At 73.9% G+C, this 57,002-nt stretch carries 47 protein-coding genes and 1 tRNA gene (1 of these 48 running past the window's edge); 34 read left to right on the top strand and 14 right to left on the bottom strand.

What is annotated here, in order from left to right:
* A protein-coding gene (locus IF00_RS0130065) for a SulP family inorganic anion transporter (protein WP_037639338.1) crosses the window boundary here: on the bottom strand, positions 1 to 1,883 show its 5' portion. 472 nt of this gene lie to the left of the window's left edge; the window shows 1,883 of its 2,355 coding nt (coding positions 1-1,883); it begins with the start codon at positions 1,881 to 1,883; its stop codon lies beyond the left edge, outside the window.
* Between the two features lie 313 nt (positions 1,884 to 2,196).
* Here IF00_RS0130065 and IF00_RS0130060 point away from each other — a divergent pair, with 313 nt between their 5' ends.
* Entirely contained in the window at positions 2,197 to 3,528 is a 1,332-nt protein-coding gene (locus IF00_RS0130060) for a polysaccharide deacetylase family protein (RefSeq protein ID WP_051820681.1), read from the top strand.
* A 203-nt stretch (positions 3,529 to 3,731) separates the two neighbouring features.
* Here the strand turns inward: IF00_RS0130060 and IF00_RS0130055 are convergent, their stop codons facing one another.
* Positions 3,732 to 4,715 (bottom strand): ATP-binding protein, encoded by a 984-nt coding sequence (locus IF00_RS0130055; protein WP_030323448.1) that lies wholly within the window; start codon positions 4,713 to 4,715, stop codon positions 3,732 to 3,734.
* 102 nt (positions 4,716 to 4,817) lie between these two features.
* On the opposite strand from IF00_RS0130055, the gene IF00_RS0130050 reads away from it, so the two are divergent.
* On the top strand, positions 4,818 to 5,636 hold the full coding sequence (locus IF00_RS0130050) for a Fic family protein (RefSeq protein ID WP_030323445.1): 819 nt from the start codon (positions 4,818 to 4,820) through the stop codon (positions 5,634 to 5,636).
* A gap of 386 nt (positions 5,637 to 6,022) precedes the next feature.
* Here IF00_RS0130050 and IF00_RS0130045 read toward each other — a convergent pair whose 3' ends face one another.
* Entirely contained in the window at positions 6,023 to 6,889 is an 867-nt protein-coding gene (locus IF00_RS0130045; RefSeq protein WP_030323443.1) for an HAD family hydrolase, read from the bottom strand.
* 498 nt (positions 6,890 to 7,387) lie between these two features.
* Between IF00_RS0130045 and ssd the strand changes: the two genes are divergently transcribed.
* From ssd to IF00_RS44130, 7 genes are read left to right on the top strand one after another with little or no spacing between them, the layout of a single operon-like run.
* The gene (gene ssd / locus IF00_RS0130040) at positions 7,388 to 8,512 is read left to right on the top strand and encodes a septum site-determining protein Ssd (RefSeq protein WP_425338348.1); all 1,125 of its coding nucleotides are present in this window, start codon (positions 7,388 to 7,390) and stop codon (positions 8,510 to 8,512) included.
* Positions 8,509 to 9,675: a TadA family conjugal transfer-associated ATPase gene (locus IF00_RS0130035; protein WP_030323439.1), complete on the top strand. Its 1,167-nt coding sequence runs from the start codon at positions 8,509 to 8,511 to the stop codon at positions 9,673 to 9,675. Before ssd ends, IF00_RS0130035 begins: the two co-directional genes overlap by 4 nt.
* Entirely contained in the window at positions 9,672 to 10,562 is an 891-nt protein-coding gene (locus tag IF00_RS0130030; RefSeq protein ID WP_245234675.1) for a type II secretion system F family protein, read from the top strand. The genes IF00_RS0130035 and IF00_RS0130030 overlap by 4 nt, the downstream gene beginning before the upstream one ends.
* Positions 10,559 to 11,341: a type II secretion system F family protein gene (locus tag IF00_RS0130025; RefSeq protein WP_037639336.1), complete on the top strand. Its 783-nt coding sequence runs from the start codon at positions 10,559 to 10,561 to the stop codon at positions 11,339 to 11,341. Before IF00_RS0130030 ends, IF00_RS0130025 begins: the two co-directional genes overlap by 4 nt.
* A 41-nt stretch (positions 11,342 to 11,382) precedes the next feature.
* Positions 11,383 to 11,589 (top strand): DUF4244 domain-containing protein, encoded by a 207-nt coding sequence (locus IF00_RS0130020; protein ID WP_245234674.1) that lies wholly within the window; start codon positions 11,383 to 11,385, stop codon positions 11,587 to 11,589.
* Positions 11,576 to 11,962 (top strand): TadE family type IV pilus minor pilin, encoded by a 387-nt coding sequence (locus tag IF00_RS0130015; RefSeq protein WP_078944897.1) that lies wholly within the window; start codon positions 11,576 to 11,578, stop codon positions 11,960 to 11,962. The genes IF00_RS0130020 and IF00_RS0130015 overlap by 14 nt, the downstream gene beginning before the upstream one ends.
* The gene (locus IF00_RS44130) at positions 11,959 to 12,381 is read left to right on the top strand and encodes an Rv3654c family TadE-like protein (RefSeq protein ID WP_078944896.1); all 423 of its coding nucleotides are present in this window, start codon (positions 11,959 to 11,961) and stop codon (positions 12,379 to 12,381) included. The genes IF00_RS0130015 and IF00_RS44130 overlap by 4 nt, the downstream gene beginning before the upstream one ends.
* Here IF00_RS44130 and IF00_RS0130010 read toward each other — a convergent pair.
* Positions 12,275 to 14,800: a DEAD/DEAH box helicase gene (locus IF00_RS0130010; protein WP_078944895.1), complete on the bottom strand. Its 2,526-nt coding sequence runs from the start codon at positions 14,798 to 14,800 to the stop codon at positions 12,275 to 12,277. The genes IF00_RS44130 and IF00_RS0130010 overlap by 107 nt on opposite strands.
* A gap of 82 nt (positions 14,801 to 14,882) precedes the next feature.
* On the opposite strand from IF00_RS0130010, the gene IF00_RS0130005 reads away from it, so the two are divergent.
* From IF00_RS0130005 to IF00_RS0129940, 14 genes are all read left to right on the top strand, one after another.
* On the top strand, positions 14,883 to 15,236 hold the full coding sequence (locus tag IF00_RS0130005) for an STAS domain-containing protein (RefSeq protein ID WP_015034520.1): 354 nt from the start codon (positions 14,883 to 14,885) through the stop codon (positions 15,234 to 15,236).
* 15 nt (positions 15,237 to 15,251) lie between these two features.
* A complete protein-coding gene (locus IF00_RS0130000) occupies positions 15,252 to 15,710 on the top strand; it encodes an ATP-binding protein (protein ID WP_030323426.1) in 459 nt (152 codons plus the stop codon).
* A gap of 203 nt (positions 15,711 to 15,913) precedes the next feature.
* Positions 15,914 to 18,103 (top strand): sodium-translocating pyrophosphatase, encoded by a 2,190-nt coding sequence (locus tag IF00_RS0129995; RefSeq protein WP_030323422.1) that lies wholly within the window; start codon positions 15,914 to 15,916, stop codon positions 18,101 to 18,103.
* A gap of 209 nt (positions 18,104 to 18,312) precedes the next feature.
* Positions 18,313 to 18,978 carry a hypothetical protein gene (locus tag IF00_RS0129990; protein ID WP_037639332.1) on the top strand — a complete coding sequence of 222 codons (666 nt, stop codon included), beginning with the start codon at positions 18,313 to 18,315 and terminating at the stop codon, positions 18,976 to 18,978.
* A gap of 264 nt (positions 18,979 to 19,242) precedes the next feature.
* On the top strand, positions 19,243 to 20,748 hold the full coding sequence (locus tag IF00_RS0129985; RefSeq protein ID WP_037639330.1) for a DUF7059 domain-containing protein: 1,506 nt from the start codon (positions 19,243 to 19,245) through the stop codon (positions 20,746 to 20,748).
* Positions 20,745 to 21,749 carry an ArsR/SmtB family transcription factor gene (locus tag IF00_RS0129980; RefSeq protein ID WP_030323414.1) on the top strand — a complete coding sequence of 335 codons (1,005 nt, stop codon included), beginning with the start codon at positions 20,745 to 20,747 and terminating at the stop codon, positions 21,747 to 21,749. The genes IF00_RS0129985 and IF00_RS0129980 overlap by 4 nt, the downstream gene beginning before the upstream one ends.
* 198 nt (positions 21,750 to 21,947) lie before the next feature.
* A complete protein-coding gene (locus IF00_RS0129975; RefSeq protein ID WP_051820680.1) occupies positions 21,948 to 22,949 on the top strand; it encodes an ABC transporter ATP-binding protein in 1,002 nt (333 codons plus the stop codon).
* Positions 22,946 to 23,740 (top strand): ABC transporter permease, encoded by a 795-nt coding sequence (locus tag IF00_RS0129970; protein WP_030323409.1) that lies wholly within the window; start codon positions 22,946 to 22,948, stop codon positions 23,738 to 23,740. The genes IF00_RS0129975 and IF00_RS0129970 overlap by 4 nt, the downstream gene beginning before the upstream one ends.
* Before the next feature lie 44 nt (positions 23,741 to 23,784).
* Positions 23,785 to 24,576 (top strand): ABC transporter permease, encoded by a 792-nt coding sequence (locus tag IF00_RS0129965; protein ID WP_030323407.1) that lies wholly within the window; start codon positions 23,785 to 23,787, stop codon positions 24,574 to 24,576.
* Positions 24,577 to 24,762: 186 nt separating this feature from the next.
* Positions 24,763 to 24,960, top strand: coding sequence for a hypothetical protein (locus tag IF00_RS0129960; protein WP_030323406.1), 198 nt, complete (start codon positions 24,763 to 24,765; stop codon positions 24,958 to 24,960).
* A 237-nt stretch (positions 24,961 to 25,197) separates the two neighbouring features.
* The gene (topA, locus tag IF00_RS0129955) at positions 25,198 to 28,041 is read left to right on the top strand and encodes a type I DNA topoisomerase (RefSeq protein WP_030323404.1); all 2,844 of its coding nucleotides are present in this window, start codon (positions 25,198 to 25,200) and stop codon (positions 28,039 to 28,041) included.
* A 127-nt stretch (positions 28,042 to 28,168) separates the two neighbouring features.
* Positions 28,169 to 31,597: a dTMP kinase gene (gene tmk / locus IF00_RS0129950; protein WP_030323403.1), complete on the top strand. Its 3,429-nt coding sequence runs from the start codon at positions 28,169 to 28,171 to the stop codon at positions 31,595 to 31,597.
* Positions 31,598 to 31,693: 96 nt separating this feature from the next.
* Positions 31,694 to 32,566: an ABC transporter ATP-binding protein gene (locus IF00_RS0129945; RefSeq protein WP_051820678.1), complete on the top strand. Its 873-nt coding sequence runs from the start codon at positions 31,694 to 31,696 to the stop codon at positions 32,564 to 32,566.
* Positions 32,563 to 34,983 carry an FtsX-like permease family protein gene (locus IF00_RS0129940; RefSeq protein ID WP_030323400.1) on the top strand — a complete coding sequence of 807 codons (2,421 nt, stop codon included), beginning with the start codon at positions 32,563 to 32,565 and terminating at the stop codon, positions 34,981 to 34,983. Before IF00_RS0129945 ends, IF00_RS0129940 begins: the two co-directional genes overlap by 4 nt.
* A 1-nt stretch (position 34,984) precedes the next feature.
* On the opposite strand, the gene IF00_RS0129935 is transcribed toward IF00_RS0129940, so the two are convergent.
* Positions 34,985 to 35,629, bottom strand: a complete 645-nt coding sequence (locus tag IF00_RS0129935; protein ID WP_030323399.1) for a response regulator — start codon at positions 35,627 to 35,629, stop codon at positions 34,985 to 34,987.
* Positions 35,617 to 36,822, bottom strand: a complete 1,206-nt coding sequence (locus tag IF00_RS0129930; protein WP_030323398.1) for a sensor histidine kinase — start codon at positions 36,820 to 36,822, stop codon at positions 35,617 to 35,619. Before IF00_RS0129930 ends, IF00_RS0129935 begins: the two co-directional genes overlap by 13 nt.
* Before the next feature lie 177 nt (positions 36,823 to 36,999).
* Here IF00_RS0129930 and IF00_RS46235 point away from each other — a divergent pair, with 177 nt between their 5' ends.
* The 4 genes from IF00_RS46235 to IF00_RS0129910 all read left to right on the top strand — a co-directional run bounded on the left by IF00_RS46235 (position 37,000) and on the right by IF00_RS0129910 (position 40,332).
* Positions 37,000 to 37,173 carry a hypothetical protein gene (locus IF00_RS46235; RefSeq protein ID WP_167346890.1) on the top strand — a complete coding sequence of 58 codons (174 nt, stop codon included), beginning with the start codon at positions 37,000 to 37,002 and terminating at the stop codon, positions 37,171 to 37,173.
* Between the two features lie 82 nt (positions 37,174 to 37,255).
* Positions 37,256 to 38,458, top strand: a complete 1,203-nt coding sequence (locus IF00_RS0129920; RefSeq protein WP_030323397.1) for a DNA polymerase III subunit delta' — start codon at positions 37,256 to 37,258, stop codon at positions 38,456 to 38,458.
* Between the two features lie 164 nt (positions 38,459 to 38,622).
* Complete coding sequence (locus IF00_RS0129915) at positions 38,623 to 40,173, top strand: alpha/beta hydrolase (protein WP_030323395.1); 1,551 nt, start codon at positions 38,623 to 38,625, stop codon at positions 40,171 to 40,173.
* 85 nt (positions 40,174 to 40,258) lie between these two features.
* Positions 40,259 to 40,332: transfer RNA gene (locus tag IF00_RS0129910), tRNA-Thr, on the top strand.
* 157 nt (positions 40,333 to 40,489) lie between these two features.
* On the opposite strand, the gene IF00_RS0129905 is transcribed toward IF00_RS0129910, so the two are convergent.
* The gene (locus IF00_RS0129905; RefSeq protein WP_030323393.1) at positions 40,490 to 40,837 is read right to left on the bottom strand and encodes a hypothetical protein; all 348 of its coding nucleotides are present in this window, start codon (positions 40,835 to 40,837) and stop codon (positions 40,490 to 40,492) included.
* 372 nt (positions 40,838 to 41,209) lie between these two features.
* On the opposite strand from IF00_RS0129905, the gene IF00_RS0129900 reads away from it, so the two are divergent.
* On the top strand, positions 41,210 to 41,905 hold the full coding sequence (locus IF00_RS0129900) for a pyridoxamine 5'-phosphate oxidase family protein (protein ID WP_051820677.1): 696 nt from the start codon (positions 41,210 to 41,212) through the stop codon (positions 41,903 to 41,905).
* Positions 41,906 to 41,945: 40 nt separating this feature from the next.
* Here IF00_RS0129900 and IF00_RS0129895 read toward each other — a convergent pair whose 3' ends face one another.
* Complete coding sequence (locus IF00_RS0129895; RefSeq protein WP_030323390.1) at positions 41,946 to 42,812, bottom strand: sigma factor-like helix-turn-helix DNA-binding protein; 867 nt, start codon at positions 42,810 to 42,812, stop codon at positions 41,946 to 41,948.
* A gap of 30 nt (positions 42,813 to 42,842) precedes the next feature.
* Positions 42,843 to 43,223: a DUF6479 family protein gene (locus IF00_RS0129890; protein ID WP_030323388.1), complete on the bottom strand. Its 381-nt coding sequence runs from the start codon at positions 43,221 to 43,223 to the stop codon at positions 42,843 to 42,845.
* Positions 43,224 to 43,374: 151 nt separating this feature from the next.
* On the opposite strand from IF00_RS0129890, the gene IF00_RS0129885 reads away from it, so the two are divergent.
* Together IF00_RS0129885 and IF00_RS0129880 are read left to right on the top strand one after the other, a co-directional pair.
* Positions 43,375 to 43,884 carry a SigE family RNA polymerase sigma factor gene (locus tag IF00_RS0129885; protein ID WP_030323386.1) on the top strand — a complete coding sequence of 170 codons (510 nt, stop codon included), beginning with the start codon at positions 43,375 to 43,377 and terminating at the stop codon, positions 43,882 to 43,884.
* A gap of 81 nt (positions 43,885 to 43,965) precedes the next feature.
* Positions 43,966 to 45,315, top strand: a complete 1,350-nt coding sequence (locus tag IF00_RS0129880; RefSeq protein WP_030323384.1) for a hypothetical protein — start codon at positions 43,966 to 43,968, stop codon at positions 45,313 to 45,315.
* Between the two features lie 64 nt (positions 45,316 to 45,379).
* Here IF00_RS0129880 and IF00_RS0129875 read toward each other — a convergent pair whose 3' ends face one another.
* A complete protein-coding gene (locus tag IF00_RS0129875) occupies positions 45,380 to 47,071 on the bottom strand; it encodes a bifunctional 3'-5' exonuclease/DNA polymerase (protein WP_030323383.1) in 1,692 nt (563 codons plus the stop codon).
* A gap of 572 nt (positions 47,072 to 47,643) precedes the next feature.
* Entirely contained in the window at positions 47,644 to 48,888 is a 1,245-nt protein-coding gene (locus IF00_RS0129870) for a helix-turn-helix transcriptional regulator (RefSeq protein ID WP_030323379.1), read from the bottom strand.
* A gap of 141 nt (positions 48,889 to 49,029) precedes the next feature.
* On the opposite strand from IF00_RS0129870, the gene IF00_RS0129865 reads away from it, so the two are divergent.
* Both IF00_RS0129865 and IF00_RS0129860 read left to right on the top strand, forming a co-directional pair.
* Positions 49,030 to 49,971: an NADP-dependent oxidoreductase gene (locus IF00_RS0129865; RefSeq protein ID WP_030323377.1), complete on the top strand. Its 942-nt coding sequence runs from the start codon at positions 49,030 to 49,032 to the stop codon at positions 49,969 to 49,971.
* Positions 49,972 to 50,083: 112 nt separating this feature from the next.
* On the top strand, positions 50,084 to 50,668 hold the full coding sequence (locus IF00_RS0129860; RefSeq protein ID WP_030323375.1) for a GNAT family N-acetyltransferase: 585 nt from the start codon (positions 50,084 to 50,086) through the stop codon (positions 50,666 to 50,668).
* A gap of 566 nt (positions 50,669 to 51,234) precedes the next feature.
* Here IF00_RS0129860 and IF00_RS0129855 read toward each other — a convergent pair.
* The 3 genes from IF00_RS0129855 to IF00_RS0129845 form a co-directional block, all read right to left on the bottom strand.
* Positions 51,235 to 53,349 carry an FtsX-like permease family protein gene (locus tag IF00_RS0129855; RefSeq protein WP_030323373.1) on the bottom strand — a complete coding sequence of 705 codons (2,115 nt, stop codon included), beginning with the start codon at positions 53,347 to 53,349 and terminating at the stop codon, positions 51,235 to 51,237.
* Positions 53,343 to 54,221, bottom strand: coding sequence for an ABC transporter ATP-binding protein (locus IF00_RS0129850; protein WP_078944894.1), 879 nt, complete (start codon positions 54,219 to 54,221; stop codon positions 53,343 to 53,345). The genes IF00_RS0129855 and IF00_RS0129850 overlap by 7 nt, the downstream gene beginning before the upstream one ends.
* Positions 54,222 to 54,484: 263 nt before the next feature.
* The gene (locus IF00_RS0129845; protein WP_030323366.1) at positions 54,485 to 55,303 is read right to left on the bottom strand and encodes an NAD(P)H-binding protein; all 819 of its coding nucleotides are present in this window, start codon (positions 55,301 to 55,303) and stop codon (positions 54,485 to 54,487) included.
* Positions 55,304 to 55,386: 83 nt separating this feature from the next.
* On the opposite strand from IF00_RS0129845, the gene IF00_RS0129840 reads away from it, so the two are divergent.
* Both IF00_RS0129840 and IF00_RS0129835 read left to right on the top strand, forming a co-directional pair.
* On the top strand, positions 55,387 to 55,776 hold the full coding sequence (locus IF00_RS0129840; protein ID WP_030323364.1) for a winged helix-turn-helix transcriptional regulator: 390 nt from the start codon (positions 55,387 to 55,389) through the stop codon (positions 55,774 to 55,776).
* The gene (locus IF00_RS0129835; RefSeq protein ID WP_209439810.1) at positions 55,773 to 56,954 is read left to right on the top strand and encodes a DUF2786 domain-containing protein; all 1,182 of its coding nucleotides are present in this window, start codon (positions 55,773 to 55,775) and stop codon (positions 56,952 to 56,954) included. Before IF00_RS0129840 ends, IF00_RS0129835 begins: the two co-directional genes overlap by 4 nt.
* Positions 56,955 to 57,002 lie beyond the last annotated feature (48 nt).

The raw sequence follows: 57,002 nt of genomic DNA, 5'->3' as shown, positions 1-57,002 counted from the left end.
TCCTCGCCGGGCAGGGGCACGAGGTTCCCGACGTTCCGCACGGTGAACAGGTCACCGGGGCCGCTCGACGTGATCATGCTGGTGACGAGGCGGGAGTCGGCGCAGGTCAGGAAGAGCTGCGAGGGGGTCTGGCCCTCCCGGGCGAGCCGCGCGAGCTCGTCCCGGACCAGCGGGGCCGTGTTCCGCTGGAACTTGCCGATGCCGCTGGCCAGCTTCAGACCCGTCGTACGAGACGTCTCCACAGCCTCGTCGGGCCGCTCGTCCGGCTGCTCGCCGCACTGGTGGTTGTGCCACGGGGTCCAGGGCCGGCAGCAGGTGTGCGCGGCGGCGGCCGAGGCGGTGGGCTCGGCGATCCTCGCACCGGAGGGCCCGGTCGTCTCGACCGTCCCGCCGTGGGCGACGTGCCCCGCGGTCCAGTCGCTGAGCGCCTCGTAGGCGGCGTGGTCCATGAAGGAGCCGTCGAGCTCGACCACCACGTCGGAGCCGTGCGGCAGTTGGTGCAGGGCGCGGCTGAGCCGGGGCACGGCGAGGAAGGTCAGCTGACCCCGGACGTGCAGCAGCTGGCGCCCGTCCCGCTCCTCGCGGGTGATCCGGGTCCGGGCGAGCCGGTGCAGGGCGACCGCGATGGCCACGACGATGCCGAGTGCGACGCCCTCCAGGATGCCGATGAGGACGACGCCGGACAGCGTCACCGCGTAGACGACGACCTCGCGGTGCCGGGTGACGGTACGGATGTGGGTGATGCTGACCATCTGGATGCCGACCACCATGACCAGGGCGGCGAGCGCGGGCAGCGGGATCAGGTCGAGCACGGGCACGAGCAGCAGGGCCGCGAGCACGATCCACAGGCCGTGCAGCATCGTGGAGGCGCGGCTCACCGCGCCCGCCGAGACGTTGGCGACGCTGCGGACCGCGACGCCGGCGACGGGCAGGCCGCCGAGCGCCCCGGAGACCACGTTGGCGGCGCCCTGACCGGCGAGTTCGCGGTCGAGGGCGGAGCGCGGGACGCCTCGGCCGCCGTCCGGGCGGGCGGCGACCAGCTTGTCGACCGCGACGGCGGACAGCAGCGACTGCACGCTGGTGACCAGGGTGATCGTCAGGACTCCGGCCGCGATGCCGAGCACCGGGCCCTCGGGCAGCCCCGGCAGGGCGTGGCTGCTCCAGGAGGGCAGGTCGACGTGCGGGACGGCGAGCCCGGCGAACGCCGCGACCGCCGTCGCGCCGATCACCGCGACGAGCGCGGCCGGGACCTTGCGTACGAGCTTCCCTGCCCGGCCGGGCAGCCGGGGCCAGCACAGCAGCACGGCCACGGTGAGGGCGCTGATGCCGAGCGCCGCCGGGTGGATGTGCGCCAACTGGGCCGGCAGGCCGAGGACGTTGTCGAAGGCGGAGCTCTGCGGCGTACTGCCGAGCACGATGTGGAGCTGGGCGAGGGCGATGGTGACGCCGATGCCGGCGAGCATGCCGTGCACGATCGCGGGCGAGACGGCGAGTGCCGAGCGGGCCACCCGGAGGGCGGAGAGCCCGAGTTGGACGAGCCCGGCGAGCACGGTGATGGCGCAGGTGGTGCGCCAGCCGTACAGCTGGATGAGTTCGGCGGTCACCACGGTGAGGCCGGCGGCGGGGCCGCTCACCTGGAGCGGGGAGCCGCCGAACCGGCCGGCCACCAGACCGCCGACGGCGGCGGCGACCAGGCCGGACTGGAGCGGGGCTCCGGTGGCGAGCGCGATGCCGAGCGAGAGCGGCAGCGCGATCAGGAAGACGGCGACGGACGCCGACAGATCGGCGCCGGCGATGCGGAAGCGGCGCGGCGGCTCCGGCGGGCTGTGGGGCCGCTGGACGCGGGGTCGGTTCGTCGTGCGGGCAGGGGTGATGAGGGTCATTCCCGTCTCCTCCGGGGCGGCGCGGTCGCGGTTCGTGGGGGACGAACGTGGGGGCTCGCGGCCGTGGGTCACGGCGTGCAGCGGCGGGATGCATGGCGGCGGCAAGGCGGGATTCCCGCCGGGGCGAGGATCAACGCTCGGTAAATGGATCGTAATGGAGAGTAAAGTCTGCGGCATTATTTTCGGGGCAAACAGGGCAATGATTCACCGGTTCCGGTGAAGGGTGAACGGTTTTCCGCTTGTCGTTTCATCTCTCCGGCGGTCGCGGTGCGACGTTGACGCCGCTCGTACGGAACCGAGGAGAGGTGCGCGGATGACAGCCGCCGGGAGAAGGACCACTGCCCAGAGGAAGGCGCTCGCCGCCGCTGCCCTCGCCGTCGCCCTGATCGGTGGCCTCGCCGGCTGCTCGGGCTCCGACGGCACCGTCACGAAGAGCGCGCCGGGCGGTGCGGGCGCCAAGAAGGCACCGGCCGGCGCCCCGCCGAACGCGGTCCGCCTGATCGGCGACGGCTCCACCGCCTTCACCGGCGCCCAGCCCCACCAGCCCGTCTGGCAGCGTCTCAAGCCGGGCGAGACCCCGCCGCAGTTCGTCGTCTTCTCGTGGGACGGCGCCGGAGAGGACAGCCAGAAGCTCTTCTCCCACTTCCGCAAGGTCGGCAAGAAGTACGACGCCACCATGACGTACTTCCTCAGCGGCGTGTACCTGCTGCCCGAGGAGAAGCGGGAGCTCTACGACCCGCCGCAGCACAGCGCCGGGCGCTCCGACATCGGCTTCAACGACACCGAGGGCATCCGTGCCACCGTCCGCGAACTGCGCGGCGCCTGGCAGGAGGGCAACGAGATCGGCACCCACTTCAACGGGCACTTCTGCGGGGCCGAGGGTGGCGTCGGCACCTGGTCCGTCGAGGAGTGGAAGAGCGAGATCAGGCAGGCCAAGTCCTTCGTCAAGAACTGGAAGACCAACTCGGGGCTGCGCGCCGAGCAGCCCCTGCCCTTCGACTACGACAAGGAACTCGTCGGCGCCCGCACCCCCTGCCTCGAAGGCCGGACGAACTTCGTCCAGGCGGCGGCACAGCTGGGCTTCCGCTACGACACGAGCGGCGTCAACGATCACATCTGGCCCAAGAAGGACCTGGGCCTGTGGGACCTGTCGCTCCAGCTCGTGCCGGTCCCGGGCCGCGCATTCCAGACGCTGTCCATGGACTACAACTTCATGGTCAACCAGTCCCCGGGCACGACCCAGGGCAACCCGTCCCAGCGTGAGTACTGGGGCGACCAGATGCGGGACGGCCTGGTGCAGGCCTTCGAGCGCTCCTACCGCGGCAACCGCGCGCCGCTCATCATCGGCAACCACTTCGAGTCCTGGAACGGTGGCGTGTACATGCGGGCCATCGAGGAGACCATCGCCACGGTGTGCGTCCAGAAGGACGTGAAGTGCGTGTCCTTCCGGCAGCTCGCCGACTGGCTCGACGCCCAGGACCCCGACGTCATCGCGAAGATGCGCACCCTGAAGGTCGGCGAGGCCCCGCCGGCCGGCTGGAAGGCCTTCCTCGCCCCCCAGCCGGCGACGGCCCCGGCCGCTCCGGCGGCAGGCGCCAAGGCCCCGGCGGCCGGCCGCCCCGAGGGCGGGCGCCAAGCAGGCTGAACGGCGCCGAGGCTCTCGGCCGGTGCGGTCAGCCGAGCTGTGCGGCCATCGGCTCGCCGAGGACGAAGTCGGGGTCGACCTGCGCAGCCAGGTCGGCCCCCGGCCTCTCTTTTCTGCTTCCCTCGCGCCGCGCGGCGCCGGGGCGCCGCGCGGGCTTCGTGGCACTGCGCCGGACTCCGTCCGCCGTCGGGCCGCCGGCGCGGTCAGCCGAGCTGTGCGGCCATCGGCTCGCCGAGGACGAAGTCGGGGTCGACCTGCGCAGCAAGGTCGGCCCCCGTCTTGGCGTTGCCCCAGCTCTCGGCGTTGCGCAGGTGGAAATGGACCATCTGGCGCGTGTAGCGGTCCCAGTCGCGGTCGGCGTACGAGTCGTCCGCCGCGTCCTGGAGGGCCTGGAGCGACATGCGGTTCTCCGCCTCCAGGAGCTCGAAGCGGGGCGGGCGGCCCTTCTCCATCGCGCGGACCCAGTCCGAGTGGCCCACCGTCACGAGCAGGTCGTCGCCGACCTCCGCGCGCAGGAAGTCCAGGTCGTCCTTGCCCTGCACCTTGTTGCCGACGACCTTCAGCGCGACACCGAAGTCCCGCGCGTACTCCTTGTACTGGCGGTAGACCGAGACGCCCTTGCGGGTCGGCTCGGCGACCAGGAACGTCATGTCGAAGCGGGTGAAGAGGCCGGAGGCGAAGGAGTCCGAGCCGGCGGTCATGTCGACGACCACGTACTCGTCGGCGCCGTCGACCAGATGGTTCAGGCAGAGCTCCACCGCGCCGACCTTCGAGTGGTAGCAGGACACCCCGAGGTCCGACTCCGTGAAAGGACCGGTCGCCATCAGGCGGATCTCGCCGTCGTCGAGCGGCACCGTCCGAGCGCAGGCCTCGTAGACCGGGTTCTCCTCGCGGACCCGAAGCAGCCGGGAACCCTCCCCGGGCGGCGTCGTCTTGATCATCGTGTCGGCGGAGGCGATCCGCGGGTTGCTGCCCCGCAGGTACTCCTTGATCAGCGGCAGATGCGCGCCCATCGCGGGCAACGCGGCGGCGTCCGCGTCAGGCAGGCCGAGCGCGGCGCCCAGGTGCTGGTTGATGTCGGCGTCGACGGCTACGACCGGGGCTTCGTTGGCGGCGAGGTGGCGGATGAAGAGCGAGGACAGCGTGGTCTTGCCGCTGCCGCCCTTCCCCACGAAAGCGATCTTCATGTTCACCTAGGGTAGTGGTACGAACGCACCGCGTGGTCGGGATGCGTGAAGAAGACCACTCCATCGTGGGGCGGGCCGCCGGGGCGCGTAGCCTCCCTACTTATGAGTACGCATGCCTCTGACCCCTTGGCCGCCCTCGGCTCCCTGCCGGGCGTCGCCGACGCGGTGGACTCCGTACGCAAGGCCGTCGACCGGGTCTACGGCCACCGTGTGATGCGCCGCCGCAGCAACGAGATCTCGTCCGAGGCGGCCCTGCGCGGGGCACGCGGGTCGGCCGCCCTGTCCGGCGCCGACTGGGCCCTGGAAGAGGTCCGCCGCCGCACCGACTTCGGCTCCGACGCCGAGGCCCGCACGGTCGGCGCCGCGCTCCGGCTCGGCGCCGAGGCCGGGCAGCTGCTCTCCATCTGGCGCCAGTCGCCGCTGCGGGTTCTCGCCCGGCTCCACCTCGTCGCCGCGGGCGACCCGGGCGCATCGGTGGGCCGGCCGCGGCTGGACGGCGAGACGGTCGACGAACCGCTGGTCACGGCCCCGCTGCCGACGCCCGCCGAGGTCGGCGGACGACTCGACGGCCTGGCGGAGCTGATCGTCGCGGGAGGCGAGGCCCCCGCGCTCGTCACGGCCGCGGTGGTCCACGGCGAGCTGCTCGCACTGCGGCCCTTCACCTCGTACAACGGCCTGGTCGCACGGGCCGCAGAGCGGATCGCGCTGGTCGGCAGCGGCCTCGACCCCAAGGCCATCTGCCCGGCGGAGGTCGGTCACGCGGAGCAGGGACGGGCCGCGTACCTCGCCGCGTTCGAGGGGTATCTCTCGGGGACCCCGGAGGGCGTGGGCGGCTGGATCGCGCACTGCGGGCGCTCGGTCGAACTCGGTGTCCGCGAGTCGACGGCCGTGTGCGAGGCCCTCCAGCGCGGCGCGGCCTGAATCCCGCGCACCCGCGTCGCGGGTCGGACGGCCTGCGGCGCCGGCCCGAATCGCGGTCCTGGAACTAACGAATCCGGGCCCCTCGCGGGGCCCGGAACGGGTTGCGGCGGCACCAGTTCTGGTACCGCCGCTGGCACGTCTACCCAGTTACCATGCGTCCTCGAATATGTGCCCATCAGGCCGGGAACTTTGCCCGTGGCCTGGTGCGGCTGGCCCGTAATCGACGGGTCGACGTCGCGTGGGTGCTCGGTTTCTGTGCTAGGTCCGTGGGGCCTTCATGCTCAACAGGTGATCCTCTCGGATGTCCTCGGTCTCGCGGGCCTGATTCCTTTCTACTCCTGTCGGGGTAGAAGCGAAAGTGCTGGCTCCACTTCTCTGCTCATTGCTCAAATTCGGGCAAAGCCATCCGCGAGCCGGTGGGTGAGCGCGGCCTGCCGACGCCGGGCGGCGTACCAGACGAGTCCGGCCCCCACGGCCGCCGCGCCCACCGCCGCCGCGGCGACGAGCGTGGGGCGGGGCGGCATGCGGAATTCGGGCAGCCGCTGCTTGAGCCGCACCGGCTTCTCGAAGGCGAGAACAGGCCATTCCCGCGCCACGGCCTCACGGCGCAGCGCCCGGTCCGGATTGACCGCGTAGGGGTGGCCCACGGCCTCCAGCATGGGGATGTCGGTCGCGGAGTCGCTGTACGCGTAGCACCGCGAGAGGTCGTAGCCCTCGGACTTCGCGAGCTCCCGGACGGCCTCGGCCTTCGTCGGCCCGTAGGCGTAGTACTCCACCTCACCGGTGAAGCAGCCGTCCTCGCCGACCACCATCCGGGTGGCGACGACCCGGTCGGCGCCGAGCATCTCGCCGATCGGCTCGACGACCTCGGCGCCGGAGGTCGAGACGATCACGACATCGCGGCCGGCGGCGTGGTGCTCCTCGATGAGGGAGGCGGCCTCGTCGTAGATGATCGGGTCGATCAGGTCGTGAAGGGTCTCGGCGACGAGCTCCTTCACCTGGGCCACGTTCCAGCCTTTGCAGAGCGCGGAAAGATATTCACGCATCCGCTCCATCTGGTCGTGATCGGCCCCACCTGCCAGGAAGACGAACTGGATGTAGGCCGTCCGCAGGGCGGCGCGGCGGCTGATCAGTCCGCCCCGGTAGAAGGACTTGCTGAAGGTCAGCGTCGAGGACTTCGCAATGACCGTCTTGTCCAGGTCAAAGAAGGCGGCTGTGCGCGGCAAGGAGTGGTTTTCCACAAGCGAGAGCATAGGTGCCCGCCATTCGGCGTACGCTCGGGCGCGTGGGTTTGCCTGAGAAGGCTCTCGGGTACACCATGGAAGTCACGGATCGTTCGCGACCGTGCTAACCCGGTCCGGCTCCTCCCCCCCCGAGTCGGCCGGAGAGACGACCCCCGCTCTCCCCCCCGGCGGGGGTCGTCGCATGTCCGGAGCCGTTTCGGCGCTGTGGGACATCGTCCGCCTCCTTCCTTCCGGCCGTCGGCCGCGCATCGTCCGCGGCTCTGTCCGGCCCTCGATTCATCACTCACGGTAACCGGCAGGCTGCGTTCCGGACAGCCCCCGTAGGGGTGGCGGAGATATTCACAGGGCTTCGGATATCCCCAGTTTTTCGGCAAGATCCCCAGGATTTTCGGTTCGGCCCCACGGTGATTCCTGTCGCGAAGTTCGCGAACGGCAGGAATCACGAGAGGGGTGTGTGTCATGGAGGCATCCAGGACTTCCGGGGTCAGGGGCACGACGTGGACGTCCGTGCCGAGCGGGCCCGTCCGGACTCCGGTGCCGAGCGGTCCGGACGGGCCCGGCGCCCAAGAACAGCGCCGCACGGCGCCGTTGATCGTCACCGAGGACCTCGGGCTGCTCGACGACCTTCTGCGGCTGTGCGCCGCGGCCGGGGTCGAACCCGAGGTGCACCATCGCGTGCCGGAGCGGCGGGCGAGCTGGACCGACCCACCGCTCGTCCTGGTCGGCGACGACGCCGCGGAGCGGTGCCGGGGGGCGGTGCGCCGCCCGGGGACCGTCCTCGTCGGGCGCGACCGGGACGATTCGGAGGTGTGGCGGCTCGCCGTCGAGATCGGGGCCGAGTGCGTCCTGCGGCTGCCGGACGCCGAGGGCCTCCTCGTCGACCGCATCGCCGACGCCGCCGAGGGCATGGGCCGGCAGGCGACGACCGTCGGGGTCGTCGGCGGCCGAGGCGGCGCGGGTGCCTCGACCCTGGCCTGTGGGCTCGCGCTGGCCGCAGCGCGAGCCGGGCGCCGCACCCTGCTCCTCGACGGCGACCCCCTGGGCGGGGGACTCGACGTGTTGCTCGGCGGCGAGCGCGAGGAGGGCAGACGATGGCCCGACTTCGCGGCCTCGAAGGGGCGGCTCGCCGGCGGCGCCCTGGAGGAGTCCCTGCCGTCCGTGCGGGGCGTCCGGGTGCTCAGCTGGGGCAGGGAGCCGGCGGCGGCGCTGCCGGCCGAGGCCGTGCGGTCCGTGCTCGCGGCGGCCCGCCGCCGGGGCGGGGTCGTCGTGGTCGACCTGCCGCGCGCGGCCGACCCGGCGGCCGTCGAGGCACTGGCCCAGCTCGACCTCGGACTGCTCGTCGTGCCGGGCGAGTTGAGGGCCGTCGCGGCCGCGCACCGGGTGGCAACGACCCTCTCCACGGGCGTGCGCGACCTGCGGGCCGTGGTCCGCGGGCCGTACGCGGCGGGGCTCGACGAGCGATGGGTCGCCGACGCGCTGCGGCTGCCGCTCGCCGGTGAACTCCCTTACGACCCGGGGATCGTGGCCGACCAGGACGCGGGCGTCCCGCCGGGCGCCGAGCCCCGCGGCCCCCTCGGCCGGTTCTGCGACGCCTTCTGGGTGCGCGCCCTCGCCCCTGGTGGTGGGGCGTGACCGGGGGTGCGGGCGGCGGCGCGGGGCTGCTCGACGCGGTGCGGCAGCGCCTCGCGGCAAGCGGGTCCGAGCCCACCCCGGCGCGGGTCGCGGCGGCACTCAGGGCGCAGGGGCGGCTGCTCGGCGACGCGGAAGTGCTGGGTGCGGCAGATGAGTTGAGGTGCAAGCTGATCGGCACCGGACCGCTCGAACCGCTGCTCGCCGACCCGGCCGTCACCGATGTCCTGGTCTCGGCACCCGACCGGGTGTGGGTGGACCGGGGCTCCGGCCTGGAGCGGGCCCCGGTGTCCTTCACCGACGCCGCCGCCGTGCGCAGGCTCGCGCAGCGGCTCGCGGCGGTGGCCGGACGCAGGCTCGACGACGCCAGGCCCTGGGTGGACGCGCGACTGCCCGACGGCACCCGGATGCACGCGGTGCTGCCACCGGTGGCGGTCGGCTCGACCTGTCTGTCGCTCCGGGTGGTCCGCCCGCGCGCCTTCACCCTGGAGGAGCTGGCGGCGGCGGGCACGGTGCCGCCGGGCGGCGCCCCCATCCTGCGCGCGCTCATCGACGCCCGGGTGTCGTACCTGGTCAGCGGTGGCACGGGGACGGGGAAGACCACACTGCTCGCCTCCCTGCTCGGCCTGGTGGGGGAGCGGGAGCGGATCGTCCTCGCCGAGGACTCGGCGGAGCTGCGGCCCGACCATCCGCACGTGGTGCGTCTGGAGGCCCGGCCCGCGAACCAGGAGGGCGCCGGACTCGTGACCTTGCGGGACCTGGTCCGGCAGGCGCTGCGGATGCGGCCGGACCGGCTGGTGGTCGGCGAGGTCCGGGGCGGTGAGGCGGTCGATCTGCTCGCCGCTCTCAACACCGGGCACGAGGGCGGCTCGGGCACGGTCCACGCCAACACCGCGGCGGACGTGCCGGCGCGCCTCGAAGCCCTGGGGACGGCGGCCGGGCTCGACCGGGCCGCGCTGCACAGCCAGTTGGGGGCCGGTCTTTCGGTCGTGCTCCATCTGGCGCGGGCCCGGGACGGGCGGCGGCGGATCGCCGAGGCGCACGTCCTGGAGCGGGACCGGGACGGCCTGGTGCGGACGGTTCCCGCGCTGCGGTGGGGCGCTGCCGGATTCGTGCGGGAGCGGGGCTGGGAGCGGCTGAGTTCGCTGATCGGAGGGGGATCGTGAGCACGGCGGGGTTGTCCGTACGGGATGTGCTCCAGGCGGCGTCGGTGCTCTGCGTGGTCGTGGTGTTGTGGGAGGTGGTGGAGCGGAGGCGTGTGACGGGCCGGGCGCGGCTGGTGCTGGCCGGTGGGGTCGCCGGGCTCCCCGGGAACCTCGGTGGCCCTGCGGTGTGGTCGGCGGTGGCGGCGCGCTGGTGGGCCGTGCTGCGGGGGCGGCGGGCCTGGCTGTGCCTGCCGGCGGCGGGAGTCGTCGCGGCGCTCGGCGAGTCGCCGCTGCCGCTGGTGGCGGGGGTGGTCGCGGTGCCGGTCGTCGGGCGGCGACTGCGGGAGGCCGAGCACCGGAGGGAACGCGAGGCGCGGGCCGAGCGCGTGGTGGCCCTGTGCGGGGCCGTGGTGGGGGAGTTGAGGGCCGGTTGGCAGCCCGCGCAGGCCCTGTCCTTCGCGGCCCGCGAGACGGGCGCTCTCGGCGACGAGGAGGCGGCGGTGCTTGCGGCGGCCCGCTTCGGCGGGGACGTGCCGGAGGCCCTGCGGAGAGCCGCCGGGCAGGACGGCGCCGACGGACTCGCGGGGATGGCGGCGTGCTGGCAGGTGGCCGTGGACGGCGGCGCGGGCCTGGCCGCCGGGCTCGACCGGCTCGAAGCGGCCCTGCGGGACCACCGCGAGCAGCGGGAGCGGTTGCGCGCCGAACTCGCCGGGGCCTGGGCGACGGTGGCCGTCCTCGCGGTGCTGCCGCTCGCCGGTGTCGCTCTCGGCGCGGCTCTGGGCGCGGACCCGCTGCGGGTGCTGCTGCACACACCGGCGGGCCTGGCCTGCCTTGCCGTGGGCGGGGCTCTGGAGGCGGCCGGGCTGTGGTGGGCCGCGCGGATCGTCCGAGGAGGGGAGCGGGCGTGAGGGGGGCCGTGCAGGCGACCGCGGTGGCGGCCGTGGCCATCGTCTGGTGCGAGCAGGGGGTGCGTGAGCTGGTGTGCGGGCGGAGGGCGCGCGGGATGCGGCGGAGGCTGCGGGACCTGCTGCCGGCCCCCAGCCCGGCCGCGCGAGCGCGGAGGGTTCGGTCCGGGATGCCGCGATGGGTGGGGCACTGGGCGGCACCGCTCGGGGCGTCCGGGCTCGGCTGGGTGCTGTTCGGGGTGTTCGGCGGTCTGGCGGCCGCCGTCCTGGTGGGTGCGGTCGTCAGACGTGGAGCGGCGAGAGGGGCCACCGTGCCGGCGGCCCCGGTCGAGGAGCTCGACGACGCGGCGCTGCATCTTCCGCTTGCCGCTGATCTGTTGGCGGCCTGTGCCTCGGCCGGCGCCGGGCCGGGTGAGGCGGCGGAGGCCGTCGGGCGGTCCCTCGGCGGCCCACTGGGCGAGCGACTGGCCCGCACGGCCGCCGAACTGCGGCTCGGGGGCGAACCGGCCGAGGTGTGGCGGAGGTTCGGCGCGATACCCGGCGCTACCGGCCTCGCGCGCTGCATGGAACGGGCCGGCTCCTCGGGGGCACCCGCGGCGGAGGCCGTCGCCCGGCACGCGGCCGCGCTGCGGTCGGCGCGTGCACGGACGGCGGCGGCCCGGGCCCGCCGGGCGCAGGTGCTGATCAGCGGGCCCGTGGGGCTCTGCTTCCTGCCGGCCTTCCTGGCGGTGGGAGTCGCCCCGGTGGTGATCGGCCTGGCGACGGGACTTCTGGACGGATGAACGGCATGACACGACGAGAACGACGGACCGAGGAGGTCGGCATGGGAGTGAGGAAGGCGATGGGCGGCTGGTGGCGGGCGCGGCGGGAGGCGGCGCGCCAGGACGCGGGGATGACCACGTCCGAGTACGCGGTGGGGACGATCGCGGCGGCGGGGTTCGCCGCGGTCCTGTACAAGATCGTGACCAGTGGGGCCGTCTCGGGAGCGCTGGAGTCGGTGATCGGGAAGGCTCTCGATGCGCCGTTCTGACCGCGGCTTCGTGACCGTGGAGGCGGCGCTGGTGCTGCCTGTCCTGGCGCTCTTCACGGTCGCCCTGCTCTGGGCGCTAGCGGCGGCCGCCGCCCAGATCCGCTGTGTGGACGCGGCGCGGGCCGGGGCACGGATCGCGGCCCGCGCCGAGCCCGTGGCCTCCGCCGAGTCGGCCGCGCGGGCCGCCGCGCCCGAGGGCGCCCGGGTCGTGGTGACGCGGTCGGGGGAGCTGTGGCGTGTGACGGTGGAGGCAGTGGCGCCGGGCCCCCGGGGGATGGGGCTGACCCTGCGGGCGGAGGCCGCGGCGCTCGCGGAGGACACGACGATCGGCGGCCCGGCGCCGACCGCCCCGGAGAGCGGGGGCCCGCCGTGACGGCCGACACGCGCGGCCGGGACCGGGGTGCGGCGACCGTGTGGGTGGCGTTCGCGGCCTGCGCGCTGTGCGTGGTGTTCGGGGCGGTGCTCGCGCTCGGCCAGGCGGTGGCGGCCAGGCACCGGGCCGGCGGGGCGGCCGACCTGGCGGCGCTCGCCGCTGCCGACCGGGCGCTGTGGGGCGAGGCCGACGCCTGTGCCGCCGCCTCCCGGGTGGCCGCCGCGCAGGGCGCCGAGCTGGTGGGCTGCGCGGTGCGGGGCGAGCTCGCGGAGGTGACCGCCCGGGTCGTGCGTGGTCCCTACCGGCCGGCGGTCAGGTCCCGGGCGGGACCTCCGGCGCCTCCGCCGGCGTCGTCTCGGGGGCCTCGGGTGCCGCAGGTGTCTCCGGGGGCTCCGGGGCCTCCCGGAGGATTTCCGTGAGCAGACGGACCGCACCGCGCTTGTGGAGGGGGTCGTTGCCGTTGCCGCACTTCGGGGACTGGATGCAGGACGGACAGCCCGCCTCGCACTCGCAGGAGGCGATGGCCTCCCGGGTGGCCGTCAGCCAGGCACGGGCCGTGTGGAAGGCGCGCTCGGCGAAGCCCGCGCCGCCCGGGTGGCCGTCGTACACGAAGACGGTGGGCAGCAGGGTGTCCGGGTGGAGCGGTACGGAGACGCCGCCGATGTCCCAGCGGTCGCAGGTGGCGAAGAGCGGCAGCATGCCGATGGAGGCGTGCTCGGCGGCGTGCAGGGCGCCCCCGAGGATCTCCGGGGCGATCCGGGCGGCGTCCAGCTGGTCCTCCGTGACCGTCCACCACACGGCCCGGGTGCGCAGGGTGCGGGGCGGCAGGTCGAGCTTGGTCTCGCCGAGCACCTCGCCCGTGATCAGGCGGCGGCGCAGGAAGGAGACGACCTGGTTGGTGACCTCGACGGAGCCGTAGCAGAGGCGGCCGGCGCCCCAGGGGATCTCGGTCTCGGTGTCCAGGACGGCGATGGCGGTGGTGTCGCGAGCGGTGGTGGAGTACGGCGGGACGGCCTCCTCCACGAGCGCCACGGAGTCCTTGAGGTCGAGCTCCCGCACCAGGTAGGTGCGGCCCTGGTGGAGGTGGACGGCGCCTTCGTGGACGGCAGTGTGGGAGGCGGCCTCGTCGACGGTGCCGAGGAGCCGGCCGGTGCCGGCCTCCACGATCCGGACGGGGCTGCCGCCGCCGCCCCGGATGTCCGTGAGGTCGGCGGCCCGCTCGCGGCGGGTCCAGTACCAGCCGGTGGAACGGCGGCGCAGCAGGCCGGCGCCCTCCAGCTGGGGCAGCAGGTCGGGGACGGCCGGGCCGAAGAGGGCCAGGTCCGCCTCGGTCAGCGGGAGCTCCGCGGCGGCGGCGCACAGGTGGGGGGCGAGGACGTACGGGTTGTCCGGGTCGAGGACCGTCGACTCGACCGGCTGGTCGAAGATCGCCTCCGGGTGGTGCACCAGGAAGGTGTCCAGCGGGTCGTCGCGGGCGATCAGGATCGCCAGGGCGCCCTCACCCGAGCGGCCGGCGCGGCCCGCCTGCTGCCACAGGGAGGCCCGGGTACCCGGGTAGCCGGCGATCAGAACCGCGTCCAGGCCCGAGACGTCCACGCCCAGCTCCAGGGCGGTCGTGGCGGCCAGGCCCAGGAGCTCGCCGGAGTGCAGGGCCCGCTCCAGGGCCCGGCGCTCCTCGGGGAGGTAGCCGCCGCGGTAGGCGGCGACCCGGCGGGCGAGCGCGCGGTCGGTCTCGGCGAGGCGTTCCTGGGCGATCACCGAGATCAGCTCGGCGCCGCGCCGGGAGCGGACGAAGGCGACCGAGCGGACGCCCTGGCGGGTCAGGTCGGTCAGCAGGTCCGCGGTCTCCGCGGTGGCGGTGCGGCGCACGGGCGCTCCGCGCTCGCCGTGCAGCTCGGTCAGCGGCGGCTCCCACAGGGCGAAGACCAGTTCGCCGCGCGGGGAGGCGTCGTCGGAGACCTCGGTGACCGGCAGGCCGGTGAGGCGGCCGGCGGCGAGGGCGGGTTCGGCGGAGGTGGCGGAGGCGAGGAGGAAGACCGGCTCGGAGCCGTACCGGGCGCAGATCCGGCGCAGTCGCCGCAGCACCTGGGCGACGTGGGAGCCGAAGACGCCCCGGTAGGTGTGGCACTCGTCGATCACGACGTAGCGCAGGGAGCGCAGGAAGGAGGCCCACCTGGGGTGGGAGGGGAGTATGCCCCGGTGCAGCATGTCGGGGTTGGTCAGCACGTGGTTCGCGTACTGGCGGACCCACTCGCGTTCCTCGACGGGCGTGTCGCCGTCGTAGACGGCGGGGCGGATCCGGTTGCCGAGCGGGGCGGCCAGTTCCCGGACGGCGCGCCGCTGGTCGGCGGCGAGCGCCTTGGTGGGCGAGAGGTACAGGGCTGTGGTCCCGCGACCGTTGGGGGCCTCGGAGCCGTCCAGGAGGGTGCTCAGGACCGGGGCGAGGTAGGCGAGCGACTTGCCCGAGGCGGTGCCGGTGGCGATCACCACGTTCTCGCCGTCCAGGGCGTGCTCGGCGGCTTCGGCCTGGTGTGCCCAGGGGTGCTCGATCCCGGCCGCCTCGATCGCCGCGATCACCTCCGGACGGATGCGATGCGGCCAGACGGCATGACGACCCTCCCGGGCGGGCATGTGCTCCGTATGAGTGATGCGCGCGGCCCGGCTCTCGCCCGAGGAGAGCCGGTCGAGGACCATGCCGGGAGAGGGGCGACTGCCCGTCTCTCCGGCCGGTCGACGGGGGCGCTGATTCTTGGCCATCGGCACCGAGTGTGTCACTGCCATGACGGACAATGCTTCCAAGGCGTCGTGCATGGCTGCTGGTAAGTGATTGAATGCCATCGCGGCTGGCGATCAGTTCCCTGACTCCCGCCCGGGAGACCCAGTGGGGACGATCGTTCGATAGCAAGGTGCTGGAGGATCCGTGGACCTGTCCCTGTCGACTCGCAATGTGTCCGGCGCTGGTGGTGACCGTACGGTCGTCGAGGTCGGTGGCGAGATTGATGTGTATACCGCGCCCAAGCTGCGCGAGCAGTTGGTCGAGTTGGTGAACGACGGCAGCTACCACCTGGTCGTCGACATGGAGGGCGTGGACTTCCTCGACTCCACCGGACTCGGTGTGCTCGTCGGCGGCCTGAAGCGCGTTCGCGCCCACGAGGGCTCGCTGCGTCTGGTCTGCAACCAGGAGCGCATTCTGAAGATTTTCCGGATCACGGGTCTCACCAAGGTGTTCCCGATCCACACCTCGGTCGACGAGGCCGTCAACGCCGTCGACTGAGCCCAGGGGGTTCCTATGGCCATCGTTGAACTCCGCTTCAGCGCTCAGCCCGAGCACGTCCGTACGGCCCGCCTGGTGGCGGCCGCGGTGGCGCGCCGGGCGGGGGTGGACGAGGCGGTCCTCGACGAGGTGCGGCTCGCCGTCGGCGAGGCGTGTTCGCGTGCCGTCGGGCTGCACCGCAGCAACGACGTCACGACGCCCATCAGGGTCGTGCTGACCGAGGAGGAGAAGACGTTCTCCATCGAGGTCGGCGACGAGGTCCCGGGTGCGGGGGTCGCGGCGGCCGATGCCGCCGGTGTCCCCGGCGCGCGGGCCGCGGCCCCGGCCGAGGAGTTCGACGACGCCGACGGTGAGGACGAGATGGGGCTCGCGGTGATCCGCGGGCTCGTCGACGATGTCGAGGTGAGCGCCGGCGAGGACGGCGGCACCATCCGGATGAGTTGGCCGGTGAGCTCGGCGGACGTCCTGTCCTGACCCGTACGGAGCCATGGAGCGCAACGAGAAGAGGCCCTGCCCCGCAGGGCCTCTTCTCGTTGCGCCGGAACCGGTCGCCGTCCGAACCCGCCCCGCCCCCCTCGAACCGGCACGCCCCGGAACCGCCCCCTGATTGGTGCATCCGCGCGGGGGGTTTCCGGCATCCCCGTACGCACCGGTTTGTCTCCCTATGATCCGTCCCCATGTACCCCACATCTCTCGCCGCGGCGGTGCTCACGAGCGGGAACCGGACGATCGTGTACGTCGTCGGCGCCGTCGCCCTCGCCGCGCTGGTCGTCGCGCGGCTCCTCGTCCGCCAGGTGCTCAGGGCCGGTGAGGGCACCGAGAGGATGAGGGAGATCGCCGCCGCCGTGCAGGAGGGGGCCAACGCCTACCTCGCGCGGCAGTTGCGGACCCTCGCCGTATTCGCCGTCGTCGTGTTCTTCCTGCTGATGCTGCTGCCCGCGGACAACTGGTCGCAGCGCGCGGGACGCTCCCTGTTCTTCCTGGTCGGGGCGCTTTTCTCGGCGGTCACCGGGTACATCGGCATGCGGCTCGCCGTACGGGCCAATGTGCGGGTCGCCGCGGCCGCCCGGGAGGCCACGCCGGCCGAGGGAGAACCCGAGAAGAACCTGACCGAGGTGGCCCACCGTGCCACCCGGATCGCGTTCCGCACGGGCGGGGTCGTCGGCATGTGCACGGTGGGCCTCGGACTGCTCGGGGCCGTGTGCGTCGTGCTCGTCTACGCCGCAGACGCGCCCAAGGTCCTGGAGGGATTCGGCCTCGGCGCCGCGCTCATCGCCATGTTCATGCGCGTGGGCGGCGGCATCTTCACCAAGGCGGCCGACGTCGGCGCCGACCTGGTCGGCAAGGTCGAGCAGGGCATCCCGGAGGACGACCCGCGCAACGCGGCCACCATCGCCGACAACGTGGGCGACAACGTCGGCGACTGCGCGGGCATGGCGGCCGACCTCTTCGAGTCGTACGCCGTCACCCTGGTCGCCGCGCTCATCCTCGGCAAGGCGGCCTTCGGCGACTACGGCCTGGCGTTTCCGCTGATCGTGCCCGCGATCGGCGTGATCACCGCGGTGGTCGGCATCTTCGCCGTCTCCCCGCGGCGTTCCGACCGTGGCGGGATGAGCGCGATCAACCGCGGATTCCTCGTCTCCGCCGTGATCTCGCTCGCCGGAGTGGCCGTCGCCGCCTTCGTGTACCTGCCCTCCTCCTATGCCGAGCTCAAGGGGGTCACGGTGCCGGGCATCCACGACCACACCGGTGATCCCCGGGTCCTCGCCCTGGTCGCCGTCGCCCTCGGCATCGTCCTCGCCGCGCTCATCCAGCAGCTCACCGGCTACTTCACGGAGACGAGCCGCCGGCCGGTCAGGGACGTCGGAAAGTCCTCGCTCACCGGCCCCGCGACCGTCGTCCTCGCGGGCGTGGCCCTGGGCATGGAGTCCGCCGTCTACACGGCGCTCCTGATCGGCCTCACCGTGTACGGGGCGTTCCTGCTCGGCGGTTCCTCGATCATGCTCGCGCTGTTCGCGGTCGCCCTCGCCGGTACGGGCCTGCTCACCACCGTCGGCGTGATCGTCGCCATGGACACCTTCGGCCCGGTCGCCGACAACGCCCAGGGCATCGCGGAGATGTCCGGGGACGTGCGGGGGGCGGGAGCCCAGGTCCTCACCGATCTGGACGCCGTCGGCAACACGACGAAGGCCATCACCAAGGGCATCGCCATCGCCACCGCCGTCCTCGCGGCCGCGGCGCTGTTCGGCTCGTACCGGGACGCCATCGCCACCTCGGTCGCCGAGGTCGGCGCGAAGGCGAACGAGCTGACCCTCTCGATGGACATCTCCCAGCCCAACAACCTGTTCGGTCTGATCCTCGGCTCGGCCGTCGTGTTCCTCTTCTCGGGGCTCGCGATCAACGCCGTGTCACGGTCGGCGGGATCGGTGGTCTACGAGGTGCGGCGGCAGTTCCGCGAGCACCCCGGGATCATGAACTTCACCGAGAAACCCGAGTACGGGCGGGTCGTCGACATCTGCACCAAGGACGCGCTGCGCGAACTCGCCACGCCCGGGCTGCTCGCCTGGGACAACGCGAAGAAGCTGGTCGAGGACGGGAACCACGGCGGCAAGGGCAGCGAGGCGCACGAGGCGACCGTCATCGGGGACACGGTCGGCGACCCGTTCAAGGACACGGCGGGACCGGCGATCAACCCTCTTCTGAAGGTGATGAACCTGGTCGCGCTGCTCATCGCCCCGGCGGTCGTGCGGTTCAGCTACGGGGGCGACGCGAGCGCCGGGCTGCGGGCGGCGGTCGCGGGGGTCGCGCTGATCGTCGTCATCGCCGCCGTATCGGTCTCCAAGAGGCGTTCCGTGACCGTGTCCTGACATGGCGTCCGGCCCGGCGTCGTACGAGCTGTCCGGACCGGCGTCGTACGTGGTGTCCGTCTCATTCCCGGGCGCGTAGGGGGTGCGTGAGAGTCCTCTCCCTTGGGTCAAAAGACTGCAATACGGGGCGAACCAGTCGCACGAAAGGTGGAAGTAGCCCGTTCGGCGTGTATGTTCCGGGGCCGAGAGCCTTGGAAGGGACCGATCCGGTGAACAAGAAGCTTGCGGCCGCACTGTCCGGCGGCGCGGTACTCGTGCTCGCGCTGTCCGGTTGCAGCGACGACGAGGGCAACAAGGTGGACGACTGGGCGAAGACGTTCTGCGACCAGGCCAAGCCCCAGATCCAGAAGCGGGCCGACGCCCACCAGATCATCATCTCGACGGCGGCGGACAGCAAGCCCGCCGACATCCAGGCCGCCGACTCGAAGGCGTTCCAGGACATCGCCGACGCCGACCGGGCGCTGGCCAAGGCCGTCGAGAGCGCCGGCGCACCGCCCGTCGAGAACGGCGAGAAGGTCCAGCAGGACGCGATCAAGGAGCTCAACGCGACCGCGGTGGCCTACGAGGGCCTCAAGAAGCAGGTCGACGCGCTGGACCCGACGAACCAGCAGAAGTTCGCGGACGGTCTCCAGGGTGTCGCCGACGGCCTGACCAAGATCGAGAAGATGGACCAGAACGCCCTGTCCAAGCTGGAGGAGGGCGAACTGGGCCAGGCGATGGCCAAGCAGCCCGGCTGCCAGAAGCCCACGGCCTCGACCCCGCCGAAGACCTCCGGCTCGGAGTCACCGAATCCCGGCTCCACCGCCTCCGGCTCCTCCGACAAGGCCTCGACGAAGCCGGCCAAGCCGACCTCGTCGGCCAAGACCGAGGAGTAGTCCCGCCCGGGGTTCCGCCCCCGCCCGGACCCGAGCCGGGGCGCTCCACCCGGACCCGACGGGGGTCCCGCCCGGGCCCCGCCGGGCCCGGGCCGGGGCACCCCGCCGGACCCGGTGGCAGCGGTGATCCGCCGCGCGCCGCCGGGGCGACTGCCGGCCCCGGCCAGGTCCATGGATGCCTGCCGACGGGTCGGCCGCCCGGTTGTCGGTGGCGGCGGTCACAATGGAGCGGTGAGTACGACCAGCCTGCCTCCCCGCCTCCCGATGCCCGCGCACGCCGCCCGTCTGCGCGAGACGCTGCTCGCCGCCGACTTCACCGCCGACGGACTCCTCGACCTGCTCGGCGCCCCGGCCTACGCCGCGCTCGCCCGCAGCGAGACCGTGCCCGCGCTGCGCGCCACCCGCGGTGACTCCCCGCTGGAGACCCTCGTCCGGCTCTTCCTGCTCCAGCAGGGTGTCGGGCACGAGAGTGCCGCCGCCGCGCTCCCGCTCGACGAGGCCCTCACCGACGGCTGGGTGGTCCGCGAGGACGGGACCGTGTCCGCCACGGTCGACATCCGGCCGTACGGCGGGCCCGACGGCGAGGACTGGTTCATCGTCTCCGACCTGGGCTGCGCCGTCGGCGGAGCCGGCGGGATCGGCAAGAAGGACGAAGGGGTCGTCCTCGGCGTCGGAGGTGCCTCCACCACCCTCGCCGGGATCACGGTCCGTACGCCGGTCTCCTCCGCGCTCGACCTCGGCACCGGCTCCGGCATCCAGGCCCTGCACGCCGCGCAGCACGCCACCCTGGTCACGGCCACCGACCTCAACCCGCGCGCCCTGGACTTCACGCGGCTCACCCTCGCGCTCTCCGGGGCCCGGGAGGCCGAGCTGCTGACCGGCTCGCTCTTCGAGCCGGTCGACGGGGACACGTACGACCTGATCGTCTCCAACCCGCCGTTCGTGATCTCCCCCGGCGCCCGGCTCACCTACCGGGACGGCGGGATGGGCGGCGACGATCTGTGCCGCACGCTCGTGCAGCAGGCGGGCGACCGGCTCAACGACGGCGGGTACGCCCAGTTCCTCGCCAACTGGCAGCACGTCGAGGGCGAGGAGTGGCAGGACCGGCTGCGGTCCTGGGTGCCCGCGGGCTGCGACGCCTGGATCGTGCAGCGCGAGGTCCAGGACATCACCCAGTACGCCGAGCTGTGGCTGCGCGACAGCGGAGACCACCGCGGCGACCCGGACGCGTACGGGGAGGCGTACGGGCGCTGGCTCGACGAGTTCGAGGCCCGCAAGACCCGCGCGGTGGGCTTCGGCTGGATCACGATCCGGCGGAACGAGGCCGTGGCGTCCGGCGCCGTCGAGCCGTCGATCGTCGTCGAGGAATGGCCGCACCCCGTCGAGCAGCCCCTCGGCGCCACCGTCCTCGCCCACTTCGAGCGCCAGGACTACCTGCGGACCCACGACGACGCGGCCCTCCTCGCCGACCGTTTCACGCTCGCGACCGAGGTCGTGCAGGAGCAGGTCGGACTCCCCGGCGCCGAGGACCCGGAGCACGTCGTGCTCCGGCAGAACCGGGGGATGCGCCGCGCCACCCGGGTCGACCACGTCGGCGCCGGCTTCGCCGGGGTCTGCGACGGCACCCTCAGCGCCGGCCGCATCCTCGACGCGATCGGGCAGCTGATGGGCGAGGACCCGGTGATACTGCGCGACCGCACCCCGCAGGCGATCCGGCTGCTCGTGGAAGAGGGCTTCCTGCTGCCCGTCGGGGACGGGGACGGCGCTTGATACGGATCGAGCTGGACGAGGCCTCGCTCGGGGCGACCCGGATCGCGATCAGCCCGCTGAGGGACGCCTTCTGCTCGATGCACCTCGCGCTGCCGCACCGTCACCCCTCCTGGCCGTACCAGGAGTGGGTCGGGCAGGCGCGGGAGGTGTGGCGCGAGGACGACCGGCTCCGGCCGCTGTGGGACCTGTTCGCCGACGGGCGGTACTCGGTCTCCGACTTCCTGCTGCCCCGGCCGTTCGGCACGGTCCACATCCACGAGGAGCTCGCCGCGCTGCGGGCCACCGACCCGGAGTTCGTCCGCGCCCAGGTGGCCGTCTGCTACCCCGGCATGCCCGACGCCCCCTTCGTACAGCCCTATCTGAGGGACCCGGAGGCGGCCTGTGCGGCGCTCGCCGACGCGTACGCGGCCTACTGGGAGGGCGCGATCGAGCCGTACTGGCCGACGATGCGACGCCTCGTCGAGGACGAAGTGCTCGTCCGTGCCAGGACGTTCGCGACCGAGGGCGTCGACGCGCTGTTCACCGGCCTGGAGGCCCGGGGACGGTGGCAGCCGCCCGTACTCGAACTGACCAAGCACGTCGACGCGGAGTACGCGCCCGGCGAGCGGCGTCTCGTCCTCGTGCCGCTGGTCTTCGCCGAGGGCTGCCGGCTGTACTCGACGGACGACCCCGAGGTGTTCGCGCTCAGCTTCCAGGCCCGGGGCGCGGGCGCCCTGCGCGAACCGCCCGAGCCCGTCGCCGAGGACCGGCTCGGGCTGATGCTCGGCCGCGGCCGGGCCGCGGTACTGCGCGAGCTGGGCGGGCCGCTGACGACGGCGGGCCTCGCCGACCGTCTCGGCCTCGCGCCCAGCACGGTCTCCGAGCATCTGTCGGTGCTCGCGGAGGCGGGTGTCGTGACCCGGCACCGGGTCGGACGCTCGGTGTACTACCAGCTGACGGACACCGGCCGTTCACTGCTCGCGCTGCTCGCCGGGGAGGGCGTCCTCACGGCCGTGGCCTGACGGCAGTCGGCCCGCCGACCGGCCGACCTGACGACAGGCCCTGCCCGCCGACCGGCCGACCTGACGACAGGTCCGGCACGTCGACAGGCCCGACCCGCCCGCCGGCAGGCGGTGGCCCGGCGACCAGCCGTGGCCCGACGATTCGGGGCCTTCCGAATCGTTGGCCGCACCCCTCCGCGGGCTCCTACCGTCCGGCGCATGCTCGCAATCGAGGCGGACGCGCTGCGCCGCACCTACACCGGCAGGACCGGGTGGCCGAAGTCCCGGCGGACCGAGACCGAGGCCGTCCGCGGCGTCACGTTCGACGTGGCGCCGGGGGAGCTGTTCGGGCTCCTCGGGCCCAACGGTGCCGGGAAGACCACCACCATCAAGATGCTCAACACCCTGCTCCTGCCGACCTCCGGCACGGCCCGGGTGTTCGGTCACGACATCGCCCGCGACCCCGTCGCCGTACGCCGCAGGATCGGGTACGTCTTCGGCGGCGACCGGGGTCTGTACGACCGCCTCTCCGCCCTCGACAACCTCCGCTACTTCGCCGAGCTGTACGCCGTCCCCGCCCGCGAACAGAAGCGTCGCATCACCGAACTCCTCGACCTGGTGGGCCTCCTGGGCCGGGAGAAGGAACGCGTCGAGGGCTACTCGCGCGGCATGAGGCAGCGCCTCCACATCGCCCGCGGTCTGCTCCACCGCCCCGACGTCCTCTTCCTCGACGAGCCGTCCATCGGCGTCGACCCCGTCGCCGCCCGCGATCTGCGCCGCACGGTCGCCGACCTGGCCGCGGCCGGGACGACCGTCCTGCTCACCACCCACTACATGGCCGAGGCGGACGAGCTCTGCGACCGGATCGCCGTCATCGCGGGCGGCCGGATCCGCGCCCTCGGCACCCCCGACAGCCTCAAGTCACTCGTCCGGGACCGGGATGTGCTGGAGATCGAGGCGTACGGCGTCGACGAGGAGCGGCTCGACCGGCTGCGGCGGGTGCCGGGCGTGCGGGGCGTCTCCGCCGAGGACCGGGGAGCGCTGCAGACCGTGACCGTGCAGACCGGACGGGGAGCCTCCGAACTGCACGGACCGGTCGTCGCCGCGCTCGACGGCGTACGGATCGGCCGGGTCACCAGCCGCGAACCGTCCCTGGAGGACGCCTACATCGCGATCGTGGAGGAATCGGCGGGCGCCGCGCGGGAGGTGACGCCGGTATGAGCGGCCGCACCGTCGACCCGCGGCGCGTGCCGCGGCTGATCCTCGTCGGAGTCCGTACGCACGTCTCGTACATGTCCCGCTCCCCGATCGAGATCACCTTCGCCGTCCTCGTCCCCCTCGTCTACGCGACGCTCGCCGTCTATCTGTTCCGCGCCGCGGGGGACCCCGACCGGCTGCTCACCGCCTCCGTCGGGGCCGGACTCATGGGCATCTGGGGCTCGGTGCTCTTCGGTTCGGGCGGCGCCGTGCAGAACCAGCGCTGGCTCGGCACCCTGGAGACCCTGGTCGTCGCGCCGACGCCGCTCGCGCTCGTCCTGCTCCCGATCACCCTCGCGACGGCCGTCATCGGCACGTACGCGATGGGCGCGACCGTCCTGTGGGGCGTCCTGCTCTTCGACGTGCCCCTGGACTTCGCGCACCCGCTGCTCTTCCTGGTCGCCGTCCCGGTGTGCGTGCTCGCGCTCGGCATGACCGGGCTGCTGCTCGCCGCCACGTTCGTCCTGCTGCGCAACGCCAACGCGCTCGCCAACCCGCTCGACACCCCCGTCTGGCTGCTGTCCGGGCTGCTCGTGCCCGTCACCGTGCTGCCCGCCTGGACCCACCCGGTCTCCTGGGCCCTGCCCACGACCTGGGGCGCGCGGGCCGTGCACGCGGCGACCTCCGGGGGCGACGTGCTCGGCCCGCTGCTGCTCGCCGCCGGGCTCGGCGCCGTCTACGCCCTGGCCGCCGTCCTCGTCCTCGGGCGGGTGGAGCGCCGGGCGCGCGCCGCCGCGACCCTCGCCCTCACGTGAGACGTACGAGAACCCTCACCCGACCTTCGAGAGGCACGACAACCATGTTCCGTTTCCTCGGCACCGCGCGGCTCGTCGTCGTCGGCGGGGCGATCTCCTACCGGGCCCTCTTCAACTGGACGACCCCGCCGATGTTCATCGGAACCCTGCTGGTCGGGCCGCTTCTCCAGGTCTTCTTCTTCGTCTGTCTGGGGCGTGAACTGGGGGTCGCCGACGACCGTTTCCACCTCGTGGGCAACGCCGTCCTCGCGGCTTCCGCCTCCTGCGTGTACGGCGGCACGATGGCCGTGGCCAACGAGCGCCGGTACGGCACGCTCGGCGCGGTCCTGCTGTCGCCCCGGCACCGGGTCCCGCTGTGGATCGGACGCGCCCTGCCGTATGTGCTCAACGGGCTGTTCGTCAGCGCCTTCGTGCTCACCGCCGCCTCGCTCGTCCTCGGGCTGCCGGTGCCCGCCGGGGCGCTGCCCGGTCTGGGCCTGGTCCTGCTCGTCGCGGCCGGTGCCTGCTCGGCGTTCGGGCTCGCGCTCGGTGCGCTCGGGCTCCGCTTCCGCGATGTGTTCCTGGTGTCGAACGTGGCCAGTTCCGTACTGCTCCTGTTGACCGGCGCGGCCGTACCCCGGGAGACGCTGCCGGAGTGGATGCGGGCCGCCGGTGAGCTGCTGCCGCTCACGCACGCGGCGGACGCGGCGCGCGGGCTGACCGCCGACGGCGGTCTCGACGGCTCGCTGCTCGGGGCGGAGCTCGCCGTGGGCGTCGGCTGGGGGCTGCTCGCCGTCGTCCTGCTCGGTCTCTTCGAGCGGGGCAGCAGGCGTCGGGCCACCCTCGACACGATGTGACAGAAGAGACGGGGAGAGAAAGCCGGGAAGTGCGAGAAGTGACGAGTGGGTCACTACCGGCCATCTTCGTGAAACCGTACGCGATGCTCCGCGTCGTTCACCCGGAATTCGCACCCACGACGCCGGGAGGTGTCAGCCTCGGCTGCGGGAGACCAACACCGCACGTGAACGGAACGGGGTACGGGCATGGAGAGCGGGCCGGCGATCTTCGCGGGGGCGGCGTTCACGCTGTTCGGAGGCGCGCTGCTGCTGTGGACCACCGTGCGGACACTGCACGGCGAGCCCGTCGCCCACGGGGTCGCCCCGCGTGCCGCCGTCGCGCTGACGAGCGTCTTCGGCGCCGCCTTCCTCGTCCTCGGCGTCTGGTGCTTCGGTCGTCTCTGACCCCCTCCCCGATGCCCTCCTGATCTTGGCGCGCCCCGCCCGACCGGGAGTCCGGGCGGCAGGAATGCCAGGACTCGGGTTACCGTTCGAGTGGCCGTTGCGGGCTTTCGCCGTTTGACACGGGGGCGGGTTGTACCGTCACACTCCGCAGCGACGGGAGCGTCACCGTCCGTGCCGCTGCCGTGCGTGCCAGCGCCGTACGTGCCAGAGAGTGTCGATCCGGAGAGAAGAGCGAAGTTGTCCCCGACCAGCGAAGCCGCACACGGCGGCCGCCGACTCGTCATCGTCGAGTCGCCTGCCAAGGCGAAGACGATCAAGGGCTACCTCGGCCCCGGCTACGTCGTCGAGGCGAGCGTCGGGCACATCCGGGACCTTCCCAGCGGCGCCGCCGAGGTGCCCGAGAAGTACACCGGTGAGGTGCGCCGCCTCGGCGTCGACGTCGAGCACGACTTCCAGCCCATCTATGTCGTCAATGCCGACAAGAAGGCGCAGGTCAGGAAGCTGAAGGAGCTCCTCGCCGAATCCGACGAGCTCTTCCTCGCCACCGATGAGGACCGCGAGGGCGAGGCCATCGCGTGGCACCTCCAGGAAGTCCTGAAGCCCAAGGTCCCGGTCCACCGGATGGTCTTCCACGAGATCACCAAGGACGCGATCCGCGAGGCCGTCGCCAACCCGCGCGAGCTGAACCAGCGCATGGTCGACGCCCAGGAGACCCGCCGAATCCTCGACCGCCTGTACGGCTACGAGGTCTCGCCGGTCCTGTGGAAGAAGGTCATGCCGAAGCTGTCGGCGGGCCGCGTCCAGTCGGTGGCCACCCGCCTCGTCGTCGAGCGGGAGCGCGAGCGCATCGCCTTCCGTTCCGCCGAGTACTGGGACCTCACCGGCACCTTCGCCACCGGCCGCACCGGTGACGCCTCCGACCCGTCGCAGCTGGTCGCGCGCCTCGCGGCGGTCGACGGCAAGCGGGTCGCGCAGGGCCGTGACTTCGGCGCCGACGGCCGACTGAAGAGCGAGAGCGTCCTCCACCTGGACGAGACGAACGCCCGCGCCCTGGCCGCCGCGCTCGCCGACACCGCGTTCGCGGTGCGCTCGGTCGAGTCGAAGCCGTACCGCCGCTCCCCGTACGCCCCCTTCCGCACCACCACCCTCCAGCAGGAGGCGAGCCGCAAGCTGGGCTTCGGTGCGAAGGCGACCATGCAGGTGGCGCAGAAGCTGTACGAGAACGGCTTCATCACCTACATGCGTACGGACTCCACGATCCTGTCCGACACCGCCGTCTCGGCGGCTCGGGCGCAGGTCACGCAGCTCTACGGCGCCGACTACCTGCCGGAGAAGCCGCGCGTCTACGCGGGCAAGGTCAAGAACGCGCAGGAGGCGCACGAGGCGATTCGTCCTTCGGGTGATCGTTTCCGCACCCCGGCGGAGACCGGTCTGACCGGCGACCAGTTCCGGCTGTACGAGCTCATCTGGAAGCGGACCGTCGCCTCCCAGATGAAGGACGCCACCGGAAACTCGGTCACCGTGAAGATCGGCGGCCGGGCCGCCGACGGCCGGGACGCCGAGTTCAGCGCCTCCGGCAAGACGATCACCTTCCACGGCTTCATGAAGGCGTACGTCGAAGGCGCCGACGACCCGAACGCGGAACTCGACGACCGCGAGCGGCGTCTGCCGCAGGTCGCCGAGGGCGACGCGCTGACCGCCGACGAGATCACCGTGGACGGCCACGCGACCAAGCCGCCGGCCCGCTACACCGAGGCCTCACTGGTCAAGGAGCTGGAAGAGCGCGAGATCGGCCGCCCGTCGACGTACGCGTCGATCATCGGCACGATCCTCGATCGCGGCTACGTCTTCAAGAAGGGCACGGCCCTGGTGCCGTCCTTCCTGAGCTTCGCCGTCGTCAACCTCCTGGAGAAGCACTTCGGGCGGCTCGTCGACTACGACTTCACCGCCCGGATGGAGGACGACCTCGACCGCATCGCCCGCGGCGAGGCCCAGTCCGTGCCGTGGCTGAAGCGCTTCTACTTCGGCGAGGGCGAGGGCGGTACGGCCGCCTCCGGCGGTGCCGCGGACGCCGGCAACGGCGACGGGGACCACCTCGGCGGACTCAAGGAACTCGTCACCGACCTCGGTGCGATCGACGCCCGCGAGATCTCCTCCTTCCCCGTCGGCAACGACATCGTGCTCCGCGTCGGCCGCTACGGCCCCTACGTCGAGCGCGGCGAGAAGGACGCCGAGGGCCACCAGCGCGCCGACGTCCCCGAGGAGCTCGCACCCGACGAGCTGACCGTCGAGCTCGCCGAGGAGCTGCTCGCCAAGCCGAGCGGCGACTTCGAGCTGGGCGCCGACCCGGTCAGCGGCAACCAGATCGTCGCGAAGGACGGCCGCTACGGCCCGTACGTCACCGAGATCCTGCCCGAGGGCACCCCGAAGACCGGCAAGAACGCGGTGAAGCCGCGCACGGCCTCCCTCTTCAAGTCGATGTCCCTCGACACCGTCACCCTGGAGGACGCGCTCCGGCTGATGTCCCTGCCCAGGGTCGTCGGCGCGGACGCCGAGGGCGTCGAGATCACCGCGCAGAACGGCCGCTACGGCCCGTACCTGAAGAAGGGCACGGACTCGCGGTCGCTCACCGAGGAGGAGCAGCTCTTCACGATCACCCTCGAAGAGGCGCTCGCGATCTACGCCCAGCCGAAGCAGCGGGGCCGGGCCGCGGCCAAGCCGCCGCTGAAGGAGCTGGGCACCGACCCGGTCAGCGAGAAGCCCGTGGTCGTCAAGGACGGCCGCTTCGGCCCGTACGTGACGGACGGCGAGACCAACGCCACCCTGCGGACCGGGGACAGCGTGGAGGAGATCACGCCGGAGCGCGGTTACGAGCTGCTCGCGGAGAAGCGGGCCAAGGGACCGGCGAAGAAGGCCGCCAAGAAGGCCCCGGCCAAGAAGGCGACCACCGCGAAGAAGACCGCCACGAAGGCCGCGGCGAAGAAGACGACGACGGCCGCGAAGAAGACGGCCGCGAAGAAGACGACGACGGCCAAGAAGACGACCGCCGCGAAGAAGACGGCGGCGGCGAAGCCGGAGTAGTCCCCGCAGGACGAGAAGGGTGGGGTGGAGGCGCAGGCCTCCACCCCACCCTTCTCCTTGTCACAGCCTCGTCCGGATGTTCGGGCGGAGGCCGCGGGGAGCAAGACCGTCCGGATAGGGTGGACGGATGACGCGAGCAGAGCAGCCAGACCGCCTCGGCGATTCCGACGCCGCACTCGTCGCGGATTCCAGGGAGCGTGCCGTACGCGCCCTGTTGCGCCATCAGCCACTGCGCAGGTTGTGGAGCGCCCACTTCGTCGGCAGCACCGGGGACGCGCTCGCCCTGCTGGTGCTCGTCCTCCTTGGCCTCCAGGCCGCCGTGACCGAGGGCGCGCTCGGCGGGGGTGAACGGGGCGCCGCGTTCGCCGTGGCCGCCGTCGTCGGCGCCCGGCTGCTCGCCTCCGTCCTCTTCGGGGCCGTCCTCCTCGGCCCGCTGACCGCGCTCACCGGACCGGGCGGCGCGCTCGACCGGCGCTGGACCATGATCGGCGCCGACGGTGTCCGGATCGCGCTGCTCGTCATCGCACCGCTGTGGATCGACTGGACCCCCGGCAGCGCCCTCTGGTACCTGCTCGGCACCGTCTTCGCCACCGGAGCGGCCGAGCGGCTCTGGACGATCAGCCGCGAGGGCGCCGCGCCCGCGCTGCTGCCCGCCCCGCCGATCGAGGGCGGAGCCGTCCGACCGCTGCCCGACCACCTCGGCGCGCTGCGCCGGCTCTCCCAGCGCACCGCCTTCCTCGCCGTCCCCGCCGCTGCCGCCGTCCTGGTCGTCGCCACCCTGATCGGCGACCTGCTCGGCGCCGGGATCGACTGGTTCACGCTGCACCAGGCCGCCCTCGGCTCGTACGTCGCCGCCGGTCTGTTCGCCGCCTCCGTCACCGTCCTGTACGCCATGGCGCTGCCCGGCGGGGACACCCCCCGGCCCCGCTCGCCCCTGGAAGGGCTGCGCCGGCCGACCGAGAAGGGCGCCGAGGGAGGCGTCGAGAAGGGCCGTACCGGAGCCCTCTCGCTGCTCGTCCTGACCTGCGCCACCGTCGCCGGAGCCATCGCCGCGGCCGCGTCGGTCGCCGTACTCCACGCCTACGACCTGGGCGGCGGGCCCGTCACGTACGCGCTGCTCGTCCTGGCGCTCAGCGGCGGCACCGCCGTCGGCATCCGCACCGCCCGCTCGGTCCTGCCCGTCCTGTCCCGGCGCCGGCTGCTCGCTCTCGTCACCGCGGTCACCGGGGTCGCGCTGATCGCGATGGGCCTGGTGCCGGACACGGCGACCGTGCTGCTCCTCTCCGTCCTCGCCGGATACGCCGCCGGAGTCGCCGCGAACACCGGGCACACCCTGGTCGACCAGGAGACCGAGGAGCCCCGCCGGGCCCGCACCACCGAGCACCTCCAGGCCACCGCCCGCGTCGGCATGGCGATCGGCGCGCTCGCCGCGCCGCTGCTCGCCGCCGCGATCGGACCGCACCGGCTCGCCTCCGACTCGGGGACCTTCGTCTTCGAGCACGGCGGCGCCGCCTTCACGCTCGCCCTGATCGGCGCCCTGCTGCTGCCGGTCGCCGCGCTCGTCCTCGCGAAGACCGACGACCGGGCGGGCGTCCCGCTCCGCCGCGACCTGCGCGACGCGCTGCGCGGCTCCGACCCGGTGCAGGCGCCCTCCGCGACCGGCTTCTTCATCGCCCTGGAGGGCGGCGACGGCGCCGGCAAGTCCACCCAGGTCCAGGCGCTCGCCGAGTGGATCCGGGCCAAGGGCCACGAGGTCGTCGTCACCCGCGAGCCCGGCGCCACCCCCATCGGCAAGCGCCTCCGCTCGATCCTCCTCGACGTGTCGTCGGCGGGGCTCTCGAACCGCGCCGAGGCGCTGCTGTACGCGGCCGACCGTGCCGAGCACGTCGACTCCCTGGTCCGGCCGGCCCTGGAGCGGGGCGCGATCGTCCTCTCCGACCGGTACATCGACTCGTCCGTCGCCTACCAGGGCGCGGGCCGTGACCTCTCCCCGACCGAGATCGCCCGCATCTCGCGCTGGGCGACCGACGGACTCGTCCCGCACCTGACCGTGGTCCTCGACGTCTCCCCGGAGACCGCGCGGGAACGGTTCACCGAGGCGCCCGACCGCCTGGAGTCCGAGCCGCCGGAGTTCCACGCGCGCGTACGGGCCGGATTCCTCGCCCTCGCGGCCGCCGACCCCAGCCGCTACCTCGTCGTCGACGCCGGGCAGGAGCCCGAGGCCGTCACCACCGTCGTACGCCACCGGCTCGACCGGATGCTTCCGCTCTCCGAGGCCGAGGTGAAGGCCGTCGAGGAGGCCCGCCGGAAGGCCGAGGAGGAGGCGCGCCGCCGCGCCGAGGAGGAAGCCGCCCGTAAGGCCGAGGAGGAGCGACTGGAGCGCGAGCGCCAGGAGCAGCTCGCCAAGCTCCGTGCCGAGGAGGAGGAGCGCAAGCGGCGCGAGGAGGAAGAGGCGCGCCGTCTGGAGGCCGAGCGTCAGGCGGAGGAGGCCCGGCGCAAGGCCGAGGAGGCCCGCGTCGCCGCCGAGGAGGAGCGCAGGCGCCTCGCGGCCGAGGAGAAGGCCCGCAAGGAGGAAGAGGAACGTCTCCGCAAGGAGGCCGAGGAGGAGGCCCGGCTGCGGGCCGAGGCGGAGGAACGCCGCCTGGAGAAGCAGCGCAAGGCGGAGGAGGCCCTGCTCCGCGCCGAGGAGGCCCGCCGGATGGCCGAGGCCGCGGCTGCCGCGAAGGCGGCGGAGGAGGCCGCGGCGAAGGCGGCCGCCGAGAAGATCGCGGCCGAGGCCGCCGCCAAGGCCGCGGCGGAGCGTGCCGCGGCCGAGCGGGCCGAGGCGGAAGCCGCCGCGGCCCTCCGCGCCGAGGCGGCCAAGGCCGCTGCCGAGCGTGCCGCCGCGGAGAAGAAGGCAGCGGCGGAGGCCAAGGCCGCCGCCGACGCGAAGGCCGCGCGGGACAAGGCCGAGGCCGAGGCGGACGCCGCCGCCGAGCGGGCCGCGCGTGCCGCCGAGGCCGCGGCCGTCGAGCTCTCGGCCAACGAGGTCACCCAGCCGACCCCGATCGTGAAGCCCGATCCGCGGATCGCGAAGCCGAGCACGACGCGGGCCGGGGCGCGGGAAGGCAAGCCCGCCCGCGAGCCGGACGCGCCGACCGTCTCGCCCGAGGAGGTCACCGTCGCCACGCCGATCGTGAGGATGACGAAGCCGGAGGCGGAGACGAGCGTCCTGCCCCGGATCGGCGAGGAGCGCGCGGCCGACGAGACCGCCGTCCTGCCTCCCGTGCGGGACACCGAGTCGACCGCCGTGCTGCCGTCCGTCCGAGACACCCCGGAGTCCGACCCGGTCGACCGGGTGCCGCGGGGCATCTTCCGGGACGCCGGGTCCGCCCGGCAGCAGCCGCAGGGGGCGAACGACCGGACCCGCGAGCTGCCCCAGCTCGACGAGAACGGCCGGCCCCGCCGCCGCTCCGACTGGGCGGAGGAGACCCCGCTCGACGATCTGCCGACGCTCGCGGACGAGCTGTTCGGCCCGCACGACGACGAGGACGAGGGCCCGCGGCGCCGCCGCTGAGCCTCTCCCCCCGGCTGGGGGGTGGTGCTAGCTCCACCCTCCACTGGGAAGGCAGCACCATGCCGCTCTGACCTGCTGTTTTCTAACGTTGTCGGTATGACGACGACTGCAGTGACGGAGAGCGGTGCCCCCCGCGCCCTGGATGCGGCCCTCGCCCTCGACGGGGTGGGCCGGACGTACGGGCGGGGGGCGCCCGCGCTCGACGGGGTGAGTCTGGCCGTGCCGCGCGGCCGGTTCGTGGCGGTGATGGGCCCCTCGGGTTCCGGCAAGTCCACCCTGCTGCGGTGCGCCGCGGGACTCGAACGGCCGACGACCGGAACGGTACGGATCGGGGGCACCGACCTCGCCACGCTGAAGGCGGCCGGTCTCACCCGGCTCCGCCGCGACCGGATCGGCTTCGTCTTCCAGTCGCTGAACCTCGTCTCCGCCCTCGACGTGCGGGAGAACGTCACCCTGCCGCTGCTCCTCGCAGGAGCCCGGGAGGGCCGGGAGCTCGACGCCCGCGCCCTCGCCGGTCTCGCGGCCGTCGGCCTCGCGGACCGGGCCGGCGACAGGCCGGAGAACCTGTCCGGCGGCCAGCGCCAGCGGGTGGCCATCGCCCGCGCCCTGGTCAACGACCCGGAGGTCGTCTTCGCCGACGAGCCGACCGCCGCCCTCGACCCGGTCACGGCGGCCGGCGTCCTCGCCCTGCTGCGGCGCGCGGTCGACGAGCGGGGGACCACCGTCGTCCTCGTCACCCACGACCCGGTGGCCGCCGCCTGGACGGACGAGGCCGTGTTCCTCGACCGGGGCAGGCTCGCCGGGCGGCTCGACCGTCCGGACGAGTCGGGGGTACGCGAGATGCTGGGCGCGCACCTTCCGGGCGCGCACCCGGCGGGCGGGCACTCGACGGGTGCCCACGGGGCGGGCGCGTACGCGTCGGACGCTCACGCCGGCCGGCCGTACCGCCGGATGGCGGTGTCCAGGTGAAGCCGCTCGTGAACCCGGCGGTCCGGCTGCTCGCCACCCGCTCCCTTCGGGCGCACCGGAAGGCGTGGGCGGCCGTGTTCGCCGCCGTCGCCGTCACCTCCGTGCTGCTCGGCGCCCTGGCCCTCGCCGCAGGCTCGGCGGGTCTCGGCCACGCGCGCGTGGAGCGGTACGCGGCCGCGCCCGTCGTCGTCGCCGGTGACCAGGAAGTCCGCTGGACGACGAAGCCCTGGGGGAGCGAGACGCAGACCCAGTCGGCCGGTCTGACCGAGCGGGTACGGATCCCGAGCGCGACCGTCGACGTGGTGCGGGCGGTCCCGGGGGTCCGGGCCGCGGTGCCGGACCACACCTTCGTCGTACGGGAGCCGGGAACGGGCGCCGGCGCGGAACCGAAGACGTACCCCGGACGGTCCTGGGAGGCGGCTCGGCTGGCCCCGTACCGTCTGGCCGACGGGCGCGAGCCGCGCGGCGCCGGAGAGGCCGTCATGGGCTCCGGTGCCGGGGCGCGGGTCGGGGACACCGTCGCCGGGCGGAAGGTCGTCGGCCTCGCCGACGGGCCCGCCGCGCTGTACGTCACGGCGGCGGAGGCGCGGAAGCTCGCCGGGCACCCGGGCTCCGTCGACGCCGTCGGCGTGCTCGCCGAACCCGGCGTACCCGTGGACACCCTCCACGCGCGCGTGCGGGCGGCTCTGGACGCGGCCGGACTCAAGGACACCGCTTCGGGGCAGCCGCTCCGGGCACTCACCGGCGACGGCCGGGGCGGTCCCGAGCACCTCGCCGCGGCGCCCGCGCGCATGGAGCTCCTCCAGCTCCTCGCGGCCGTCTCCGGGACCGTCGTGCTCGTGGCCGTACTCGTGCTCGCCTCGCTCGTCGCACAGGCGCTCCAGCAGCGCTCCGGGGAGCGGGAGTTGCTGCTCTCGGTCGGTGCGACGGCCCGTCAGATACGGGCTTCGGCCGGCCGGGAGGTGACCCGGGTGGCGGGACTCGCGGCACTGTGCGGCGCGGTCGCGGCCGTACCGGTGTTCCTCGGGCTGTGGTCGGCGCTGCGCGACCGTACCGGCGTCGTCCCCGAGGGCCTCGAACTCCCCTCCCCGCCCTGGCTGTTCGCCGCCTCACTCGTGATCGCCGCCGTGGTCGTGGGGATCACCCGGCTCGTCGTCCTCTTCGCCGCCCGGCGGCCCGGACGCCCCGGGAAGGGTGGCGTGCGGCGGGTCGTCGGGATCGGGCTGATCCTGCTGGGTGTGGCGTCGGCCGTCACCGCCACGGCCCAGGGCGGCGAGGCCGCCGGCGCCGCCGCCGGAGCGGCGACGGTGACGCTGGTCGCCGGGTGCGCGGTGCTCGGCCCCTGGATCGCCGGGGCCGCGATGAAGGTCCTGGACCTGCCGTTCCGCCGGCTCGGCGGCGCGCCCGGACGGCTCACCGCCGCCGGTGCGAACGCCCACTCGCGGCGCCTCGGGGCGGCGCTCGTACCGGTCGTCCTCGTCACCGCCTTCGCGCTCGTGCAGCTCTCGGCGGGCACGACGATGGGTCGGGCCGCCGACGAGCAGGCGCGGGCGGCGACGACCGCGGACCTCGCGCTCACCGGCACGACGGCGGAGCGGGTTCGGCAGCTGCCGGGGGTCGACGCGGCCACGGACGTGCTGCGTTCGTCCGTCGTCCTGGCCCGCACGGAGGCCGGTGCGCCGCGCCTCGACCGGCTTCCGGTGCTCGGCGTGGACGCGGCGGGCCTGGCGGGCACGCTCGACCCCGGGGTCGTCGCGGGTGACCTGGCAGGACTCGCCCGCACGGGCACGGTCGCGGTCGGCGCGGACATGGCCGACTCGCTGGACGTACGGCCCGGTTCGACGGTGGAACTGCGGCTCGGGGACGGCACACCGGAACGGCTTCGGGTGGTGGCGGTGTACGAACGCTCGCTCGCGCTCGGCGAGTTCCTGCTGCCGAAGGCCGAACTGGCCCCGCACATGAGCGATCCGTATCCCGTGCGCGTGCTGGCGTCCACGGCCGGGGCGACCGCGGGTTCCCCCGTGCAGCCCGAACAGGTGAGTCCGCCGGGCGCCGAACTCAACGGCATCGTCTCGGCCGTGATCGTCTCCGCGATCGGCGGCCTCACCCTCCTCTCCGTCCTCAGCACCCTCACCCTGATCGGCGCGGGACGGCGCGGCGAACTCCACCTCCTCGGCCAGGTGGGCGCGTCGGCCGGTCAGCTGCGACGGATGCTCGGCCTGGAGGCGGGGTTCCTGACCGCCACCGGCCTGCTCCTCGGCGTCGTGGTGGCCGCGCTGCCGCTGACCGCCTTCGCCTGGGCGCTCACGGGCGGGCTGCCGTACCTGCCGCCCGAGCAGGCGGCGCTGATCGCCGGCACGGTGGTGGTCACCGTGGTGGCGGGGGTGTTCCTGCCCTCGCGGCGACAGCGGGCCTGACTCAGGCGTCGAGGTAGGCGAGGACGGCGAGGACCCGGCGGTGGCCGCCGCTGTCGCTCGGCGGCAGGCCGAGCTTGAGGAAGACATTGCCGATGTGCTTGTGCACGGCCCGCTCGGTGACCACCATCGAGCGGGCGATCGTGCCGTTGTCGTGCCCCTGCGCCATCAGTTCGAGGACCTCGCGCTCCCGGGGCGTGAGGGAGTCCAGCGGATCGTCGCGGCGGCGGGAGAGCAGCTCGGTGACGACCTCCGGGTCCAGGGCCGTACCACCGGCGGCGACCCGCTCCAGGGCGTCCAGGAACTCGTCCACCCGGCCCACCCGGTCCTTCAGGAGATAACCGACGCCCCGCGCGCCGCCGCCCAGGAGCTCGGCGGCGTACGTCTCCTCCACGTACTGGGAGAGCACCAGCACCGGAAGGTCCGGCAGCTGCTCGCGGGCCGCGAGCGCCGCCCGCAGCCCCTCGTCGCGGAAGCCCGGCGGCATCCGTACGTCGAGGACGGCCACGTCCGGGCGGTGCTCGAGGAGCAGCGGCAGGACCTCGGGGCCGGTGGCCGCGACCCCGGCGACCTCATGGCCGGACGAGGTCAGCAGCAGCACGAGACCCTCCCGCAGGAGGGCGTTGTCCTCGGCGATCACCACACGCACGGAAGCTCCACTTCGATCACGGTCGGGCCCCCTTCGGGGCTGGTCAGTCGTACGGTGCCGTCGAGCGCGGCGACCCGGCGGCGCATGCCGACGAGCCCGGAGCCGCCGCTCTCGCCGGCCTCGGCTCCGCCCCGGCCCTCGTCCGCCACGCGCGCGCGGAGAGCGGTCGGTTCGCGGGTGAGGGCGACGGAGGCGCGGGTGGCGCCGCTGTGCTTGGCGGCGTTCGTGAGGGCCTCGGCGACCACGAAGTAGGCGGCCGCCTCGACGGCCGCCGGCGCGCGAGGGGCGTCGGGCCGCTCCGGCCGGTCGCCGGGGGAGTGGTCGGCCAGGCCCGTCACGGACACCTCCACCTCCAGGCCGCTGCTCGCGGCGAGCGCCCGTACGGCCCCGGTCAGGCCCCGGTCGGTGAGGATCGGCGGATGGATCCCGCGCACCACGTGCCGCAGCTCGGCCAGTGCCTCCTCGGCCTGCGTCTGCGCGTCGTCGAGAAGCTTCCGCGCGGTCACGGGATCGGAGTCGTACACCCGCTTGGCCAGGCCGATCCGCATGGACAGGGCCACGAGACGGGCCTGCGTGCCGTCGTGCAGATCGCGTTCGATCCGGCGCAGCTCGGCGCCGTGCGCGGCGATCGCGCCCGCCCGGGTGGCGGTGAGCTCCTCGACACGGGCGGCGAGCGCGGCGGCCCGCGCGGCCGAGGGGGTGGGCGTGAGCAGCGCGCGCGACCACTCGGCCCCCAGGTCCGCGAGCCGTCCGATCAGCGGCAGCGCCAACGGCCGCCGCCCCGCGAGTCCGGTCACCACGCCGTCGACCAGCAGCGCGGGCGCCCACAGCACCAGCGAGGCGAACCAGACCCCCAGCCCGTAGAGCAGCTGCGCGGCCGCCCAGATCAGGTCCCGCCCCGTGCCCGGATCGGCGACGGCGGTCCGCACGCGCGCGGGGAGGGGGCCTTCGAGCGGCAGATACGCCTCCGGGACGGGCGTTCCGGTCCAGGCGGCGGTCCGCCGCCGCTCCCAGCCCGCCAGGCGCCGCAGCAGCAGCACGCTCTCGGGGAGCACCCCCGCGCCGATGACGGTGACGGTGAGGAAGGCCGTGAAGAGGGCTACGCCGGCCATCAGGTAGCAGAGGATCGCGATCGCGGCGCCGCTCAGGAGATGGAGCGACGCCCGGCCGGATTCCTTGATCGCGTCGCGCATACCCGCCAGGTTATGCGGGCGGACCCCAGGGGTGCGGTGGAGCAGGCACCACCATCGGTCCGGGGGCGGGCACCGCTGTGCCGGGGCGCCGGGCAGACCAGGATCGAATCATGCTTCGCCGGCCGGTCCGACGAAGACCGGACCACCCTCCCCACCTCCTGACCCACGGAGATCACCATGCGTTTCCTGCTCTGGCTGCTGCTCACCGCGAGCGTCCTCGGCAACGCCTACGTCAACACCTTCGCCGGCTGGACCGGCGGCACCCAGATCGCCGCCAGTGTGTGCACCGGTGTGGCCCTGCTCGGTTCCGCCGTCGGTCTCTGGCTCACCCGCCCCCGCACCGAGGCCTGAACCGGACGTACGGCCTCTCCGCCCGGCGGGGGATGTCAGAGGACTGCCCCACAATGGAGGGCGTACCTGAGGAGGGGCAGACATGGCCGTATGGGACGACCTGGTCGGACAGGCGAAGGTCGAGGAGCAGCTCGCCGCGGCCGCGCGGGACGCCGACGCGCTCGTGACCGCCCATGCCGACGGAGAGCCCGATCCCGAGGCCTCGAAGATGACCCACGCCTGGCTCTTCACCGGCCCGCCGGGGTCCGGGGTGGAGACCGCCGCGCGGGCGTTCGCCGCCGCGCTGCAGTGCGTGAGCCCCGACCGGGCGCTCGGCGGGGCGCCGGGCTGCGGGTTCTGCACCGGCTGCCACACGGCACTCGTCGGCACCCACGCCGACATCACCACGGTCACCGCCGTCGGTGCCGTGGTCAGGGTCGAGGACATGCGTGACACCGTGCGCAAGTCGTACACGGCGCCCGCGAACGGCCGCTGGCAGGTCATCCTGGTGGCAGACGCCGAGCGGTTGAACGAGAAGTCGGCCAACGCCGTCCTGAAGGCGGTGGAGGAGCCCGCTCCCCGCACCGTCTGGCTGCTCTGCGCCCCCTCGATCGAGGACGTGCTGCCCACGATCCGGTCCCGGTGCCGCCACCTGAACCTCCGGACACCCCCGGTGGACGCGGTCGCCGACGTGCTCGTACGGCGTGACGGCATCGAACCGGAGACGGCCCACGCCGCCGCTCGGGCCACCCAGGGGCACATCGACCGGGCCCGGCGGCTCGCCACCGACGAGCGGGCCCGTGCGCGCAGGGCAGCCGTCCTCAAGGTGCCCCTGCGGGTCCACGACGTCGGCGGTTGCCTGAAGGCCGCCCAGGAGCTGATCGACACGGCGACCGAGGACGCGAACCAGGTCGCGGAGGAGGCCGACACCCGCGAGACGGAGGAGCTGAAGGCGGCTCTCGGCGTGGGCCCCGGCGGGCGGCTGCCGCGGGGCACCGCCGGGGTGATGAAGGACCTGGAAGCCGACCAGAAGCGGCGCAAGAAGCGCACGCAGATCGACAGCCTGGACCTCGCGCTCACCGAACTGACCGGCTTCTACCGCGATGTCCTCGCGCTCCAGCTGCGCTCGCGCACGGCCCTCGCCAACACGGACGTGCGGGACGCGATCGAGCGGATCGCCCACGACACCACGCCCGAGCGCACCCTCCGCCGCATCGAGGCGGTCCTTGCCTGCCGCGAGGCCCTCGACCGGCAGGTGGCGCCGCTGCTCGCCCTGGAGGCGATGACGTTGGCGCTGCGGGACTAGGGGGCGTCTTGCCGATCAGGCCGGGCTCGCGGCTTCCGGTGCCTGATCCGGCCCGATCGACAAGACACCCCCCAGGGGTGTCGCGGCGGCGCGGGGCCGGTCGGAGGGGCGGGAGCCGGAGTCCGATTGGACACGGTGCGTACCGCTCCGGATACGCTCCGGGAATGGACTCCAGGCGCTTGCTCCGTACGTCCGCCACGGCCCTCGCGGCCGCCGGACTGATCCTCTCCGGCTGCTCGGGCGGAAGCGACGCGGCGGCGTCCCGCACCACGGCGGCGGCCCGGCAGGCCTCGCCCTCCTCCTCGCCCGGGGCGCTGAAGACGTTCTACGGGCAGAAGCTGACGTGGCGCGACTGCGGTGTCACGGGCTTCCAGTGCGCGACCCTGCGGGCCCCGCTGGACTACGCGAAGCCGGACGGGGAGCAGATCGACCTGGCGGTCTCGCGGGTCCTGGCGACCGGCCCCGGCAAGCGGCTCGGTTCGCTCCTGGTCAACCCGGGCGGCCCCGGCGGCTCCGCCGTCGGCTACCTCCAGGGGTACGCGGGTGTCGGCTACCCCGCACCCGTCCGCGCCCGCTACGACATGGTGGCCGTCGACCCGCGCGGAGTCGCGCGCAGTGAGCCGGTCGAGTGTCTGACGGGCCCCCAGATGGACACGTTCACGCAGGTCGACCAGACCCCCGACGACCCCGCGGAGGTCAACGCGCTGAGCGCCGCCTTCAAGGACTTCTCGGCGGGCTGCGCGAAGGAGTCGCGGGCGATCCTGCCGCACGTCTCCACGGTCGAGACGGCCCGTGACATGGACATCCTGCGGGCGGTGCTCGGCGACGAGAAGCTCAGCTATGTGGGGGCCTCGTACGGCACGTTCCTCGGCGCCACGTACGCCGAGCTGTTCCCGGACCGGGTCGGCCGCCTCGTCCTCGACGGGGCGATGGACCCGTCGCTGCCGGCGATCGACCTGAACCGCGACCAGACCGCCGGCTTCGAGACCTCCTTCCGGGCCTTCGCCGCGGACTGTGTGACCAAGCCGGACTGCCCGCTGGGCACGGCGTCGGTCGACGCGGCAGGCGCGGCGCTGAAGAAGTTCTTCCGCGACGTGGACGCCGAGCCCGTGCCCACCGGCGAGAGCCGGGCGCTCGGCGAGTCCCTCGCCACCACCGGGGTGATCGCGGCGATGTACGACGAGGGCGCCTGGCCCCAGCTGCGGGAGGCCCTCACCCAGGCGATCGGCGGCGAGGGCTCGGGCCTCCTGGCGCTGGCCGACAGCTACTACGAGCGGGAGGCGGACGGCACCTACGCCAACCTGATGTTCGCCAACGCGGCCGTGAACTGCCTCGACCTGCCGGCCGCCTACGCGGGCCCCGCCGACGTCTCGAAGGCCGTCCCGTCCTTCGAGAAGGCCTCCCCGGTCTTCGGCAGGGGCCTCGCCTGGGCGGCCCTCAACTGCACCTCCTGGCCGACCCCGCCCACCGGCGGCCCGCACCGGATCACCGCCGAGGGCGCCGCCCCGATCCTGGTCGTCGGCACCACCCGCGACCCGGCCACCCCGTACAAGTGGGCCCAGTCCCTGGCCGGTCAGCTCTCCTCCGGCACCCTCCTCACCTACGAGGGCGACGGCCACACCGCGTACGGCCGGGGCAGCGACTGCATCGACACGGCGATCAACACCTACCTCCTCGACGGCACCCCTCCCGCCGACGGAAAGCGCTGCTCATAGGCCCTCTCCGGGGGTGGTCGGAGCACTCCCGGAAACTGTGTAGACTTGGCGTCGCCGCGGCACCCACCATGGGTGCGGACGGCGCGCCGCCTTAGCTCAGTTGGCCAGAGCAACGCACTCGTAATGCGTAGGTCTCGGGTTCGAATCCCGAAGGCGGCTCGGATCAGCCCCAGGACTCACTCGCCGTGACCTGGGGCTTTTTCATGTGCCGGATGCGATGGCGGGGCCGCGCGCGGGTCGCCGGGGGCTGTCCGGAGTGCGGGCGGTCGCCGGGTACCGGATCCCCCTCCGCACCCGGCATGGGCTCCCCCCGCGGCTACCCGGGCACGTCCGTCGGGTGGGTGTCGACGGGTGAGAGGGGCGTCTCGCTGTCGAACTCGAATGTCTCGATGGCGGCGTCGGCGGGGAAATCGGGATGGTCCCGCCAGACTTCCGCGAGCGAGACCAGAAGGTTCCACGAGGCGACGGCGTGCAGCTCGGTCTTCGCCCGCTGTGCTGGTGAAGAGGTGCGGTGGAAGTGCACCGCCGCCCACTGCCGTTGCGCGACGATGCCGAGAGCCATGACCACAGGGCGGGCCTCGTCCTGCAGTGAGGCCGCGTCGGCGATGCGTGCCCGCACGAACCGGTTCAGCTGCGCGACCTGTTCCTCGGTGACCCGTTCCATTCTTCCCCCTCGTTTCCACGCCGTGCTGTGAGCGGGGGGCGAGCCGTCAGCTCAGGACGGCGTCCAAGGTCTCCTCCACCCAGTACCTGAGGCGGTGCCGACGGCTGCAGAACCGCTTCGGGCGCCGCCGCCGGCTGCGCTCGTCGAGCGGCCGACGGCACTGCCTGCAGTGCCTCACACGAGTCCGATCCCCCATGGCCCGACTCTAGCGGTCACCTCTGACCTGGGAGAACACGGGAATCGCCGTCGGTGGCAACCTCAGCGACGCCGTGGACTTCCGTTCCGACAGGTGGGCGGCGGTGGCGGGGCGGGGGCCGGAGGTCGTACAACTCCGGAAGATCTTCTGCGTCGGACGAGGAACCTGGGGGAAGTATGAGCGGCGACACGGACACGATCGGCGGGGGCGAGGCGTTGGCCGTCACCGAGCGGACCCGGTTGCGGCGGATGCGCGAGAAGGGCAGTCATCGGCGGGCCGATCTGGACGCCGTGCTCGCGGCCGGGTTCCTCTGTCATCTCGGCGTCCCCGTCGACGGGACGACGATGGTGGTGCCCACCGCGTACGGCGTCGAGGGCGACCAGCTGTACCTGCACGGGTCCGTCGCCAGCCGCAGCCTCGTCCAGGCACCCGACACCACCGTCTGTGTCACCGTCACCCACGTCGACGGGCTGGTCCTGGCCCGTTCCGTCTTCGAGCACGGGGTGAACTACCGCTGCGCGATGGTCTACGGCGTTCCGCGCGTCGTGACCGACCCGGAGGAGAAGCTGCGTGGCCTGCGGGCGCTCACCGAGCAGAGCTCCCCGGGGCAGTGGGAGTACGTACGGCAGCCCAGTCGCAAGGAACTCGCCGCGACCTCCGTGCTCGCGCTCGACCTCACCGAGGCCTCCGTGAAGACCCGCAGCGGGCCGCCCGACGACGGTGATTCCGAGGACGCGGCGCTCGGACTGTGGGCCGGGGTGCTGCCCGTGGTGACCACCTTCGGCGAGCCGGTCACCGATCCCGTGCTGCCCGCCGAGGTCGTACCGCCCGCCCATGTGGCATCCCGTGCGGGGCGTGTCCTCGGGGAGTGAGCCGGGGAGCGAACCGGGCCCGCGACGGGCACCGGGGCTCTCAGAGCTGGAGCTTCAGGCGGCCGAGGTGGTCCGCGTCCGACAGGGCGTCGATCGCCGTGATCCGGTTCTCCAGGACGGTGAAGGCGAACACGAGCCGCGGGTCGCCCTCCGCAGGCCAGGCCAGCCCCGCCGCCCCGTCCACCAGGGCCTTCCGGGCCGTGCTCACCTGACGGGCGATCGCCTCGGCGACCGCCCCGGGGCCGTGCACGGTCGTCATCCCGGCCCGTTCGGCCGTGGCGTCGGCCCGCAGCACCACGTCGGGGTCGAGGAGGTCGTGCGCGGCGGCGTCGCCGCCCCGCGCGGCCGCCAGGAAGGCAGCGACGACCTCCCGCTGGCGCGGCAGGTCCGGCTCCGGCATCTCCTCGGCCTCCCGCAGCCGGTAACGGGCCCGGCCGGCGAGCTGGCGGGTGGCGGCCGGGGTGCGTTCCACGATCGGGGCGATCCTTTCGTACGGGACGGAGAACTCGTCGTGCAGGACGAACGCGAGCCGTTCCGGTGGTGTCAGTGTGTCGAGGGCCGTCGGCGGGAGCGGTTCCGCGGGGTCGTCGCGATGGTTCGGCATGCCCGAGGCCCAGGGGTCCCACGGGTCCCAGGGGTGCTCGCGGTGCGTCTCGCGGGACCGGAGCCGGTCCAGGCAGGCGCGGGCGACGGCCTCCGTGGGGTCGTACGGGGCCGGGACCGGGCCGGGGGCGATCGGAGGGCGCCGGGCAGGCCAGGCCCTCCGTACGTCCTCCACCGCCTCGTCCGCCTCCTCGAAGGTGCCGAGGAGGCGGTACGCGACGGCTCGCAGGTGCGGCCGGTGTTCCTCGAAGGGAGCGGTGGGGACGGCTCCCGGGAGCGTTGCGGGGACAGCGTTCTCATCCACGGGGCGTGGCCTCCGTCGGGCAGGAAGGGTTCAGTCGCCGTGTCCCGTGCCTCCGCTGCCGAAGCCTCCGCTGGAGATCCCGCCCCACTTGCGCTTCTCCTCGGTCGGCGGGTCGGGCGACGCCTCCGAGCCGTCCTTGAGCTGGTAGGGCATGAGCCGGTGCTCGCCGTCCGTCTGCGGCATCTCGGTCGGCCTGCGATACCCGGACGCCTCGCCCGGCAGGCTGCCGTCATCCGGCCGGTGGGGCTGGTCCTCGGGCTTGGGCGGGTTGGATTCGCGGTTGCGGACCCGGGTGCCCAGCCAGAAGGCGGCGATCAGTACGGCCACGAGGACGAGACCGCCGAGCACCTGGCCGAGGCCTGATTGCCAGACTCCCGCGGCCAGGGTCTGGGCTGCGCTGAGAGTGTTCATACTCCAGGGTTACCCCTTTTCTGCCCTTTTGGACGCACTCGGCGAAGACGCCTGCAGATTCCCTGGAAGACGCTGAAACATTTGCGCCGCCCCGTCGCGTCAATGAGGTGTACGGCGACCACACCACGTGACCGCGAGGGAAAGGAGCGGCATGAGAAAGTCCCGCGCGGACGAGTTCCTGGAGTTCGCCGCCGCACGCACAGGCCCGCTGTTCCGCTCGGCGTGCCTGCTGACCAGTGGGGACATCCACCTCGCCGAGGACCTCACCCAGGAGACGCTCGGCCGGATGTACGCCCTGTGGGGCCGGATGGCCCGGATCGGGAACCCCGCGGCGTACGCCCAGACCGTGCTCGTCCGCACGTTCCTCAGCCACCAGAGGCGCCGCTCGGCCACCGAGCGCCCCCTCGGCGAGCTCCCCGACCGCGCCCCCGACAACGGCGAGGACCCGGTGCTGCGGATCGCGCTGCTCGACGCGCTTGCCGGGCTCGCCCCGAAGGACCGGGCCGTCGTGGTGCTGCGGTACTGGGAGGACCGCAGCATCGACGAGACCGCCGACGCCCTGCACGTCAGTTCCGCCGCGGTACGCACCCGCTCCGTACGCGCCCTCGCGAAGCTGCGCGACCGACTCGGCGGCAGCATCGCCGAGTTCGCCGCGCGCTGACCGCGGGCGGCCGAGCCCGCGGAACTTCCTCCCTCCTCTTCCACGCTTCTTCATCCACTGACCGGAGACGGTGAATTCGACATGCCTCAGAACGAAGGCCCCCGGCGCGAAGGGTTCGAGGACGAGCTCGGAGCGATGCTGCGCCGCACCGGCGACGGCTTCGCCGCCGACGACCGGCGCGAGCTGGTCGAGGGCGGGCTGCAGCGCGGCAAGCGGCGCCTCGTCCGCCGTCGCCTCGCGATGACCGGCGGCGTCCTCGCGCTCGCCGCCGTCGGCATCGGCGGTGTGTACGGAGGCTCGCTGCTGTCACCCGCCGCGGACGCGACGACCACCTCCGTGGCGGCGCCGCCCAAGCCCACCGCCACCGTCGACCCCGTTCCCGGGAAGCAGCGGCCGGGCGAGGCGACGATCCTCGTCAAGGACCTCGCAGCCGTCCTCAAGGCCAACACCCCGGCGGGGACCTGGAAGTTCGACGGCCTCGACGGCACGGGCCAGTCCGTCACCGGCGTCTTCGACGACGGGAACGGCAAGGCCGGTGTCAGCGTCGGCCTCTTCCGTGCGGGCACCGGCGAGGCGGGCGAGGACCAGGTGGTCTGCCCGGACAAGGTCGCCATCCCCTACGACGACTGCATCGAGGAGCGCCTGACGGGCGGCTCCCGGCTCATGATCCTCCAGGGGTACGAGTACCCCGACAAGCGCGAGGAGACCAAGCAGTGGCGTGCGGTCCTGCTCACCCGGGACGGCTTCCTGATCGACGTCAGCGAGTACAACGCCGCCGCGGAGAAGGGCGCTCCGATCAGCCGGGAGAACCCGCCCTTCACCCCCGCCCAGCTCAAGGCGCTCGTCACGGCCCCCGACTGGGGCCCGCTGGCCGCGCGGCTGCCCGCGAACGTGGACATGTCCGGCGGGGAGGGCGGTCAGGGCGGTGGTGGCGGCGAGAACGGCCAGGGCAGTGGTGGCGGCGGGGGCGGCCGTGACGAGCCCCGGCGGCACGTGGAGCCGGACGGTGCCGTCGTCCAGTCCACCCTGCGTTCCCTCCTGCCCGAGGGCCTGAAGGTCGCCGACAAGGGCGGCGACGGCGAGTACGCCTACGTGGTCGTCGACGACGGCAAGGGGAAGAGCCTCGTCCAGATCAACGTCCAGCCGAACATGTCGGACGTGGCCGGCGAACTCTTCGGCAGCGGGGACGTCCGCACGCTCCCCGACGGCCGCAAGGTCAAGATCACGCAGCAGCCGGGCGAGAAGGGCGGCGAGGGCGTCGTCTGGTGGACCGTCGACACCATCACCCCGGAAGGCTTCCGGGTCGTCGTGTCCGCCTTCAACGCCGGCACCCAGCACGAGGCGGCCACCCGCGCCGAGCCCGCGCTGACGATGCAGCAGCTGAAGACGATCGCGCTGAGCCTGAGGTGGCAGACGCTGCCTGCGGCGTAGCCCGTCGGACAGGTGGGGCCCCGCACGCGTGCGACGCGTGCGGGGCCCTCCGCCGTTCCTGCGGCTACTTCGCGTCCGCGTACCGCTCCACCGTGGCCACCGTGAACGGGAACCGCACCGGCGTGTCCCCGAACGCGATCCGGCCCGCCTCGTCCCCCGCCGCCCGGATCGCCGCCGTGACCGCCTCCGCCTCCTCCGCGGGGCAGTGCACGATCACCTCGTCGTGCTGGAAGAACACCAGCTCCGCCCGCATCCCGGAGAGCGCGCGCCGCAGTGCCGCCAGCATCAGCAGCGCCCAGTCGGCCGCGCTGCCCTGCACCACGAAGTTACGGGTGAACCGGCCCCGGGCCCGCGCGTTCCCGGAGGCGTAGCCGGGGGTGAACTCCGCCTCCTCCGCCGCCGGTTCGCCGCCCTCCTGCGGCAGGCCCGCCTCCTCGGCCTCGCCCGAGCCCACCGCCCGCGGGCTGGTCCGGCCCAGCCAGGTCCGTACGAGCCGGCCCTCCTCGCCCGCCTTCGCCGCCTCGTCGACATAGGCCACCGCGCGCGGGAAGCGGCGCCGCAGCGCCGCCAGGTTCTTCAGGCCGTCGCCGCTGGTCTGCCCGTAGATCGCGCCCAGGAGCGCGATCTTGGCGTGGTCGCGGTCGCCCGAGAAGGCCCGGTCCGAGAGCCGGGTGTAGAGGTCGTCGGGGTGCCCCGCGACCTCCATCAGGCCCGGGTCCCGGGAGATCGCGGCGAGCACGCGCGGCTCCATCTGGTCGGCGTCGGCCACGACCAGGCGCCAGCCCTCGTCCGCGACCACCGCGCGCCGGATCACCTTCGGGATCTGCAGGGCCCCGCCGCCGTTGGTCGTCCAGCGTCCGCTGACCGTGCCCCCGGGCAGGTACTCCGGCCGGAAACGGCCGTCCCGCACCCAGTCCTGGAGCCACGACCAGCCGTGCGCCGTCCAGATCCGGTACAGCTTCTTGTACGCGATCAGCGGCTTCACCGCAGGGTGGTCGAGCTCCTCCAGCTCCCAGCGGCGGGTCGACCTCACCCGCACCCCGGCCTGCGCGAAGGCCTTCACGACATCGGCGGGCAGGTCCGGCCGGACCCGGCGGCCGAAGGCCGCCGACACCTCGTCCGCGAGCTCCGCGAGGCGGCGCGGCTCGCCTCCGCCCGCGTACCGCTCGCCGAGCAGCTCGTGCAGCAGGTCCCGGTGCACGTCGGCCCGCCACGGCAGGCCCGCCCGGTGCATCTCGGCGGCCACCAGCATCCCCGCCGACTCGGCGGCCGTGAGCAGCCGCATCCTGCCCGGGTGCTCCGCCCGGTCATGGCGGCGCAGCTGCTCCGCGTAGACCGCCAGGAACCCGTCGAAGGGGACGGAGACGACGGGGCGCGGCTCGAAGAGCGAGTCCTGAGAACCGGGCTCGGCGCCCCGCTGCGGGGGATCGGGCGGCACCGGGGCGTTTCGCAGGCGCGCCCAGGCCGCCGCCGCGGAACGGGGCTCGCCGAGCCGCCCCTCGTGGCCCAGGAGCAGCTGCTCGGCGTCCTCCACGTCGTAGCACCGCTCGACCCGTACGCCGCCGGCCAGCAGGCGGGGGTACACCTCGGCCGTCGACCGCCACACCCAGCGGGCGACCTCGGGCCTGGCCCGTACGGCCCCGACCAGGTCCGGCTCGCGCAGCACGTCTCCGGCGGGCAGGCCGTCCGGGGCGAGGGGGACGAGCAGTGCGCCGTCCCCCTCGGCTTCGGCTGCGAGTGCCCACCGCTCGGTCATGGGTGCGAGTCTGACACCCGGCACTGACACCACCCCGCAACCGGCGCGCCCCCGGCCCTCGGCGCCTGGGGCCCCGGGAGTCCCGGGCCCACCTGGCTCGGGCCCCACCTCTCCGCGCCGCGGGCGGATGCCCCCGCCCCGCCCCTTGGTTGTGGGCGACTGTTCCGCTGGGGCCGGAACGGGTGGGCACAACCCGACCACGGCGCTCAGCCGGCCCCTGGGCCCGGTCCACGGAGGGGCGCGCTGGACAAGGGCCCGGGCCTCGTGGGCGCCGTAGGCGCGGGGAGCCTGGGCCCGGCAAGGGCGCCGTCCGTCGTGCCCACCCGTTCCGCCCCAGCGGAACGACTGCCCACAACGGCGGTGGCGGAGGTCCGGGGCGGGGGCACGCGCCCGCGTGGAGACGGCGGCGGGCTCGCGGGACGTCGCGCCGCACGCGTCCGCGCGCCCCCCCCGCCCGCGCCGGACGGCGGCCCGCGCCGCACCGCGCGCCACCCCACCCGCACCGGACGGCGGCCCCCACCCCGCCCGCGCCGCGCCGCGCCCGCGCCGCACCGCCACCCGTGTCGGAGGGGCTACGCCGCCGCGTGGAACAGGGCCGCCGCCTCCCCCCGGGAGTCGACGCCCAGCTTGTTCAGGATGTTGGCGACGTGGAACTTCACCGTCGACTCGCTGATGTGCAGCTCCTCCGCGATCCGCCGGTTGCGGTGCCCGAGGGCCAGGTGTCGCAGGACCTCCACCTCCCGCTCGCCGAGGCCGGTCAGCGGGTGTGCCGCCTCGACCGGCGCGGCCGGAGCCGCCAGCGGGATCACCGCCGTGATCGTCGTGCCCCAGCCCGGCACCGCGTCCATGTCGAGCCGGCCGCCGAGCACGTCGAGCCGGTCCTTGATCGTGCCCGCGCCCAGGTCGCAGGGGGCGAGCGCGCCCGCACCGTCGTCCCGTACCGAGGCCCGCAGTTCGTGTTCGGTCAGCTGCCAGCCGACGTGGATCCGGTGCACCGAGTCCTGTTCGAGCACGATCAGGAGCAGGGACCGGACGATCGCCCGCGCGCTGTGGGCCACGTCCGCCGCGAGCGAGCGGTCCGAGTCGGGCGCGCCCAGGTCGAGTTCGACCTGGCTGTGCCGCAGCATCGGCCGGAGTTCGGCGGCGAGCCGCTCGAAGGCGTCCTGGGCCGGTTCCTCCGCGAGCGCCCGGTCCCGCCGCTGCGCCGCCCGCATCTCGATGAGCGCCGACGCGGCCAGGTCGGTCGCGGTCGCCCGGGCCGTCGGGTCGTCCAGGGCCCGGCTGCGCAGCACCCCGAGGACCCCGGAGAGGGCCGCGGAGTGCGTGGCGGTCAGCTCCGCGATCACCCGTGCGCGGGTGTCGGCCGCCGCCCGCGACCGGGCCAGCGCCCCCGGCAGGGCCTCCGTCGCGAACCGGTCGAAGTGGCCTGCCACCAGGTCCCACAGCGCCTGCGCCACGGCGAGTTCGGCCTCGCCCGCCGGGGCGCCGCCGTCCTCCCGTACGAGCACGAGCACCGCCCCGCGGCGGGTCGCGTGGCTGGTGACGGCGACGACCTCGCGCTCCCGGCCGCCGATCGTCGCCACGCCCTGCCAGGGGCTCCCGGGCACGCCGGCCGCGAGCAGCGGGGCCAGTTCGGAGGCGGTGAGCAGCTCCGTACCGCCGAGGGTCTTGAAGGGGGAGTGGGCGCAGTGGGTGGAGAGTTCGGCCGCGTCCACGTGCGGGACGAGCGGGGCGAGGGCGGCCGAGACCTTGGGGAGGATCTCCCCGAGGGGCTGCCGGATGATCTCGTACGCGGTGGTCAGAGTCTGCGCGTCCATGCGAGGGAGCGTACGTGGGGAGGGGTGGGGAGCGGCCGGTCTTTCGGCCAGGCGGGACTGGCCGTTGGGAGGGCGGGGAGGGGGTGGCCGTGGCCGCAGGCTGGGACGCGTCGAGGTGAACGGGCGGCTGTGGAGGCTGAGATGGAAGCGATCGTGTACGAGGAGTTCGGCGGTCCGGAGGTGCTGCGTCATGCGGCGGGTGTCGCCGTACCGGAGCCCGGGCCCGGCGAGGTCCGCGTCAAGGTGGCGGCCGTCGGGGTCAACCCGGTGGACTGGAAACGCCGTTACGGCTGGGTCGAGGAGTTCTACCCGACGACCTTCCCCGCCGTTCCCGGCCTGGAGTTCGCCGGCACCGTCGACAGGCTGGGCGAGGGAGTCACCGGTCTGGCGGTCGGCGACGAGGTCCTCGGCTGGACGAAGACCGGCGCCTACGCCGAGTACGCGATCGCCGGCATCGTCGCGCCGAAGCCGGCCGGGCTGTCCTGGGAGGTCGCCGCGAGCCTCCCGGTGGCCGGCGAGACGGCGCAGAGGGTCCTCGACCTGCTCGGCGTACGGGCGGGCGAGACGCTGTTCCTGCACGGTGCGGCGGGTGTCGTGGGCTCGGTGGGCGTGCAGCTCGCCGTCGCCGCCGGGGTCACCGTGGTCGGCAGCGCGTCCGAGTCCAACCACGCCTACCTGCGCGAACTCGGCGCGATCCCGGTGGCGTACGGGGAGGGTCTGGGCGACCGGGTGCGGGCCGCCGCCCCGGACGGCGTCGACGCGGTCTTCGATGCGGCCGGGCACGGGGTGCTGCCGGTCGCGATCGAGCTCCTCGGCGGGGGCGAGCCCGGCGGGGAGCAGGCCGCGAAGGAGCGGATCGTGACGATCGCGGACGTGGACGCGGAGAAGTACGGGATCGTGTTCTCCGGGATCCTGGGCGACCCCGACGCCGTGCGGGCCGGACTCACCGCCCACGCGCGCGGGGCGGCGGCCGGGACCCTAGCGGTCCGGCTCGCCGACACGCTCCCCCTGAAGGAGGCGGCGCGGGCCCAGGAGCTCAGCGAATCGGGGCACGTGCGCGGGAAGTTGGTCCTGATCCCGTAACCCTCCTGACTCCTGTGGGTCCCCGTAACTCCCGTGACTCCGGGTGCGCGGTGGGGGAGGGTGAGGCGACGCTCCGCCGCGCGTGGCGGTCCTGACCTGGAAGGCGACGACGATGTACGCGACACCCCTGGGAGACGACGGCGCGGAGCTGCGCCCGCTCGAACCGTGGCAGGCGGAGGAGTTCCTGGCGCACATGGACCGGGGACGCGAGTTCATCGGGGCGCGCAACGGCCTTCCCGACGTGGTCACCGACCTGGAGTCCAGCCGGGCGTTCCTCCGGCTCTACGCGGAGAAGGCGGCCGGCGACTCGGGCCGTATCCACGGCATCTGGTCCGACGGCACCCTTGTCGGCGCGGTGATCCTCCGGCAGCTCGACACGAAGAGCGGCAGGGCCGAGGCGGGCTGCTGGCTGGAGCCGGCGGGCGTCGGCAAGGGCCTGGTGACCAGAGCGGCCCGGACGCTCATCGACTGGGCGATCGAGGTACGCGGGATCCACCGGGTCGAGTGGGTGGTGTCCTCCGACAACGAGCCGAGCATCGCGGTGGCCCGCCGCCTCGGCATGAGCAGGGACGCCGTCCTGAGGGGCAGCTACCCCTACCGGGGGCGGCGCCACGACGAGGAGGTCTGGGCGGTCCTCGCCCCGGAGTGGAGGGCGGCGAAGTCCGCGTCGGCGGGGGCGGGGGAGAACGGGGCCTGAGCCGGGCCGGCATCGGGGCCGGGGCGACACGGGGGTGCGTCCCGGTTCCGGTGCCGTCCAGGGCTTTGGCTGCGGATGCCCCGGTTCCTGCGAATGCCCTGGTTCCCGCGGATCCTTCGGCTCCGTCGGATCAGGGCGCGGCGCGGCGGTGGGATCCTGACGATCCTGATGGGGGACGAAGACGCTCAGCCGGTACGTCGTCGGGTGCGTCGAGCGCCCGCAGAGCATGTCCAGCCGGACCGCGTCCCAGTCGAGACCGGGCTCCTCGGTCCGTAGCCGCTTGAGCTCCGCCTGCCACTCCGACTCGTCCCGCGTCGCGTAGCGGAGTTCCCCCTGCCCGGCGTCCGGGCCGAAACGGTCCGATTCGCGCGAGAGGTCCGCGAGCTCCCGCTGCCGCTGTCTCTTCCGCTTCCGCTGTCCCGGCACAAGATGATCACGGTCCCCCGGAGCGCGCCGCAAGGTGTTTCGTACGGGTGTGCGGGCGTGGACGGGGCCGGACGGGCGTGGACGGGGCGGGGACCCGGCTCCGACCCCGGTCACCGCCCCGTCCGTCCCACCATCGCCGCTCAGCGCGTCAGGCGCCACGCGGGGAGGGCCGACGCGGCGATCGCGACCGCCGCGCACACGCCGGCCGCCGCGCCGACCGTGCCCCACGGGAGGGCCAGGGCCACCGGGGCGGAGAGGGCGGCGAGGCCCGCTCCCAGGGTGCCGAGGACCAGCGCGGTCACCACGAGGCCGAGCAGGGCGCCGATCGCCACGGCGAGGGTCGCCTCGCCCGTCACCACCCTCAGGATCTGGGCCCGGGTGGCCCCGGCGAGCCGGAGCGAGGCCAGCTCCCCGCCGCGTACGGAGGTCGCCATGAGCAGCGTGTTGGCGAGGCCGATCACCGTGTAGACGAGGGCGATGCCGAGGACCAGGACCATGCCGAGCCGGGCCTGCGGGCTGCCGCTCGGCGCGCGCTCGGCGTCGGCCCAGGCGTCGGCCGTCCTGACGGTGCCGCCGCTCGCCTCCAGGGCCCGCACCGTGGCCGTACCGCCGCCGCGTGCGTCGATCCGGTCCGGGACGGAGCCGGGGGCGTTCGCCCGGGTGACGTACGGGCCGTTGTCGCCGGTCCCGAGGGCGAGGACGGCCGCGACCCGGAGCCGTACGGGACCGGTCCCGTCCGCCCGCCAGACCTCGACGGTCTCGCCCACCCGGCGCCGCTCGAACTCCTCGTTGACGACGATCGACCGGTCGTCGAGGTCCCGCGGATCGCCGGCGACCACGGGCAGCCGGGCGAGCTCGGCGAAGGCCGCCGGATCGGCGACCGCCCGCGCCCCGTACTTCACGACGGCCGCGTCCCCGTCCCGTACGAAGACCGAGGTCGGCCCCGTGGGGGAGACGACGGCCCCTGCGGGCGCCGCCACCGGCTCCAGGGCCTGGCCTGTCACGACGTACTCCGCGGCCGTCTGCTCGCGCCCCTCGGCGCCCTTCGCGCGCGTGACGCTCGTCGCCGAGCCGAAGAGCGTCCCGGCGAGCGCCACGGTCACGAGGACGGGGGCGGCGACGGCGGCCGTACGGCGGACGGAGGCGGCGCTGTTCTCCCGTACCAGCGTCCCCACGGCTCCCCGCAGCCTCAGCAGCCGTGCCGTCGGCCGGACCAGGAGCGGGGAGAGCAGGGCGATGCCGGTGATCAGGAGCATCGGCAGGGTCGTGTACGTCTTCCGCTTGAGCAGCGCGGACGGGTCCGTGGCGTACGTCCAGACGAGGAGCCCCAGGCCGGCCAGAAGCAGTCCCGTACCCAGCAGGGCCCGGCCGAGGGGCAGGGTGTCGGTGTCGACGTCCGCCTCGCGGAGAGCGGCCGTCGGGCCGACCTTCCCGGCCCGCCGGGACGCGGCGACCGCCCCGGCCAGGGCGACCGTCACGCCCGTCCAGAACGCCGCGTGGAAGGGCCAGGCCGGGCCGCCGACCGTGAACCACTCGGGCGCGAGGCCCCCGTCGACGAGGGTCCGGGCGAGCAGCGGCGCGCCGGCCGCGCCGAGCGCGCACCCGGTGGCGGAGGCGAGGACGCCGAGCGCCGCGGCCTCGGCGAGGAGGAGCCGGCGGATCTGACCCGGGGTGGCTCCGGCGGTCCTGAGCAGCCCGAACTCGCGGCGGCGCAAGGCGACGGCGAAGGCGAAGGTGGAGGCGACGACGAAGACGGAGACGAATGCGGTGACACCGCCGGAGGTGCCGAGGAGGGCGTTGACGCCGACGAGCGCGTCTGCGTCCCGGTCGTGGCCGGGGTCGGCGCGCCGCCGTTCGTCGCCGGTGAGGACCTGGGCACGATCGCCGACGAGGGCGCGGACCTCGGCGGCGGGGGCGTCGACGCCGACGGCGTCGGGGCCACCGGAGGACGTGACCGCCCAGCGGGCCCCAAGCTCGTGGAGCAGATTGTTGTCCACAGGCTGTGGACGGTCGAGTCGCTGCGCCACGGAAACGGTCTCGGGTCCGCGCCGTACGTCCAGTGTCAGCCGGTCCTGACCCTGCACCACGACGGGCGAGGAGGTGAACCGCTGAGGAGAACGCTCGGGCGCGTGAAAGGTCGCGGACAGCCCGAGGCCCATGGTGGCGAGCAGCCCCACGCCGAGCGCGAGGGCGAGGAACCCGCCGAGGAAGGAGGCCCAGCGGGCACGGAGGCCGGAGAGGACGACGGTCAGCACGAGGCGCTCCCGGCGGGGGAGGCGGCGGGGCGGGCCGGACCCGACTCGGCGACCGGTGCGGCCGTCTCCAGCGCGGTCGTCGGCTCCGCGACCGGTGCGACCGGCTCCAGCGCGGTCATCCGCTCCGCGACCGCCGTCACCGTCGGGGCCCGGAGCTCGCCCGCCACCCGCCCGTCGACCAGGAAGACCACACGGTCCGCGCGGGCCGCCGCCACCGGGTCGTGGGTGACCATGACGATCGTCTGACCGTCCCGGTCGACCAGCTCCCGCAGCATGTCGAGCACCTCACGGCTCGTCGTCGAGTCGAGCGCGCCGGTCGGCTCGTCGCCGAAGAGAACAGCCGGCCGCGTGATCAACGCCCGTGCGATCGCCACCCGTTGTTGCTGTCCGCCCGACAACTCTCCCGGCCTGTGCCGCTCCCGCCCCGCGAGCCCGACGCGGGCCAGCGCCTCCCGGACCTCGGTACGGGACGGGCGGCGGCCGGCGAGCCGGAGGGGCAGGGCGACGTTCTGCGCGGCCGTGAGGGCGGGCAGCAGGTTGAAGGACTGGAAGACGAAACCGATCCGGTCCCGCCGCAGCAGGGTCAGCCGCCGCTCGCTCAGCCCTTCGAGGGCCACCCCGCCGACCTCCACCTGCCCGGAGGTGGGCCGGTCGAGCCCGGCCGCGCACTGGAGCAGCGTGGACTTGCCGGAGCCCGAGGGGCCCATGACGGCGGTGAAGGTCCCGGCGCGGAAGTCGAGGTCGACGCCGTCGAGGGCGCGGACGTCCCGGTGGTGCCGGGTGAGCCGGCGGAGTCGTACGGCGGTGGTGGGGGCCGTGGTGGAGGTCGTGGTGGAGGGGGCCGCGGGGGTGTTCGAGAGCGTCGAGGTCATGGCTCAAGCGAACCGTTCTCCCGGCCGCCGATCACGACCACTGGCGGGCGTTCAGGGGGTATGCCTGGTACTACCCCGGAGCCGCATCCGAGTCCCTCGTACGCATGGCCGCCCTCGCGCCCGGGTCGCATCCGAGCCCCTCGTACCCATGTCCGCCCTCGCGCCCGAGCCGCATCCGAGCCTCTCGTGCGCATGCCTCCCCTCGCGCCCGGCGCCGTATCCGAGCCCCCATACGCATGCCCCGGGCTCGCCCGGAGCCGGGTCTAGCCCTGTCGTACGGCCTTCACGAAGACATCGAGCGCGTCGAGCGGTTCGCGGCCGCCCAGCAGCGTGCGCAGGTCGCTCTCCACCCCCGTACCGTCCATGAAACCGTGGGCGATCGCCGAGTACGTGCTCGCCAGCATCGGCACCTGGAACGGCACCGCCCCGGACGCGGCGATCGCGGCGCGCGCGTCGGCGAGCGTGCCGGGGGCGTACGTGGCGCCCAGGGCCTCCGCCAGGTCGGCGCCGCCGAGGGCGCGCTCGCCGACGAGCTCGTACACCCGGTTCCGGTGGGCGGCCGGGTCCGTCGCGACCGCGACGGCGATGTCGGCGAGGTCCGCGCGGGCGACGGCGGCGAGGCGGCCCTCGCCCAGCGGGCCCGTGATCCGGTTCTCGGCGTCGGGCGTGGCGATCCAGGTCAGGAACTCCGCGTACAGGCCGTTGCGGAGGATCGTCCAGTCGAGTGTGGCGGAGCGCCGCAGCCGCCGTTCGGTCCAGCGGTGGGCGAGCGCGTACGTGAGGTGGTCGCCGTCGCCGGAGAGGCTGGTGTAGACGACATGGCGCACGCCCGCCGCCTCCGCAGCCGATATCGCGGCCTCGTGACGGCCCACGACCGTGTCGTCCTCCCCGTAACCGGCGGAGACGAGCAGCAGCGTCTCCACCCCCGCGAAGGCATCCGGCAGCGTCTCGGGCGCGTCGAAGTCGAGGCGGCGGGTGCCGGGCAGCCCCGCGCGCGTACCGAGGACGACGTCCTCGCGGCCGCCGAGCCGTTCGGCGACGAGCGAGCCGAGAGCGCCGGAGACACCGGTGACGAGCAGCATGTTTCCCCCTGGGGCCGTGGTGACGGCGTGATGGCTGAGACCATCGTGGGGGGACGGAGAAGATCGCGGAAGGAGGCACATCGATGTCCGAGGGGCACACGGAGGTAACCACCGAACCCTTGGTGAGCTGCGCGGAGGACTGCGGGGTACGGGACGTCCAGGACCGGCTCGGCGACAAGTGGACCGTGCACGTGGTCGTCGAACTCGCGGCGGGGCCACGGCGGTTCAGGGAACTCCAGCGGCTCGTCACCGGGATCTCGCAGCGGATGCTGACCCTGACGCTGCGCCGCCTCGAACGCGACGGACTCGTCTCGCGGACGGTGTACCCGACGACGCCGCCGCAGGTCGAGTACGCGCTGACGGAGACCGGGCACAGCATGACCCACCTGATCAAGCAGCTCGTCGACTGGTCGCTCGATCACCGCTCGGTGATCGCCCGGTCGCGCGAGGCATGGGACACGAGGACGGCGTGAGCACGAGCAGCACCGGCAGGGCGAGCGACACCGGCGGTACCGGCAGCACGGTCGACAGGGCCTTCGAGGCGCTGTACGCGAGTGACGACGGTTCCCTCGACACGGCGGCGTCGCTGCTGGCCGCCGACCGGGGCGCCGACCCGGAACTGAGCCGGCGCGGCGAGGAGTTCGTGCGGACCCTGTGGGGGCGGGGCTGGCAGCCCGCGGACCTCGTACGCATCGCCCGCCGCGACCTCTCCGACGCGCACCTCCGGGTCCTGACCGGCCTGGTCCTGACCGAGACGGCCCGCTACGAGACGCTGCCGCACCGCTGGCGGGCCCAGCTCGACGAGCTGGACGCGTCGCCCGGCCGGCCGACGGACCGCTTCTCGTACGCGACGACGGTCCTGGAGCTGTACCGACTCCTGGTGCGGCTGCCGCGGCTCGACGCGGTCGGCCCGGTGCCGGGGGAGGCGCTGCCGCCGGCGACGGCCGGGGAGCCGCGGATGCTGACCCGGATCCGGGCACTGCTCGCGAAGGCCGAGGCGACGGGGTACCCGGAGGAGGCGGAGGCGCTCACGGCCAAGGCGCAGGAACTGATGGCGCGGCACAGCCTGGACGAGGCGACGCTCGCGGCGGGGGCGCCGTCGCCGGAGACGCCCGGGGCGGTCCGGATCGGGGTGGAGCCGCCCTACGAGCAGGCGAAGGCGATCCTGCTCGACGCGGTCGCCACGGCGAACCACTGCCGGGCGGTGTGGAACGAGACGTACGGCTTCTCGACGGTGGTCGGCTTCGAGGCGGACCTCGACCCGGTGGAGCTGCTCTACACGTCACTGCTCGTGCAGGGGACGGCGGCGATGACGCGGGCGGAGGCGGAGCAGCGGGCGGGGGGCCGCAAACGCACGAAGTCGTTCCGGCAGTCGTTCCTGCTGGCGTACGCGAACCGGCTCGGCGCGCGTCTCGCGGCGACGTCCCGCCGCGTGGCGTCCGAGGCGCCGACCCTCCTCCCGGCCCTCGCCTCACGGGACCTGGCCGTCACCACCCGCACGGACGAACTCTTCCCGGAAACCCGGGCCACGCGCGTGCGTGCGGCCTGGGACGAGGAGGGCTGGACGCACGGCGCCTCGGCGGCGGACCGAGCGGGTCTCGGGCCAGGGCGTCGGGGGGTCGAGGGGCGGAGGGGCGAGGGACGGGTCTGAGCGGCGGGGTCTCGGGGAGGGCGGGGTGGGGGAAAAGTCCTGTTCTGA

Source organism: Streptomyces flavochromogenes (genome assembly GCF_000717595.1).
GTDB classification, from domain to species: domain Bacteria; phylum Actinomycetota; class Actinomycetes; order Streptomycetales; family Streptomycetaceae; genus Streptomyces; species Streptomyces flavochromogenes.
The sequence above is the reverse complement of the archived record's forward strand: the minus strand, read 5'-3'. Positions and strand labels throughout refer to the sequence as shown.

Coding starts and splice junctions, on each gene's coding strand:
- IF00_RS0130060 (WP_051820681.1), top strand. CDS start 2,197: ATGACAGCCGCCGGGAGAAGGACCACTGCCCAGAGGAAGGCGCTCGCC.
- IF00_RS0130055 (WP_030323448.1), bottom strand. CDS start 4,715: ATGAAGATCGCTTTCGTGGGGAAGGGCGGCAGCGGCAAGACCACGCTG.
- IF00_RS0130050 (WP_030323445.1), top strand. CDS start 4,818: ATGAGTACGCATGCCTCTGACCCCTTGGCCGCCCTCGGCTCCCTGCCG.
- IF00_RS0130045 (WP_030323443.1), bottom strand. CDS start 6,889: ATGCTCTCGCTTGTGGAAAACCACTCCTTGCCGCGCACAGCCGCCTTC.
- IF00_RS0130020 (WP_245234674.1), top strand. CDS start 11,383: ATGGGAGTGAGGAAGGCGATGGGCGGCTGGTGGCGGGCGCGGCGGGAG.
- IF00_RS0130015 (WP_078944897.1), top strand. CDS start 11,576: ATGCGCCGTTCTGACCGCGGCTTCGTGACCGTGGAGGCGGCGCTGGTG.
- IF00_RS0130010 (WP_078944895.1), bottom strand. CDS start 14,800: ATGGCATTCAATCACTTACCAGCAGCCATGCACGACGCCTTGGAAGCA.
- IF00_RS0130000 (WP_030323426.1), top strand. CDS start 15,252: ATGGCCATCGTTGAACTCCGCTTCAGCGCTCAGCCCGAGCACGTCCGT.
- IF00_RS0129995 (WP_030323422.1), top strand. CDS start 15,914: ATGTACCCCACATCTCTCGCCGCGGCGGTGCTCACGAGCGGGAACCGG.
- IF00_RS0129985 (WP_037639330.1), top strand. CDS start 19,243: ATGCCCGCGCACGCCGCCCGTCTGCGCGAGACGCTGCTCGCCGCCGAC.
- IF00_RS0129975 (WP_051820680.1), top strand. CDS start 21,948: ATGCTCGCAATCGAGGCGGACGCGCTGCGCCGCACCTACACCGGCAGG.
- IF00_RS0129970 (WP_030323409.1), top strand. CDS start 22,946: ATGAGCGGCCGCACCGTCGACCCGCGGCGCGTGCCGCGGCTGATCCTC.
- IF00_RS0129965 (WP_030323407.1), top strand. CDS start 23,785: ATGTTCCGTTTCCTCGGCACCGCGCGGCTCGTCGTCGTCGGCGGGGCG.
- IF00_RS0129960 (WP_030323406.1), top strand. CDS start 24,763: ATGGAGAGCGGGCCGGCGATCTTCGCGGGGGCGGCGTTCACGCTGTTC.
- tmk (WP_030323403.1), top strand. CDS start 28,169: ATGACGCGAGCAGAGCAGCCAGACCGCCTCGGCGATTCCGACGCCGCA.
- IF00_RS0129945 (WP_051820678.1), top strand. CDS start 31,694: ATGACGACGACTGCAGTGACGGAGAGCGGTGCCCCCCGCGCCCTGGAT.
- IF00_RS0129930 (WP_030323398.1), bottom strand. CDS start 36,822: ATGCGCGACGCGATCAAGGAATCCGGCCGGGCGTCGCTCCATCTCCTG.
- IF00_RS46235 (WP_167346890.1), top strand. CDS start 37,000: ATGCGTTTCCTGCTCTGGCTGCTGCTCACCGCGAGCGTCCTCGGCAAC.
- IF00_RS0129920 (WP_030323397.1), top strand. CDS start 37,256: ATGGCCGTATGGGACGACCTGGTCGGACAGGCGAAGGTCGAGGAGCAG.
- IF00_RS0129915 (WP_030323395.1), top strand. CDS start 38,623: ATGGACTCCAGGCGCTTGCTCCGTACGTCCGCCACGGCCCTCGCGGCC.
- IF00_RS0129905 (WP_030323393.1), bottom strand. CDS start 40,837: ATGGAACGGGTCACCGAGGAACAGGTCGCGCAGCTGAACCGGTTCGTG.
- IF00_RS0129900 (WP_051820677.1), top strand. CDS start 41,210: ATGAGCGGCGACACGGACACGATCGGCGGGGGCGAGGCGTTGGCCGTC.
- IF00_RS0129890 (WP_030323388.1), bottom strand. CDS start 43,223: ATGAACACTCTCAGCGCAGCCCAGACCCTGGCCGCGGGAGTCTGGCAA.
- IF00_RS0129885 (WP_030323386.1), top strand. CDS start 43,375: ATGAGAAAGTCCCGCGCGGACGAGTTCCTGGAGTTCGCCGCCGCACGC.
- IF00_RS0129880 (WP_030323384.1), top strand. CDS start 43,966: ATGCCTCAGAACGAAGGCCCCCGGCGCGAAGGGTTCGAGGACGAGCTC.
- IF00_RS0129875 (WP_030323383.1), bottom strand. CDS start 47,071: ATGACCGAGCGGTGGGCACTCGCAGCCGAAGCCGAGGGGGACGGCGCA.
- IF00_RS0129870 (WP_030323379.1), bottom strand. CDS start 48,888: ATGGACGCGCAGACTCTGACCACCGCGTACGAGATCATCCGGCAGCCC.
- IF00_RS0129865 (WP_030323377.1), top strand. CDS start 49,030: ATGGAAGCGATCGTGTACGAGGAGTTCGGCGGTCCGGAGGTGCTGCGT.
- IF00_RS0129860 (WP_030323375.1), top strand. CDS start 50,084: ATGTACGCGACACCCCTGGGAGACGACGGCGCGGAGCTGCGCCCGCTC.
- IF00_RS0129850 (WP_078944894.1), bottom strand. CDS start 54,221: ATGACCTCGACGCTCTCGAACACCCCCGCGGCCCCCTCCACCACGACC.
- IF00_RS0129845 (WP_030323366.1), bottom strand. CDS start 55,303: ATGCTGCTCGTCACCGGTGTCTCCGGCGCTCTCGGCTCGCTCGTCGCC.
- IF00_RS0129840 (WP_030323364.1), top strand. CDS start 55,387: ATGTCCGAGGGGCACACGGAGGTAACCACCGAACCCTTGGTGAGCTGC.